General features: G+C 58.4%; 63 protein-coding genes. 47 read left to right on the top strand and 16 right to left on the bottom strand.

Translation table 11 applies throughout. From position 1 onward, the window contains the following. Positions 1-729 precede the first annotated feature (729 nt). Positions 730-894, top strand: coding sequence for a hypothetical protein (locus MTX36_RS22820; protein WP_243621933.1), 165 nt, complete (start codon positions 730-732; stop codon positions 892-894). A gap of 202 nt (positions 895-1,096) precedes the next feature. On the opposite strand, the gene MTX36_RS22815 is transcribed toward MTX36_RS22820, so the two are convergent. Then, entirely contained in the window at positions 1,097-1,267 is a 171-nt protein-coding gene (locus MTX36_RS22815) for a hypothetical protein (protein WP_243621932.1), read from the bottom strand. 150 nt (positions 1,268-1,417) lie between these two features. On the opposite strand from MTX36_RS22815, the gene MTX36_RS22810 reads away from it, so the two are divergent. The 4 genes from MTX36_RS22810 to MTX36_RS22800 all read left to right on the top strand — a co-directional run bounded on the left by MTX36_RS22810 (position 1,418) and on the right by MTX36_RS22800 (position 3,865). Then, entirely contained in the window at positions 1,418-1,732 is a 315-nt protein-coding gene (locus MTX36_RS22810; RefSeq protein ID WP_243621931.1) for a hypothetical protein, read from the top strand. An 81-nt stretch (positions 1,733-1,813) separates the two neighbouring features. Next, entirely contained in the window at positions 1,814-1,945 is a 132-nt protein-coding gene (locus tag MTX36_RS29970; RefSeq protein WP_279394919.1) for a hypothetical protein, read from the top strand. 481 nt (positions 1,946-2,426) lie between these two features. Next, positions 2,427-3,365, top strand: a complete 939-nt coding sequence (locus tag MTX36_RS22805; RefSeq protein WP_243621930.1) for a ParB N-terminal domain-containing protein — start codon at positions 2,427-2,429, stop codon at positions 3,363-3,365. Continuing rightward, entirely contained in the window at positions 3,347-3,865 is a 519-nt protein-coding gene (locus MTX36_RS22800; RefSeq protein ID WP_243621929.1) for a hypothetical protein, read from the top strand. Before MTX36_RS22805 ends, MTX36_RS22800 begins: the two co-directional genes overlap by 19 nt. Before the next feature lie 683 nt (positions 3,866-4,548). On the opposite strand, the gene MTX36_RS22795 is transcribed toward MTX36_RS22800, so the two are convergent. Further along, on the bottom strand, positions 4,549-4,977 hold the full coding sequence (locus tag MTX36_RS22795) for a hypothetical protein (RefSeq protein ID WP_243621928.1): 429 nt from the start codon (positions 4,975-4,977) through the stop codon (positions 4,549-4,551). Between the two features lie 1,662 nt (positions 4,978-6,639). Here MTX36_RS22795 and MTX36_RS30610 point away from each other — a divergent pair. The 16 genes from MTX36_RS30610 (at position 6,640) to MTX36_RS22720 (ending at position 17,603) form a co-directional block, all read left to right on the top strand. Continuing rightward, the gene (locus MTX36_RS30610; protein WP_374230523.1) at positions 6,640-7,035 is read left to right on the top strand and encodes an HNH endonuclease; all 396 of its coding nucleotides are present in this window, start codon (positions 6,640-6,642) and stop codon (positions 7,033-7,035) included. A 517-nt stretch (positions 7,036-7,552) separates the two neighbouring features. Then, entirely contained in the window at positions 7,553-8,548 is a 996-nt protein-coding gene (locus tag MTX36_RS22790) for a terminase (protein ID WP_243621927.1), read from the top strand. A 77-nt stretch (positions 8,549-8,625) separates the two neighbouring features. Then, complete coding sequence (locus tag MTX36_RS22785) at positions 8,626-9,186, top strand: terminase (protein ID WP_243621926.1); 561 nt, start codon at positions 8,626-8,628, stop codon at positions 9,184-9,186. Between the two features lie 18 nt (positions 9,187-9,204). After that, positions 9,205-10,545 carry a phage portal protein gene (locus tag MTX36_RS22780; RefSeq protein WP_243621925.1) on the top strand — a complete coding sequence of 447 codons (1,341 nt, stop codon included), beginning with the start codon at positions 9,205-9,207 and terminating at the stop codon, positions 10,543-10,545. Beyond that, positions 10,535-11,566 carry a hypothetical protein gene (locus MTX36_RS22775; protein WP_243621924.1) on the top strand — a complete coding sequence of 344 codons (1,032 nt, stop codon included), beginning with the start codon at positions 10,535-10,537 and terminating at the stop codon, positions 11,564-11,566. Before MTX36_RS22780 ends, MTX36_RS22775 begins: the two co-directional genes overlap by 11 nt. 647 nt (positions 11,567-12,213) lie before the next feature. Beyond that, positions 12,214-12,801, top strand: coding sequence for a hypothetical protein (locus tag MTX36_RS22770; protein ID WP_243621923.1), 588 nt, complete (start codon positions 12,214-12,216; stop codon positions 12,799-12,801). A gap of 10 nt (positions 12,802-12,811) precedes the next feature. Then, positions 12,812-13,171: a DUF2190 family protein gene (locus tag MTX36_RS22765; protein WP_243621922.1), complete on the top strand. Its 360-nt coding sequence runs from the start codon at positions 12,812-12,814 to the stop codon at positions 13,169-13,171. 81 nt (positions 13,172-13,252) lie between these two features. Further along, a complete protein-coding gene (locus MTX36_RS22760; protein ID WP_243621921.1) occupies positions 13,253-14,161 on the top strand; it encodes a hypothetical protein in 909 nt (302 codons plus the stop codon). A gap of 2 nt (positions 14,162-14,163) precedes the next feature. Next, the gene (locus tag MTX36_RS22755) at positions 14,164-14,373 is read left to right on the top strand and encodes a hypothetical protein (protein ID WP_243621920.1); all 210 of its coding nucleotides are present in this window, start codon (positions 14,164-14,166) and stop codon (positions 14,371-14,373) included. Next, entirely contained in the window at positions 14,357-14,749 is a 393-nt protein-coding gene (locus MTX36_RS22750) for a hypothetical protein (RefSeq protein ID WP_243621919.1), read from the top strand. The genes MTX36_RS22755 and MTX36_RS22750 overlap by 17 nt, the downstream gene beginning before the upstream one ends. Positions 14,750-15,126: 377 nt before the next feature. Next, positions 15,127-15,297, top strand: coding sequence for a hypothetical protein (locus tag MTX36_RS22745; protein ID WP_243621918.1), 171 nt, complete (start codon positions 15,127-15,129; stop codon positions 15,295-15,297). An 8-nt stretch (positions 15,298-15,305) separates the two neighbouring features. Further along, entirely contained in the window at positions 15,306-15,608 is a 303-nt protein-coding gene (locus MTX36_RS22740; RefSeq protein ID WP_243621917.1) for an HK97 gp10 family phage protein, read from the top strand. Continuing rightward, positions 15,608-16,057, top strand: a complete 450-nt coding sequence (locus MTX36_RS22735) for a hypothetical protein (RefSeq protein ID WP_243621916.1) — start codon at positions 15,608-15,610, stop codon at positions 16,055-16,057. Before MTX36_RS22740 ends, MTX36_RS22735 begins: the two co-directional genes overlap by 1 nt. A 120-nt stretch (positions 16,058-16,177) precedes the next feature. Beyond that, positions 16,178-16,747 (top strand): hypothetical protein, encoded by a 570-nt coding sequence (locus tag MTX36_RS22730; protein WP_243621915.1) that lies wholly within the window; start codon positions 16,178-16,180, stop codon positions 16,745-16,747. Positions 16,748-16,764: 17 nt separating this feature from the next. Next, entirely contained in the window at positions 16,765-17,229 is a 465-nt protein-coding gene (locus MTX36_RS22725) for a hypothetical protein (protein ID WP_243621914.1), read from the top strand. A gap of 38 nt (positions 17,230-17,267) precedes the next feature. Beyond that, a complete protein-coding gene (locus tag MTX36_RS22720) occupies positions 17,268-17,603 on the top strand; it encodes a hypothetical protein (protein WP_243621913.1) in 336 nt (111 codons plus the stop codon). On the opposite strand, the gene MTX36_RS22715 is transcribed toward MTX36_RS22720, so the two are convergent. Next, the gene (locus MTX36_RS22715; protein ID WP_243621912.1) at positions 17,600-18,040 is read right to left on the bottom strand and encodes a hypothetical protein; all 441 of its coding nucleotides are present in this window, start codon (positions 18,038-18,040) and stop codon (positions 17,600-17,602) included. The genes MTX36_RS22720 and MTX36_RS22715 overlap by 4 nt on opposite strands. Before the next feature lie 114 nt (positions 18,041-18,154). Here MTX36_RS22715 and MTX36_RS22710 point away from each other — a divergent pair, with 114 nt between their 5' ends. The 18 genes from MTX36_RS22710 (at position 18,155) to MTX36_RS29960 (ending at position 35,351) form a co-directional block, all read left to right on the top strand. Next, a complete protein-coding gene (locus tag MTX36_RS22710) occupies positions 18,155-22,870 on the top strand; it encodes a phage tail tape measure protein (protein WP_243621911.1) in 4,716 nt (1,571 codons plus the stop codon). A 1-nt stretch (position 22,871) separates the two neighbouring features. Further along, on the top strand, positions 22,872-23,831 hold the full coding sequence (locus MTX36_RS22705) for a hypothetical protein (RefSeq protein ID WP_243621910.1): 960 nt from the start codon (positions 22,872-22,874) through the stop codon (positions 23,829-23,831). A 14-nt stretch (positions 23,832-23,845) separates the two neighbouring features. Then, on the top strand, positions 23,846-25,525 hold the full coding sequence (locus MTX36_RS22700; RefSeq protein WP_243621909.1) for a phage tail protein: 1,680 nt from the start codon (positions 23,846-23,848) through the stop codon (positions 25,523-25,525). 9 nt (positions 25,526-25,534) lie between these two features. Beyond that, on the top strand, positions 25,535-26,146 hold the full coding sequence (locus tag MTX36_RS22695) for a DUF2744 domain-containing protein (RefSeq protein ID WP_243621908.1): 612 nt from the start codon (positions 25,535-25,537) through the stop codon (positions 26,144-26,146). An 11-nt stretch (positions 26,147-26,157) separates the two neighbouring features. Further along, the gene (locus MTX36_RS22690) at positions 26,158-26,655 is read left to right on the top strand and encodes a M23 family metallopeptidase (protein ID WP_243621907.1); all 498 of its coding nucleotides are present in this window, start codon (positions 26,158-26,160) and stop codon (positions 26,653-26,655) included. Beyond that, positions 26,655-27,533, top strand: coding sequence for a glycoside hydrolase family 19 protein (locus MTX36_RS22685; protein ID WP_308198241.1), 879 nt, complete (start codon positions 26,655-26,657; stop codon positions 27,531-27,533). Before MTX36_RS22690 ends, MTX36_RS22685 begins: the two co-directional genes overlap by 1 nt. A gap of 233 nt (positions 27,534-27,766) precedes the next feature. Next, on the top strand, positions 27,767-27,889 hold the full coding sequence (locus MTX36_RS29965; RefSeq protein ID WP_279394918.1) for a hypothetical protein: 123 nt from the start codon (positions 27,767-27,769) through the stop codon (positions 27,887-27,889). A 45-nt stretch (positions 27,890-27,934) separates the two neighbouring features. Then, the gene (locus tag MTX36_RS22680; protein WP_243621905.1) at positions 27,935-28,189 is read left to right on the top strand and encodes a hypothetical protein; all 255 of its coding nucleotides are present in this window, start codon (positions 27,935-27,937) and stop codon (positions 28,187-28,189) included. A gap of 26 nt (positions 28,190-28,215) precedes the next feature. Next, a complete protein-coding gene (locus MTX36_RS22675) occupies positions 28,216-28,389 on the top strand; it encodes a hypothetical protein (RefSeq protein ID WP_243621904.1) in 174 nt (57 codons plus the stop codon). Positions 28,390-28,699: 310 nt separating this feature from the next. Further along, positions 28,700-29,365: a hypothetical protein gene (locus MTX36_RS22670; RefSeq protein WP_243621952.1), complete on the top strand. Its 666-nt coding sequence runs from the start codon at positions 28,700-28,702 to the stop codon at positions 29,363-29,365. A gap of 2 nt (positions 29,366-29,367) precedes the next feature. After that, positions 29,368-30,756 (top strand): phage tail repeat domain-containing protein, encoded by a 1,389-nt coding sequence (locus MTX36_RS22665; protein WP_243621903.1) that lies wholly within the window; start codon positions 29,368-29,370, stop codon positions 30,754-30,756. A 68-nt stretch (positions 30,757-30,824) separates the two neighbouring features. Then, positions 30,825-31,271 carry a hypothetical protein gene (locus tag MTX36_RS22660; protein WP_243621902.1) on the top strand — a complete coding sequence of 149 codons (447 nt, stop codon included), beginning with the start codon at positions 30,825-30,827 and terminating at the stop codon, positions 31,269-31,271. Between the two features lie 74 nt (positions 31,272-31,345). After that, complete coding sequence (locus MTX36_RS22655; RefSeq protein ID WP_243621901.1) at positions 31,346-32,221, top strand: collagen-like protein; 876 nt, start codon at positions 31,346-31,348, stop codon at positions 32,219-32,221. Positions 32,222-32,228: 7 nt separating this feature from the next. Next, entirely contained in the window at positions 32,229-32,510 is a 282-nt protein-coding gene (locus tag MTX36_RS22650; RefSeq protein WP_243621900.1) for a hypothetical protein, read from the top strand. 580 nt (positions 32,511-33,090) lie between these two features. Continuing rightward, positions 33,091-33,402 carry a hypothetical protein gene (locus MTX36_RS22645; protein ID WP_243621899.1) on the top strand — a complete coding sequence of 104 codons (312 nt, stop codon included), beginning with the start codon at positions 33,091-33,093 and terminating at the stop codon, positions 33,400-33,402. 1 nt (position 33,403) lies between these two features. Continuing rightward, positions 33,404-34,684, top strand: coding sequence for a polysaccharide deacetylase family protein (locus MTX36_RS22640; RefSeq protein WP_243621898.1), 1,281 nt, complete (start codon positions 33,404-33,406; stop codon positions 34,682-34,684). A gap of 287 nt (positions 34,685-34,971) precedes the next feature. Further along, positions 34,972-35,127, top strand: a complete 156-nt coding sequence (locus MTX36_RS22635) for a hypothetical protein (RefSeq protein WP_243621897.1) — start codon at positions 34,972-34,974, stop codon at positions 35,125-35,127. 92 nt (positions 35,128-35,219) lie between these two features. After that, the gene (locus MTX36_RS29960; protein ID WP_279394917.1) at positions 35,220-35,351 is read left to right on the top strand and encodes a hypothetical protein; all 132 of its coding nucleotides are present in this window, start codon (positions 35,220-35,222) and stop codon (positions 35,349-35,351) included. 154 nt (positions 35,352-35,505) lie between these two features. Here the strand turns inward: MTX36_RS29960 and MTX36_RS22630 are convergent, their stop codons facing one another. The 8 genes from MTX36_RS22630 to MTX36_RS22595 form a co-directional block, all read right to left on the bottom strand. Continuing rightward, positions 35,506-35,973: a hypothetical protein gene (locus MTX36_RS22630; protein WP_243621896.1), complete on the bottom strand. Its 468-nt coding sequence runs from the start codon at positions 35,971-35,973 to the stop codon at positions 35,506-35,508. A gap of 115 nt (positions 35,974-36,088) precedes the next feature. Then, positions 36,089-36,949, bottom strand: a complete 861-nt coding sequence (locus MTX36_RS22625) for a helix-turn-helix domain-containing protein (protein ID WP_243621895.1) — start codon at positions 36,947-36,949, stop codon at positions 36,089-36,091. Between the two features lie 863 nt (positions 36,950-37,812). Next, complete coding sequence (locus MTX36_RS22620) at positions 37,813-38,085, bottom strand: hypothetical protein (protein ID WP_243621894.1); 273 nt, start codon at positions 38,083-38,085, stop codon at positions 37,813-37,815. A gap of 256 nt (positions 38,086-38,341) precedes the next feature. Further along, entirely contained in the window at positions 38,342-38,665 is a 324-nt protein-coding gene (locus tag MTX36_RS22615; RefSeq protein ID WP_243621893.1) for a hypothetical protein, read from the bottom strand. A 70-nt stretch (positions 38,666-38,735) separates the two neighbouring features. After that, positions 38,736-39,287 carry a hypothetical protein gene (locus tag MTX36_RS22610; RefSeq protein WP_243621892.1) on the bottom strand — a complete coding sequence of 184 codons (552 nt, stop codon included), beginning with the start codon at positions 39,285-39,287 and terminating at the stop codon, positions 38,736-38,738. A gap of 441 nt (positions 39,288-39,728) precedes the next feature. Continuing rightward, positions 39,729-39,884: a hypothetical protein gene (locus MTX36_RS22605; RefSeq protein ID WP_243621891.1), complete on the bottom strand. Its 156-nt coding sequence runs from the start codon at positions 39,882-39,884 to the stop codon at positions 39,729-39,731. Between the two features lie 29 nt (positions 39,885-39,913). Continuing rightward, positions 39,914-40,939: a C40 family peptidase gene (locus MTX36_RS22600; RefSeq protein WP_243621890.1), complete on the bottom strand. Its 1,026-nt coding sequence runs from the start codon at positions 40,937-40,939 to the stop codon at positions 39,914-39,916. After that, positions 40,936-41,250: a type VII secretion target gene (locus tag MTX36_RS22595; protein ID WP_243621889.1), complete on the bottom strand. Its 315-nt coding sequence runs from the start codon at positions 41,248-41,250 to the stop codon at positions 40,936-40,938. The genes MTX36_RS22600 and MTX36_RS22595 overlap by 4 nt, the downstream gene beginning before the upstream one ends. 85 nt (positions 41,251-41,335) lie before the next feature. Between MTX36_RS22595 and upp the strand changes: the two genes are divergently transcribed. Further along, a complete protein-coding gene (gene upp, locus MTX36_RS22590; RefSeq protein ID WP_243621888.1) occupies positions 41,336-41,959 on the top strand; it encodes a uracil phosphoribosyltransferase in 624 nt (207 codons plus the stop codon). A gap of 12 nt (positions 41,960-41,971) precedes the next feature. On the opposite strand, the gene MTX36_RS22585 is transcribed toward upp, so the two are convergent. Beyond that, on the bottom strand, positions 41,972-43,552 hold the full coding sequence (locus MTX36_RS22585) for a phospho-sugar mutase (protein WP_243621887.1): 1,581 nt from the start codon (positions 43,550-43,552) through the stop codon (positions 41,972-41,974). Beyond that, positions 43,549-44,334, bottom strand: a complete 786-nt coding sequence (locus MTX36_RS22580; protein ID WP_243621886.1) for a purine-nucleoside phosphorylase — start codon at positions 44,332-44,334, stop codon at positions 43,549-43,551. The genes MTX36_RS22585 and MTX36_RS22580 overlap by 4 nt, the downstream gene beginning before the upstream one ends. Positions 44,335-44,401: 67 nt before the next feature. Here MTX36_RS22580 and MTX36_RS22575 point away from each other — a divergent pair, with 67 nt between their 5' ends. Genes MTX36_RS22575 through MTX36_RS22560 form a run of 4 tightly spaced genes read left to right on the top strand, consistent with a single transcriptional unit; the run spans position 44,402 to position 48,532 of the window. After that, positions 44,402-45,100 (top strand): enoyl-CoA hydratase/isomerase family protein, encoded by a 699-nt coding sequence (locus MTX36_RS22575; RefSeq protein WP_243621885.1) that lies wholly within the window; start codon positions 44,402-44,404, stop codon positions 45,098-45,100. Positions 45,101-45,112: 12 nt separating this feature from the next. Then, the gene (locus MTX36_RS22570) at positions 45,113-46,273 is read left to right on the top strand and encodes a M20 family metallopeptidase (protein ID WP_243621884.1); all 1,161 of its coding nucleotides are present in this window, start codon (positions 45,113-45,115) and stop codon (positions 46,271-46,273) included. Continuing rightward, entirely contained in the window at positions 46,270-47,418 is a 1,149-nt protein-coding gene (locus tag MTX36_RS22565) for a M20 family metallopeptidase (RefSeq protein WP_243621883.1), read from the top strand. Before MTX36_RS22570 ends, MTX36_RS22565 begins: the two co-directional genes overlap by 4 nt. Positions 47,419-47,473: 55 nt before the next feature. Continuing rightward, positions 47,474-48,532, top strand: coding sequence for a hypothetical protein (locus MTX36_RS22560; protein WP_243621882.1), 1,059 nt, complete (start codon positions 47,474-47,476; stop codon positions 48,530-48,532). Here the strand turns inward: MTX36_RS22560 and MTX36_RS22555 are convergent. Then, complete coding sequence (locus MTX36_RS22555) at positions 48,529-48,999, bottom strand: gamma-glutamylcyclotransferase (RefSeq protein WP_094272033.1); 471 nt, start codon at positions 48,997-48,999, stop codon at positions 48,529-48,531. The two genes, MTX36_RS22560 and MTX36_RS22555, sit on opposite strands and share 4 nt — an antisense overlap. Positions 49,000-49,176: 177 nt before the next feature. Between MTX36_RS22555 and MTX36_RS22550 the strand changes: the two genes are divergently transcribed. Beyond that, complete coding sequence (locus tag MTX36_RS22550) at positions 49,177-50,580, top strand: NAD(P)H-quinone dehydrogenase (RefSeq protein WP_243621881.1); 1,404 nt, start codon at positions 49,177-49,179, stop codon at positions 50,578-50,580. A gap of 167 nt (positions 50,581-50,747) precedes the next feature. Next, positions 50,748-51,932, top strand: a complete 1,185-nt coding sequence (locus tag MTX36_RS22545; RefSeq protein WP_243621880.1) for a PLP-dependent aminotransferase family protein — start codon at positions 50,748-50,750, stop codon at positions 51,930-51,932. Here MTX36_RS22545 and glpK read toward each other — a convergent pair. Next, on the bottom strand, positions 51,929-53,419 hold the full coding sequence (gene glpK / locus MTX36_RS22540; RefSeq protein ID WP_243621879.1) for a glycerol kinase GlpK: 1,491 nt from the start codon (positions 53,417-53,419) through the stop codon (positions 51,929-51,931). The genes MTX36_RS22545 and glpK overlap by 4 nt on opposite strands. A gap of 103 nt (positions 53,420-53,522) precedes the next feature. On the opposite strand from glpK, the gene MTX36_RS22535 reads away from it, so the two are divergent. Then, entirely contained in the window at positions 53,523-55,265 is a 1,743-nt protein-coding gene (locus MTX36_RS22535; RefSeq protein ID WP_243621878.1) for a glycerol-3-phosphate dehydrogenase/oxidase, read from the top strand. A 64-nt stretch (positions 55,266-55,329) separates the two neighbouring features. On the opposite strand, the gene MTX36_RS22530 is transcribed toward MTX36_RS22535, so the two are convergent. Next, positions 55,330-56,184, bottom strand: coding sequence for a hypothetical protein (locus MTX36_RS22530; RefSeq protein ID WP_243621877.1), 855 nt, complete (start codon positions 56,182-56,184; stop codon positions 55,330-55,332). Positions 56,185-56,619 lie beyond the last annotated feature (435 nt).

Genomic DNA, 56,619 nt, shown 5'->3' with positions numbered 1-56,619 from the left:
TCAATATTGAGAGACAGTGCAAGCGTGCGCTTCTCAGCCTCCGTGTAACCCGACTTCGTAACCGAAGGGCAAGGAAGTTCCCTCGAGTAAATCCCACGGATGCTCGACGGAATCCCACGAGTGATGCCGCCAGTGATGGCAGGGGGTGGGTCTACGGTCCCAGGGTTGCAATCAACCCATAGAGCTTTTGGGGCTTAATGGGTTAGTTCGCGGAACGCTGGCCGTGGAACAAGTAATCCGCTAGATATGCTCCCCGACAAGGTGATCGGCAATAAATTGCCTGTCTGCGGACGAAATCAGGGTTCGAAAAGTACAACGAGATATGTGACGGGCGACACGCCGACGCGCCGCATAAGTGCTCGGGAATACGGGGGCTGATCTGGGGCGACCTGGGAATTCCATCAATGCGACTCACAACATGTCGCGTTATGTGTTTCTGTCGGCCACTAGGTGTAGTGTCTTGAGCACTGAGACGCACGCCGGAGCTGCAATGACAGCCCACGCACAGCCGCTCATTATCTCGACGTAGTACCGCACAACGCGATTTTGCTACGTCATTCCTTAGGTCGATTGTCGGCTACAGCTCTGCCCATGCTTCGAATCGTGGGTGATCTTTGTCAATTCCACAGTGGCATCAGATTGATCACTGCATACCCATTTCCGGGCCTGTGGTGCACACACACGTATCTACTCGATCGATTGCAGTCGATCCTAGGAGGTTATCAGCAAATGGGCCTAGAAGACAACCTAGCGCGAGACGCAGGATGCACACGCAAAGAAGTGCTCGACGCCCTCAACGTACTCGAGGAATTCAACGCCAGCACCACCGTCCGATCCGAACATGGCGTTGCCGGAGCATGGCTGAACGCCCTCAACAGGGCGGTGCTCGCGTAAATGTCCGAGTTCACAGTCAGGTCAGAGGTTCAGGCCCGTGAAGGCCACAAACCATTTCAGCGGTTCCTGATTTCTCGCCAACGCCGTAACGGATCCGCCGGAGTGTGGGCCATGAGTCCGACAGCACTCCGAGCGCTCGCAGATCAAATCCACGAAGCCCTTCAAGATCACGAAGAGGAAGCCTATGCCGGCCACCGGCGTCCTAGAAGTGCCACCAGTCTCTCAGTCGCTCGATGAAGCTCTCCCCGCCCGGTACGTCGACGCGGTGCACGATGGGGTGAAAGGTAAACGCTCCGAACAGTTCGGGACGCTCGTCTCGATCTGCATGGCCACTCAGCTTCGAGGGTGGAGCCGTGAAAGAACTGAGTCCCATGTGTGCGATCCGCTCAAGTCTGGTCTGTGGCGACAGCTTTCCGTGGACCACAAGGGGAAAGAGTTTCCAGTCGGCAGCGCGGCACGGGCGTTCAATGACGCGTGGAGCAAAGCTCAAGAACACCTGAGCGATCCGTACAACAGTTACGACATGAGACAGAAAGCTGTCGAAGAGGCATTTGCCGTGGTGGATCTGCTTGACGATCCGGATCTCGACATGGGCCTCAATGAGCCGCAGCGGGCGACATTGTGTTACGTAGCAAGCGAAATCGCACGGCGCGAGCGAACGGCAGTCACATGCCCAACGCGGGAAGTCGAAGCCGCCACAGGATTCAATCGGCAACGGATCAGGACGGCGTTGGCGAAACTCGTGGAGCTTCGCTGGCTCTTGAAGCTGTCCAGTGGGCAGTCCGGGGCCAAGCATGGAAAGGCTGCGATCTATGCGCTCGGACCGAGGGCGCAGTAACCCCCAAGGCTCTATGGGTTGGTAGATATGGCACTCGCCGAGCCTCGTGGAAATTCGAAGGACACTACGACAAGGAGAATCATGACCACAGCCGTACTCGAACGACCTGTAGATCCGCGCGTCGCCGAACTCCTCGCAACCGCACCACCTTTGACTGAAGAACGTTGGAGTCGCTTGGCGGCATTGTTCCGTGCAGGCACAGTCGCATCCTGACGTAAACCGGTGTGGCACGTTCACATGTCACTATTGGTTTGTAACGGATTGAGCCGTTCCAGACAGCAGAAACAAGCCACCCACGAACCAGAGTTCAGGGTGGCTTCTTTGTGCAAAAAATTATCCGCACTCACCTATTCCAGAAAGAAAGTCACTGCATGAATCCAGCTATATGGGTCACGCGTTACGAAGCTGCCGAGCGACTTTCGCGATCAACCCAAACAGTCGTCCGATGGATATCAAAATACAAGCCTGAGCAACAAGGCCAAGGTCGATACGCGACTTATCTACTGGCGGAACTACTTCGAATCAAACAGCAAAGCGAGACCAATAAGGCGAGCGGCCTCTTCAGTGCGGACAGGCAACCCGAAAGTGCGGGAAGGCCGAAGTCTGCACTGGCCTACTTCGACTGCTAGTCCATCCTGCCCTCGCAATCGGGCGCAGCGGCGAAGTTTCGCTGACTGAGATCAAGGAGAAGTGCATGAACGAAATCAACGAAATCATCGTAGGCATACACCCGTACGCAGAAAAGTTCCCCATGCTCCAAGAAGTAGAGTTGAGTGAACTTGCCGATTCGATCCGTGCGAACGGGTTACGTAATCCAATCGTGGTCACCCTCGACGGCCTACTTCTGGATGGGCGCAATCGACGGGAGGCTTGCGCTCGGGCCGGAGTTACTCCGACCGTCGTCGTATACGAAGGCGATGATTTTGCTGAGTATGTGATCGATTGCAACTCTGCTCGACGCAATCTAACCTCAGGCCAACGCGCGATGTGTGACGCCCTTGTATACCTCGAAGACGGGCGGCGTGGAGATGGAAGATGGCGACGCGGGGCGATAGATATCGGAACTGGTTCCGATAGCGAGGGTCCGCGCAAGCTTCTATCGTGGGCTGGGATAATTTTGGACTACAAGCCTGACCTGGCCATTCGTGTCACATCTGGCGAATTGTCCATCAAAGAAGCTTTCACGTTGGCCGATGCAATCCGTACCAGCGCCGAGCGCGACAAGATCATGGCCCGCGAGAAGGTGCGCCGTGAAAAGGATGAGGCCGCAGCAGAAGCCGAAGCCAACGCCAAGATTGTCGCAGACCTCACGATCGCCGGCGAAACCAAATTTCTTGACCTCGTCAATGATGGGGTGATGACGCCACGCGTGGCATGGGCCGCATACCGAGAAGAGACGCGGAAGCAGCGTGAGGCAGAGCAAGCGGAACGCGATGCCCAAGCTAGCTACTTCAATGGAATATCGCGAGCAATCCGAGTAGCAGCGTCGAGCGCAGGGCACATGCACGAACGAATGCAACCGTATGACCCCGCCGACCTGGACGAGCGCCACAACAGCGCATTTACCGAAGAGAAGATCGACGCACTATTGCAGTTCGCACACGAGATGAAAGCATGGGTGACCAGCAAATGACCGACGTGATCAATGGATACCTAACAGAGATCAAGAGCCAAATTGTTTCGGACGCAGGTTCGGTGGGCATTGATTCGACCGAACTCGACGATCGAGCAGCAAACGCACTTAGGGACGAGCTGGACTCTGGCCGACTCGGCACACCCGATCTGGCACAACTGCTTTCACGGAGTCATCACAGCAAGTTCGCGGATCGACAGCGGCAACTCGTCGCCCGGAACTTTGAACTCCTCGCCGAAATCATCACAGAAGGTAGTGACGGTTCCCTGTGGGGTCAGTCGGCACCGATCCTGGAGGCACCTGTCCGCGTCGACGGACAATTCGTTTCGTGCAGGTATCTGACAGTCGAAAGCATCGATTCCCTCATCGACGCACGTAAGGCGAACGCGCGGGTGGTTGCTGGGTCGGCTGAGGCATTCGAGAAGCGAGCAACTGAGCTGGTCCAGTTTATGGATGATCGCGGGGCCCAATTCTTGGGTGGCGCATTCATCGAGGCATGACAATCGCGCCTTAAACCGGTGTGAGACATGACAATGCAATGATGATGATATGAGTTGGTTTGCAGCGGGCTGCCTAGACATTCAACGCCACCCGCACGACCGATAGCGCTCAATGGCATCGTGGCGCGGCTCGACCGCACTGGCCATCTGGAAAAGCGCACACGTCTACGGGGCTGACGATAACTGCCCCCACAAACCTATGACCCAGCTTCCCACGAGGCTGGGTCCTTTTACTTTTCGCGGAACATTCGGAGAAGATGGCGTTGGCGGCGAAGATTGAGGAGAAGGTCAAAGCCAAAGCGAGAAAGCGCCAATCAGATGGACAGCGGCGAGGGGCTGAAGTTACCAACAGTCAAGGCGCTTGTGCGACGCCCGACGCACAAGCGGAAAGTGGACCAACCGCCAAGAAGCGTTCCCATGCAGAACGTTCCGCTGATGCCATCGGTCAAGTGATTGGCATGAGCGGCAAGCCAATTCTTGCGAAATACGTTGCACCCGAGTTTAACTCTCGCACATGGTACTAGCTCATGCGTCGGTGTGAGTGTCCACAGGTATGGGCCTGCCGTGGTGGATGGTGTTGATGATGGTGAGCTGTGGTGACTCCCGTTGTCCACCCGGCAGGTGGTTGCCTGAGCTAGGCAACCACCTGCTTTGTACCGCAGAGAAGTTGCTGCCAACTGCGATTATGTCCACACCTTAAGCCCGAGATCATCTGCCGCCGACTGCAGTGCAGAATCGCCCAGCGCAATGGCCTTCTCCCGTGCCAGTGGTCCCTTGCTGAAGCTGCTTGCCTTTGCATCAGGAGAGATTTCGATTCCAGCCTCTTCGAGCGTCGATTCACCCTTTTCGGTGGCGACACCTGTTCGATACAGGGGCTGGCCCTTTTTCATGCCATCTGCCTTTGCGCGGACAGCGAGGTCGAACCCGACCCTTCTGACGTCACTAGCGTTGTAAATGATCTCGACGTATGTGTAGGTTTCTGCTTCTTCCGACCCTAGGACGGGACGGCGCTTTGCGGTGAGAATGCCGAGGGCAACTTCGCCTTCAACGGCAACCCAACGGAGCCGTACATTCGTGTATGTATCTGCATTTTCATTGATGTGCGCTGTCACAATTTGAGTCATCGTGACATGTTCCCACCGTCGTGGCTGAGAAGACCACAGGTTTGGGAGATCGCTGAGTAAGTCAGGTTGGATCCAAGACTTGCAGACAGTGAACATGCCAGGCGAACCGGACGCTCCCAAGGGGTCGTTCATCCGTTTCGTGTCGAACGTGCGTCTCACGGCAAAGACGCAGAGGGCCGCAGAGTTGCAGTAATCGGCGGAAATGAAGAGGGCAACAACACAATGAACCCCCTCACCCAACACCTCACCGACACAGCAGCATTCATCCACCAAGCGCACCAACACCTACACCTCTCAGCACTAGCAGTCCTCGAACCCTACGCAGACCGACTGTTGGACCAATGGCTACGGGGTGAGCGCTGATGGCGAGAGCACGCACACGAGTGTGTTCACAACCCGGATGCCCCTCGATGCAACCAGAGGCAGAGTGCCGTGAGCACAGAGCAGCACGTGACGCATACCAGCGGGCAACCACACCCACCAAGCGCACACGCACAGCAGCCGAACAGAAGCGCAGAGCCGAAGCAGTCAGTGAACATCGAACACGTGAAGGCAACTGGTGCCCAGGGTACGAGAACCGTCAACCCCACCCAGCAGCAGACCTCACAGCAGACCACAACACAGCAATCTCCAACGGCGGCGCACCAGACGGACCACTCACCATCCGCTGCAGATCATGCAACTCAGCACGCGGAAACAGATACACCTAGATGAAGTTGCCACACCCCGCCGAGGACAACGTAACCGAACAACCAAAGGGGCGGCATGGCAACAACAGAACAGCAGTGCATCACGTGCAGAGAACTGTTCACACGAAACAGAATTGGTCGCCCAGCGAAGTACTGTTCCGCAGGATGTCGGCCTCCCCGAGACAATGCAGCCAACCAATCTCAAGAGTGCTCTGTTGACGGTTGCACTCAGAACCGCTACCAAGCACGATCGCTGTGCTCAACCCACGCGATGCGCAAACATCGATACGGGGATGTCAACACCGATCGGTCACGAATCGGCAGGCACTGGTCACACAGCGAAGGATACGTCCTCCTAGGAAAACCGTTCCACCCGCTAGCTGACCGTAGAGGTGCAGTGTACGAGCATCGAAGGGTTCTCTACGCCCGCATCGGGCCTGGCGTCCACGATTGTCACTGGTGCAAAACACCTGTCGAATGGATGGTCGACTTAGAAGCCGATCACGTCAACAGCATCCGGGATGACAACAGGTCTGAGAATCTAGTTCAGTCATGCCATGCATGTAATACCCGACGTGCACTTGAAAGCCGATGGCATCACAAAAGCTCGCACGCCTAGAACCCAAACAAAACTCTGAATCAAATTTTCGAAACAATTCTTCCGATCTGATTCTTTGACAGGCCACCAACTGAGTTGCAGCAGAGAGCTACTCGCACCCAATGCGGCAAGACCTGCACATACTGCAACACAGCATTCCGCACACTCAAAGCAACAGCCAAGTACTGCGGCTACCGATGCGTCAACCTCGCACGCTACGACCGGACAGGAAGAACCGGCAAAGCCGAACCCGTCCGATCCTCAGTGGTCTACCCACGCGACTGCGAACTCTGCCGGCAACCATTCATCGGAAGACACTGCGACGTAGACCAATGCCTCACATGCCGAAGCGCCATCAAGTCAATGCGCGTCTACATCAGCGAATGTGTCACATGCTCAAGCCTCTTTACCTGTAGGTACACCAGACGCACATGCTCACCCACATGCACCGAGACCGCACGACTCATGGCCAAGCGTGAAGCCAAGCACCGCCGGCGAGCCATCAAGCGCAACGCCTTCGTAGCAAACGTCTCACCCCAAAAGGTCTTCGAACGAGACGGATGGAAATGCCATCTATGCGGTAAGGCAATCAACCGCAAAGCTGTCGTCCCACACCCCAAAGCCCCAACAATCGACCACGTCATTCCGCTGGCCTCAGGCGGCACGCACGAGCCTCTGAACTGCAGGGCAGCCCACTTCCTATGCAACAGCATCAAAGGTGATCGTGGAGGCGGTGAGCAGCTCCTACTGGTCGCATGACCCACCCAGGGACGTAGGTCGAAAACGGTGAAACGAAAATCACCGCGAATGAGGACGAAAAAGATGTGTACGCATTCCACGAGTCGATAGGAGGTGCTTATGCCTGGTCCTGCTCCGAAACCTTCTGATCAAACTCGGCGGCGGAATGCCCCTATTGCGAACACGGTTCAGTTGCCGGCTGAGGGTCGTGTTGGTGAGGCTCCTGTGTGGCCGTATGCGTCCGATTGTCCTGATGTGTGGCATGAGTTTTGGGCGACTCCTCAGGCTGCTCAGTGGGAGCGGCAGGGGATGGTTCGCCTGGTTGCTCGTTATGTGATGGTGCTTGGTCTGGTTGAGAGTCCTGAAACGATTTCGGCGACTCTTCTGGGCGAGGTGCGGCAGCTGGAGGATCGGTTGGGTTTGTCTCCGATGGCGATGTTGCGTCTTCGGTGGGAAGTGGTTGCGGATGAGGTTGCTGGTAAGCGTGATTCGAAGCCTGCCGCTTCTAAGGCGAGACGCAGATTGAAGGTGGCTGGCGATGCCGTGGAGAGGCCCGGAGGAGCTGGGTGAGGTTCCGTCGCTTGGAGGTTTGGTTGGTGAGTGGATTGAGGAGCATTGTGTTATCCCGGATATGGATCAGATGGGTGAGCCGTATCGGTTGACTGATGAGATGTGGACGTTTCTGCTGAATCATTATCGGGTTCGGGTGGATGCTGATCCGCGCCGTCATGGTTCGGCGTTTGCGTATCGCCGGTCGCAGTTGGTTCGTCCTCAGAAGTGGGGGAAGTCGCCGTTTTCTGCTGCGCTTGTTTGCGCGGAGGCGGTGGGGCCGGTCGTTTTTGATGGCTGGGATGCTTTCGGGGAGCCTGTTGGCCGTCCTTGGTCTACTCCGCTGATTCAGATTACTGCGGCGTCTGAGGATCAGACTGGCAATGTTTATGACGCTTTGGTGCCGATGATTGATTACAGCGATTCGTTGTCGCCGTTGATTCCTGATACGGGTTTGACTCGGATCAATATTCCTGGTGGCGGTTCGATTGAACCTGTTACGTCTCAGGCTCGTTCGCGGCTTGGTCAGCGTGTGACGTTTGTTGTTCAGGATGAGACTGGTACGTGGACGAAGTCGAATGGTGGCTGGAATCTGGCGGATACGCAGCGGCGTGGTCTTGCTGGTATGGGTGGTCGTGCGGTTGAGACTACGAATGCTTGGGATCCGTCGGAGAATTCGGTGGCTCAGCAGACGTATGAGTCGAAGTCGGATGATATTTATCGAGATTTTTTGCAGGGGCCTCCGGGTTTGAAGTATGCGACGAATAAGGCTGATCGTCGGAAGATTCATCGGGTTGTGTATGGGGATTCGTTTTGGGTGGATTTGGATCGCATTGAGGCTGATGCGTCTGAGTTGGCGGAGCGTGATCCTGCTCAGGCTGAACGCTTTTTTGGTAATCGCATTGTGTATGGGCATGGTTCGTGGCTTCGTGAGGGCTTGTGGGACTTGCGGTATGCCGGCGTGAACGATGAGTTGGCTGCTTGATTCTGTTGTGTTATTGAAGGTTTCGGGGGTGATGTTGGTGCTTTGGCTTCCTAACCCTGAACCGGGTACGGCTGTTAGTGCCGGATTTTGACGGCAGTGAAAATAATGACTGGACCGCCATCCGCTGTGAGACTCGCGATGGTTTGCAGTTCACCCCACGGTACGGGCCTGACAAGCGTCCGGCGATCTGGAATCCGGATGAGTGGGGTGGTCAGATTCCGCGTGGCGAAGTGAATGCTGCTGTGGATGAAATCTTTTCGACGTGGCGTGTAGGCAGATTCTATTGCGATCCGCAGGACTGGTATTCGGAGATTGGCGATTGGTCGCTGACTCACGGCGATGAGCATGTGTCGGAGTGGCCGACAAACAAGATTGATCGAATGTTTCACGCCATCAGGCGTTTTGAGACCGACTTAGCTAGTGGCCGTATTTCCCAGGATGGGTGTCCGATTACGGCGATTGCGTTGGCGAACTGTCGCAAGGTTGCGAAGCCTGGCCAAAAGTATGTGTTGGGTAAGCCTGCGGATCATCAAAAGATTGACCCTGCAATGGCTTCCATTTTGGCGCATGAGGCTGCGGCGGATGCTCGTGAGTCTGGCTGGTCGGATGCCCCGTCTAGTCGAATGATTGTTTTCTGAAAGTGGGTGGTTGTGCCGATGGCCGACACTATTGCACCAATTGATCTGATCCCGGTTCTTGAGAAGGGTTTGACGGCCGATGTTGCGAATCTGACGAAGTGGGACAACTATTTGGAGGGTGAGCAGCCCCTCAAGTACATGTCTGAGGCGATGAAGGAGGAGCTGGGCGAGACTGCGGTTGAGCTGGTTCTAAATTGGGCGCGTCTGGTTGCTGATGCTTGCGAAAACCGTTTGGATGTTGAGGGTTTCCGGTATGCGGACTCTGATGTCGAGGATGAAGTGTTGTGGGCTGGTTGGCAATACAATGACATGGATGAGCAGTCTCAGCAGGGGCACTTGGAGTCGTTGGCGATGGGCCGTTCATATGTGCTGATCAACAAGAACGAAGAAGCGGACAAGCCGCCTCGCAATACGGTTGAGTCTCCGTTTCAGGTGTGGGCGCAACGTGATCCGAAGACTCGTAAGGTTTCTGCTGCTATCAAGAAGTGGAAGGATCTGGACGAGGTCGAGCACATTTTGGTGTACACGCCGGTTGAAACTGCGGAGTTCGTCAAGGATGCTGGCGCGTGGAAGCCTGGCGCGTTCAACGACAAACACAATTTCGGCATTGTTCCTGTTGTGCCGCTTGTGAATAAGCCACGCCTCTTGCGTCCTGATGGTGTCACCGAGTTCAAAGACATTATTCCGTTGGCTGATGCGGCGAACAAGATGGCTACGGACATGATGACTTCGGCGGAGTTTCATGCGATGCCGCGTCGTTGGGCGTTCGGGTTGAAGCAGTCCGATTTCGTTGACCGCAATGGCAATCCGGTGTCTTCATGGTCGAAGATTAAGGGCCGTTTGTGGGCGTCTGAGGATTCGAATGTCAAGGTTGGTACGTTCCCTGAGGCTGATCTGGCGAACTTCCATAATACGATCAAACTGTTGGCGCAGTTGACTTCTCAGATTGCTGCTTTGCCGCCCCATTATATGGGTTTTGGTGGAAATAATGTGCCTTCTGCTGATGCGATTCGTTCGTCGGAGTCTCAGTTGGTGAAGCGTATTGAGCGGAAGCATACTTTCTTGGGTGGTGCGTGGGAGGACGTTCAGAGAATCAATCTGATGTTTTTGCGCGGGAAGCCTGATCTTGAGGATCGTGATCATCAGTTGGAGACGGTGTGGCGTGATCCGTCTACGCCGACTGTTGCGCAGGTTGCTGATGCTGCTGTGAAGAAGTATGAGTCTGGGTTGGTTCCGTTGGAGCAGACGCGTATTGATCTTGGTTACAGTGCGACTCAGCGTGAGCAGATGCGGGAGATGGATTCTAAGGCTTCGCCGGCGTCGCAGATTGCGGGGATTGTGAAGGCTAATGCTGCCTGATGCTGCTGCCGCGCATTATGCGGAGCAGCGGGGGATTACGGCTGAGGTTCTTGGTGTTGCTGCTGAGTTGTGGGGTTCTCGTCCGCCGCCTGATTTTGATGTGTGGTTTGACCGGAATTTGCCGATGCTTTTGGAGTTGGTTGCGGCGGGTCAGGGTCGGGCTATGGCTGGTTCTGGCGCGTATGTGGCTGATGTGTTGGATGAGCTTGAGATTGATATTGCTGCGGATGCTGCGCCTGAGCTTGGTGGTCTGGTTGGTGTTGCGTCTGATGGGCGTGCGCTTGATTCGTTGATGTATGGCGCTGTGATTACCGCTAAGGGCGGTATTGCTGAGGGGTTATCGACTGCGCAGGCGTGGGGTTCTGGCCTGACAGCGTTGCTTACGAGGCTGCAGGTGCAGGTTGCTGACGCTTCCCGTGCCGCTACTTCGCTTCACATCACGTCTCGGGACAAGGTCGGCTATGTGCGGATGTTGAACCCGCCTTCATGCTCTCGCTGCGTCCTGCTGGCTGGCAAGTATTACAAGTACAACGCAGGGTTTGACCGGCACCCTGGCTGCGATTGCCGACATATTCCGGTGACGGAAAACAAGTCTGGCGATCTACGTACCGACCCGCAACTGTATTTCGATGTGATGACTCCGGATGCGCAGGATCGGCAGTTCACTAAGGCTGGGGCGCAGGCGATCCGCGATGGCGCTGACATGAATCAGGTCATTAATGCTCGGCGCGGTATGTCTACGGCGCAAACCAATCTTCGCGGATGGATTCCATCTGGCCGACTGAAGAAAGAACGCATCTATGGCCAGGATATTGCGATTACGGATGAGGGTAAGACTCGTCGTGGTGTTGCGTATCAGGCGATGTCGCAGGCTGGTTATGCGGAGCGTCGGACGGATGTTCGTGGTCGTAGGTATTTCGAGGCTAAGGCTCCGAGACTTTTACCAGAAGGTATTTACCAGATTGCTACTGATCGTGCGGATGCGTTGCGTCTGCTCAAACTGTACGGCTACATGACGTAGCCCCAAATCTGTTGAAAGGTAACGTCTTGCCGATGTTTGGAAGCAAGCCCGCAGAACTCGTCGCAGCGAAGATTGCATTCCGGCGGCGCTGCGCGTGGTGTGGTGTGGAACTTCGAGGCTGGCAGCTAAACCTCTGTCGAACCTGCAAGACCGCAGTCAATTACTCTCCTTCCCCGCCGTGCACTAGTGCGAGTCGATGGGATTCCTTGCCGGACATATTCAGACTGAAAGGCCAACTGTGAGCGCGTTGAACATGAATCAGCGTAACGAGTTGTGGAACCGGCTCAGTGACCTTCTCGCGCAAGAAGGCCCGCTCTACAGTGACATGGATGACGATGAGGCAGATGAGCTGCTGACCAAGTTTATCGACGGCATTGAGCGGGACATCCTTCCAATGAAAGAGAGTGTGCCAGTGAAGCTTGTGCCAGTCCCCAGACATGAGGGTCCAGGCCATGCATACGGAGACATCCACTGGTGCCCTGGATGCCTCGCCGAATTTCAGGCGTCTCAACTCTCCAAATGACTTTCTAGTTTCAAACTTTAAGGCCCTGTGAGCTTTCCGCTCCGGGGCCTTTTTTGTACCCATTTTCTTCCCGTCCGGGCGATCCGGTTCGGGCAATTTCCCCCGCGATGGAGGCGTTTTACCCATGTCCGATGTTATTCCTGTTGTTAATCCTGTTGTGCCTGTAGCGGTTCCGGCCCCTGTGCCTGTTCCTGCTGCACCTGTAGTTCCTGTTGTGCCTGCTGTTGATCCTGCCGCGACGGTAGATCCGCAGTACCCGGATGGTCTCGGTGACCCCGGCAAGAGGGCGCTTGATGCGGAACGAGCGCGTGCAGATCAGGCCGAGAAGGCGTTGAAGGCGTTGACCGATAAGGCTGCTGCTGATGCGCTTGCCGCCGAGAACGCGAAACTGTCGGAACTTGAACGGGCACAGAAGGTTGCGAACGATGCAACTGCTGCTGCAGCGAAGCAGACCGAAGAGAACCTGCGCTTGAACTTCGCCTACAACAACGGTGTTCCCCGCGAATGGGTGAACCGACTCCAAGGCTCCACCCCCGAAGAACTAGCGGCTGACTGGGCGATCCTGCAGCCAACTTTGGTGGCCCCGGCGGCTGTCATTGATCCGAACGCTCCTCGCGTTCCTGCTCCGGTCCCATCTCCGGGTCCGCAGCCTGGCACACCCAAATCTGAGGGCGAAGTGCTCTACGAGTCCTTCTACCCGAATCGAAAGTGAGATAACCCTTATGGCTGACTATGTTCCCATTCGTAAGCCTGGCGCTGATGTGCCGATCGCAACATCTGCTGCTGTAACTGGCGGACAGGTTGTTGCAATTTCCGGCAATAACACTGTTGCCCCGGCTGGTGCTGCTTCTGCTGCCTGGTTTGGTGTTGCAGCATTTGATGCCGCCATTAGCGAGACGGTCACTGTCCACCGTGGCGGCGTGCACGAACTGACGGCATCTGGCGCGATCGTGGCGGGCGCAAATGTGATCACTGCTGCTGCTGGCGCTGTCGCAACCGCTGGCGCAGGCACCTTCGATCAGGTTGTTGGCATTGCCATTTCGGCTGCTGCTGGCGGCAAGGTCGTCGTCGCGCTCCGCTGAGTGCCGCACTTTCTCTCAATTCATTCTTCGAAGCCCCACAGTTCTTGTGGTGGGCTTCTTTAGGCTCTGGAGGGCCGAAAATTGGCTATTACCTATCCCGCTGGTCCGCCCACATTCTCTGGCGACAGCGTAACCACCAACCGCTTTCTCGCGGATCCCACCCTGGTTGCGAAGCGCGTCAATGAGCTTGCGGCACAGCGTTTCATCTCCGATTTCATTCTGACTGACCGTCAGGACGTTAAGGGTGGCGCTATCGTCTTCGAGCAGGACGATCCGTTTTACACCGATCGTGCACCACAGGCCATTTCGCCTGGCTCTGAGTACCCGCTCGCGGGCGTTGGTTCGGGTGTTCCGCAGGCTGTTCGGGTCACCAAGTGGGGCCAGGACGTTCCGATCACGGACGAGAAGATCAAGCGATCTAACTTCGCCCCAGTCGAGAAGGCGTTCAATTCGATCGTCAATCAGCTTGTTAAGACGATTGATTCGCTGTCTCTGTCGCTGATCGCTTCGCAGGTCACTGCCACGCAAGGTGTCACTGACGGTGTGTGGAGTTCGTCTTCGAAGATCCTGCGCGACATCATGCTCGCGAAGGCGAAGGTGATTGGCCTAAACAAGGGCTATGACCCCAATGTGATTGTCGTTGATGACCTGACTTGGGCGTTGCTTGCGTCTGATGACAAGCTATCTACCCTGATGGCGCGTGAGGACAAGACCAATGCTGTGTACACGGGCGAGTTCCGCACTATCGCGGGTCTGACGATTCTTCCGACCCCGAACCTGCCTGCCGCTGGCGCTTGGATCATCGACACGAATGCCCTTGGTGGTATTGGTGACGAGAAGCTGGGCGAAGGCTATGCCGGCGACACTGTTGAAACGAAGTCGATTCGCGATGACAACAACGATCAGTGGCGTATCCGTGGCCGCCGTGTCTGCGTTCCTTACGTGAACGAGCCCGGTGCCGCCATCAAGATCTCCGGAATCGCGGTCTGACCATGACTTATGTTGTGAATGCTCCACTTATTGGGGTGAATGGCGCGGACGGAAAATTGAAGATGCTGTACGCGGGCGCTCCTGTGCCGATCGATGTTTCGCAAGATGACATTGAGCGGCTCGCTGATGGCGGCCTGATCGTGGAGGTCGCTTCCGATGAGCCTGTGAAGGCTGCTGGCCGCAAGGCTGCATCGAATGACGGCACCGCTTAGCCCGCTAATCATGGTCGAAGACGTTCAGAATCGTCTAGGGGAAACCTTCGATGACACTGAACGCCTTCAGGTCGAGTCGCTGATCGATTTCGCGTCGGCTCGACTTCGGGCATACCCGCTAGACATTGATGCTCGTATCGCGCAAGGCTCACTGAGTTCTGTGCTCGTTACGGGCGTCCTTGTCACGGCGGTCGCTCGTGCCGTGGATGCGATCAAGATCGGTTTGCGGGTCCGCTCTGAGCAGTATCCGGAAATCAGTACGACTTATTCGGATGTGGATCCGTCACTAATTTACTTTTCGCCGGCGGATTTGGAGTTGTTGGATCCGTCTGTGGGTGTCAAGTTTGGTGGCGCGTTTTCGATTGTGCCGGGCTGATGAAGAAGTTGCCTGAGCGGTGGGTGTTGTTGCAGGACAATCCCCCTGAGATTGATTCGTCTACGGGTAATCGGCGACCCACACCACCTACTGAGATTGAGTGGACTGGGCTGTTGCAGCAACGGCAGTTGGCGTCGTCATCTGTTGATGCTGGCAACGTCGAATTTGTGGACGGCCATGTGGTGAGTTCATATGTGCTGCTACTAGATCCGGGGCTGGTTCCGCACCCTGTGCCACGTTCCAAGTTTCGCGATGAGGACGGCACCGTGTTCACAGTTGTTGGCAAACCTCGGGTTCGGCGTCCTGCTCGCGGTTCCCGCAAACCTGCATACATTTCCGCGATTGTGCGGAGTTCATCTGACTACCAGGAGTAACTAATGGCGATTGTTTCGTTTACGGATGAGGATGGTGTCCATTCTACGGATGAGTTCTCGAAGACGTATGAAAAGCATTTGAAGGCACAGGCTTTGAAGCGTGTTGCGGCTGTGAAGGTTGAGCCGGCCAAGCTGGTGAAGCTTGATGTGAAGCCGGAACCCAAGAGCCTCTAATGGCTAGGGTGACGATCTACCGGGACAAAGCCCAAGGCGATGCTCGGAGGATTTCCACCGAAGGCCGCAAGGACATTGCGGAGCAAATCAAATCCGAATTCGAGGCTACAGCGCCGCGCCGTAAGGGCGAATATGCTGGTGGCGCAAGCATTACCGTCGAAGGCAACCGCGTGTTCGTGGCCGACAAAGACCCCAAGGCGTTCTGGAAAGAGTATGGCACTTCCAGGATGCGGGGGATTGCTTCGCTGACGAATGCGGCCCGTAAGCATGGCAAGTATTCGGGGTTTAAGCCTCGTGGATCGAGGGGCTGATGGTTACGCCGTTTACGCCGTTCGCTCCGGGTGCTATCCGCGATTTTCTGATCAACCATGACGAGTTCACAACGCATGTTGCGGCGGAAAACATTTCGACTCGTGACATCCCGGATCCGCTGACAGGCCCGTTTGTGACGTTGTCTGCTCCCTCGAATTACGGTGTTGATCCGATGCACCGCAAACCGATGATTCAGTGCGATGTGTGGGTGCCGAAGCTCGAAATCTTGGGCGGGGACATGGATCCCGAGGAACTGGCCTGGAATATTGCCGATCTTGCGGCCCGCCTGGTGCATAAAGCGCCGAGAGCTAGCCGGCAGTTCCGTAATGCCTCGTGGGTTGCTCGTTGGATTGATGGACCGATAACGGCTGTCGATTCTGAGCGTGGCCCAGAAAACCTGCTGTTCCGCGCCATTGTGCGCTGGGACATGTCGATGGTTGTCCGCTAACTCGCCACCTATGTGTGGCGTCTCAAACGTCCCGCTCCGAATGTTTACCTTGCCAGGCGCATTCGGAGTTGGGACTCACTACTTTCTGCCCTTTTGTGGGCACACTTTTGGAGGTTTTTTGTGAGTACTTATGCAGATCCGAATAAGGCTTATGTTTGGCAGGATGGGGATGCGTTCCGCGCTCCCGCTGGTACTGCTGTTCCGACTGATCCGTTCGCTCTTGCGCCGACTACGGGCACTGCGCCTGGTGTTGTGTGGGATGCGTTCGGCGGCATCGAGGCAGGGTTTGAGCAGAACCCTAGCCAGGATACGAAGGAGTTGCCGATCTGGAATTACCGGCAGTCTTCGTACAAGATTGCTCGCGGCCCCCGCTCTGATCGCCTGAAGCTGAAGCCTGTCGACTATTCGAAGGCGACTGTGTTGACTCTGTTGCAGGGCGGCGAGATTGTTACGACTGGCACAGCCCCTAATGAGGTGCACAAGTGGGTTATCGGCGATTCGGAGGAGTTTGCGATTCTGCTGCGCCTTGAGGATGAGGATGACAAGCAGGTGCTGTATTGCGAGCGAGCTACCTTGTTCACTCCGCCTCCGCGTTCGCTTGGTGGCGACAAGATTGATGGCTTTGAGATGGAACTGCTGGCGTTGTCGCCGGTGCAGTTGCTGACTAACACTAACCCGCTCGCACCCTGATCTGAGGAGTTTCTGTAATGCCTGGCACCCCCCGCAAGTCCACCCCGAAGGTTCAGCCGAAAGTGGTTGAGCCTGTTGAAGTTGTGGATGAGATTGTTGATGACGCGTTCGATCTTCTGTCTGTTTTGGATACCGAAGATTTGCCTCCGGTTCGAGCGAAACTCGTGGATGTGAATGTCGATATTCGGCGCTCTTACAGTGGCACGGAAGCGATCCAGTTCTCAGAGTTGCTACGTACCGACCAGATTGAGTTGGCGATGCAGTTGATTGCCGGCAAGGAAGGTGGTGCGGCGATTGCGAAGCATCTGGGCACGTTCACTATCGAGCAGGCCATGAAGATTGTCAACAAGTTGGCGAATATGTCTAACCTCATTTCGGGGGAAACATTCGCGCTCTTGCCTGCCTCGGCTCGCGGGATGGATGGAGCGCAGTCACCGCAGGGTGTGAACGGTATTACGGAAGAAACCTCCGCAGCGTCCTAGCGGAACCTCTGGCCGATTCCATCATCAAAGTTAATGCGGTGGTGGAGTGGCTAGCGGCGGAGAAGCGGGATTCGGAAAACATTGCGATGCTGGTGGATCGGGATGACTACTGGCTGAATTCGGAGTACGCGAATTGGGTGTCGGATCCTGATGATAAGGCTGCTGAGGCGGAGCGTAAGCGGGAGCGGGAGCGGCGGAAGCGTGAGGGCATTAAGCCGCCGCCGACTCCTGTGTTGCCTCCGGTGGGGAAGCGTTCCGCGAAGGATATGTCTGTGCTGGTGGTCGAGTTTCTGGAGAAGCGTCAAGCGTTGGAGCCTGCGAGGCCGAAGAAGGTTCGGCTTGCGGACATGGTGGGGCAGTGGCAGACCGGCTAGCGGGAAGCAGCTGTGTTGATTGCCCCCGCAAAGCGTCGAGCAACCGCTTCGTGCCGGGCTTGGGCGCGGTCGGTGATCACTGTGCCATCAGCCATTTCAACAATCAGGAAAATCTTGGATTGATCCTTCTTGGCCATTCCTCCGAGTAGGGCTCCTAGTGGGCCTAGGACGATAGCTCCACCAACTACTCGCGTCGCAGTCATCCGAGTCTTGGCGCTAGCTGCGCTTTCTACGGTCGCCCGAGCACCCTTCACCGGATAGGTGACCGCCTGGTGCGTGAGCGACTTTCCTTGCAGCGTGAAAAAGCCAAATGCGAGCTTCGGTTCCAGCTTTGCCTTCGGAGTTGCGTTGGGCGGATTGTCTGCAGCCTTCCACCCTGACGTAAACGCTTTCCCCATCTCTGAGAAGAATCCGGGGCTTTTCGCTGCATTAATCATGGCACGCCTTTCTGTGCTGGATATTCCGCTCATCATATTGCCCAATCCGTCCGGTTGACAGCTTCTTGCGTAAGCCGGCGCTTTTTGGGCTGAATTTTCTTGAAGGAGGCCCCTATGGCAGGTGGTCGCATTGATGTCGAGGTCGCAGCAGACCTCTCCGAATTCAACTCACAGTTTGAGGAGGGCTTGGAGGGTGCTGGTGACGCGGCATCTAGTTTCGCGGGGAAGATTGCGGGCGTTCTGGCGTTCACTGGTGCGGCGGTGTCGTTCGCTTCGATCATCGACAAGGGCAACGAGTTCACACGAACTCTGAATACTCTCTCTGGCGTCTCTCAGGCAACTGGCGAGCAGATGGCTGCAGTCAAGCAGCGTGCGATGGAACTCGGCAACGATGTCGAACTGTCAGGCACATCCGCGAATGACGCCGCTCAAGCGATGACCGAGTTAGCCAAGGGCGGCTTGACAGTTGAGCAGTCAATGGAAGCAGCGAAGGGCAGTCTCGCGCTAGCTGCTGCGGCCCAGATCGACGCGGCACAAGCATCGGAGATTCAAGCCACGGCGCTCAACACATTCGGGCTTGAAGCTAAAGACGCTTCGCTGGTTGCAGACACTCTCGCAAACGTATCGAACGCGGCGAGTGGTGAAATCACCGACTTCGCAGCAGGTTTGGCGCAGGGCGGTCTAGTCGCCAACAGCCTCAATGTCTCTTTGCAGGACACGTCGTCAACGCTCGGCATGTTCGCTATGAATGGCATGGCCGGGTCTGATGCCGGTACGTCATTGAAGACAATGCTTATTTCACTGTCTTCGCCGAGCAAGCAGCAGGCTATTGCGTTAGATGAGTTGGGGTTGAAAGCGTTCGACGCGGCTGGCGAGTTCGTTGGAATGCGTTCAATCACTGAGCAGTTGGCTGAGGCTCAGGAGAATTTGACGACTCAGCAGTTCGCTTCGGCGGCATCTACGGCTTTCGGCACTGATGCTGTTCGTGCTGCTACGGCGATGGCGGATGAGGGCGTTGAGGGCTGGGACAGCATGTCTGCGGCTGTTGGCCGTGCGGGTGGCGCGTTTGAGCTTGCTGCAGCCCAAAATCAGGGTTTGCCTGGCGTTTTCGAGAAGATTGAAAACACGTCTGAACGATTGCAATTGCAGCTGTATGACTTGGTTGATGGGCCGTTGGCTTCGTTCGGTAATGCTGCTGTCGGTTTGGCTGATGGCGCGTTGGACAAGTTTGATGTGGCACTCGGTAATTCGGGCGGTGTGCTAGCTGGTTTCAATGAGGTCATTTCGGGTTCGTTGTCGGATCTGCCGATGCTGTCAGGGACTTTCAACAATGTTGTGCGCGCTGGCGGCTCAGTGCGCGAGATGGCATTGGGCATCAAGGATGGGCTAGTTGAGCTCGCCGAGGGGGCGATGACTTCGGGTGGCGCTGTTGACACTTTGCAGGGCGGACTTTCGCTGTTGTCTGGCGTGGGCGTGACTGTGTTGGCGGTAGTGACACCAATCGTTGGCGCTGCGTCTGCTGCGGCCGGGGCGTTTGGCTCCCTCCCTGGCCCGATTCAGGCTGTGGCCATTGGGCTCGTAGCTCTCAAATTGGCGTCGATGGCGACATCCGGCTTTATGGCCAAAAATGTCGGCGACATGGGCCGAATGGCGACTGCTGCACACGGTCTCGGCACCCGGATCCAAGGCATTCCTGGGAATGTTCGCAACCTTGGAACATCTCTGCAGACTGCTGGCGGAAACTTTCGTGCATTCACTACCCTGTCCGGTCAGGCAGGGCAGGGTGTCGGACGCTTCGCAGGTTCAATGCAGGTGCTGTCAACGGGCTCGGGAAGCCTGTCGAGGATCGGTCAATCGTTCGTGACAGCTTCTACCGGGGCGCAGCGTTTCGGTACCGCTCTCGGCACAATGGCCGCTGCAGGCTCTGGACTCAGGACCATGGGCGGCAATCTGCTCAATGCAGTTGGTGGCCCCTGGATGATCGGCATCGGAGTCGCAATTGCTGCGCTGTCGATGTATTCGTCGAATCAACGCAAAGCTGCCGAGCACAACCGGATGCTCAAGCAGTCCGCTGAAGAGTTGGGCAAAGCGCTCCACACATCCAACGGGGCACTTAACGCCACCACACAGCGAGCAGCAGCCAATGCTCTAGAAAGTGCGAAGCTTGCTGGCACCGGTCGCTCGCTCGTGGAATACCTAGAAGCCGTCGGCGTTTCGGGTGTGACTGCAGCCAAGGGACTGGCGGGTTCCCGCTCCGAGATGAAGGCGACACTCGCTGTTCTTGAGGAGCAGGCTCGACTCGAAGCCGATATCAACAAGGAACGTGTCGGTAAGGGCTCTGAAGGATTCGCATCTTCAGCTCTTGGATCGCTACTTAACATCGGTGGTGCAAAGGACAAAGCCAACGAGGCTGCGAATGCGTTGGCGGACTTCAAGAAACTTGATGAAGAGGCACGCAAACTAGCCGAGTCGCAGAAGCGGATCGACCTTGCCGCTGGCTTCATCGATGCTTCAGGTACGGCAACTGCACTGGGCACGATGTCGTCAACGATGAAGGCATTCGGCGATTCTACTGGCGGTGCTGCGGACAAGATCGACATTCTTAACGGCGGTTTGTCGAAGCTGCGTGGCGATCAGATGAGTGTCGATGATGCGCAGCAGCAGGCGGACGATGCGATGCGTTCGTTTGGTGAAGCGGCTGCAGAGGCAGGCAATAGCGTTGTAGACGCTTCGGGAAAGATCAGTACCGGCACTGCTGCGGGCTCCCGCCTTCGTGACGCGATGAAGGGCGTTCAGACGGCTTTTGATAATGCCGGTGCAACTGCGAGGCAGTCCGCCAGCCAGCAGAACCTAAGCCAGAGCGATGCTGCTGCGGCGGTTGAGGCTGCGGGTCAGCGTGTTCGGGATGAGTTCATTCGTCAGCGCGTTGAGGCTGGGTGGACGCGCGAGAAGGCTGAGGCGCTAGCTAATCAGTACGGGCTGTTTCCGAAGGAATTGGTCACGAACGTCAAGTTGACTGGCACAGTTGAGGCCCAGGGTGCGATCGACCAGTTTCTCGCTGCCAATCAGGGCAAAAGTATTGGCGTCGACATCATTCAGAACATCATCCAGCCTCCGAGCGGTCCGGCAATGCCGACGTCGCTTGGTGCAATGTATGGCGTCACTCCTCGCGCATTGGGCGGTCCGATTACGGGCGGTACACCAGGTAAGGACTCTGTTCCAATCCTGGCAATGCCAGGCGAACACATGCTCGACGTGCAAGATGTCGAAAACATGGGCGGACAAGCAGGCGTCTACCGATTCCGTGAAGCGTTGGCGCAGGGCCGTGTTCAAGGTTTCGCTGAGGGTGGGGCAATCGGCGGCGACGGACTAGACCGCATGATCGACTTCGCCCGCGCCAAATCCGGTATCGGATACTCGTACGGGCCGTGGGACTGCTCAATGTACATGTCGCACATCGCTGCAACGGGCATGAATGAGCAGCCGCGCCGATTGTGGACAACCTACTCAATTCTGGGTGGGGATCTGCAGGGGATGCAGCCAGGCGGCAATGACGGGCACTTCCGTATTGGTGTCAGTGATGAACACATGGCGGGCACCTTGTTCTTCAAGGATGGTTCGCGGATCAATGTGGAGAATGGTGGCTCCAATTCGGGGTCCACGTTCGGTGGTGCCGCTGCAGGGTATGACGACGCACAGTTTTCTCGGCAGTATTTTCTGCCTGATGCTGCGTTGAGTCCCGCTTTGCAGGCTTCGTTGAATGGCGGTGCTGGTGCTGCTTATAGCGGTGCGACACAGACGAATCCGTGGACTGAGAAGGATGCTTTGGCTTTGGAGTCTGCTCGTGTGGCTGTCATTCAGGCGCAGGAAGATCGCACCAAAACGAACGGCAATGCGAAGAAGACTGACGCCGACAAGCAACAGTCCGACTTGAAGGTGCAGCGCGCTGAACTCAAGGTGAAAGAACTTGAGCAGAAGCGTGACGGGGCAGGACAGGGAACATCTATCGGTCCCGCACCCACACTGACTGGGGGCATGTCTGAGGATGCGATCTCGGCGCGCAACGCTGAAATCAGTGTCATTGATGCGCAGTTGGCTCGAGACAAAGTGTATGCCGATGTCACTTCCACTTCTCTGGATAAGGAGAAGGCGGATATGGCGGTGTATTCGGCTGAGAATGCCCGCACGAAGGCGAAGCAGGAAGGCGATGGCGGCCAAACATTCAATTTGAAGGATCGGGTGAAGCGTTACGGCGCTGATGTGACCGGCATTCTCGTCGATGCAGCGTTTGAGCAGTTACCTAGTGCGTTGTCTGAGTCTCGTTGGATCACAACGGACTGGGAGGGTTTGATGGGAATCAAGCCTAAGTCTGAAGCCTCTGCATCACCTTCGTTCAGTCAGGCCGAGATTGATGGGCAGTTGCCGACAACGCCGGGTGTTCCTGGCTGGCAGAACATGCTCAACATTGGTGGCGATGACTGGCAGAAACGTCTCGCGGATGCACTGAATCTGCCGACCGTGTTGCGTGATGGTGGCGGCCCGGTTCCTCACGGTACTGCGGCACTAAATCTGTCGGGTGCTGAGGAGTGGATGCTCACCGGCGATGAACGGCTCAATCTGTCAAGGGATTTCGCGTTGATGCGCGGAGCAACCAAGGGCGGTGACGGTGCGCAGGTCGTTGGCCTGGATGCACTCGCAGCAGAAGTTCGGGCACTCGCATCACAACCGAGAGCTAGCTACACCTTCCACACCCGCGACGTAGAAGAAAATGCGCGCCGGGTCCGTCAGCTCGAAAACACAAGGGCACTTAGTGCGGGATCGAGGTTCTAAATTGAGTGTCCGTGAAGCAACGATCGACATTCACGGTGCGGATGGAAGTTTCATGCGCATCGCGGGCGAAGGTCAAGGCGAGCAAGGTGTTGAACTCGCTACGGACATGAAGGGCTTTTATGACGCCCCGGTGAAAACTTTCAGCAGGGAGGGTGCCCGTCAGGTTGGCGGAAACTATCTCGGCAAAAAGTACATGATCCGGGATGTGTCGTTCGGCCTGCATGTTCATGGCAGCGAGTCGGATTGGTGGGAGTCGCGGGATTCAGCTGTGCGGAAAGCGTTTTCGTATGAGTTGGATCCGTGGAATCCTGATGCGCAGTTGGCGCGGATGGAGATCACTACTGATCTGTCGGGGGCGCGGAGTTTGCGTCTGGCGTTGTCGGAGTCGATTGGGTTTGAGTCTGAGTTTGATCCGCTGTTGATGCAGCGTGGTGTTGCGCCGATGTTGACTGCGGCGATGCAGCCCATGTGGTTTGAGGATGACTACATGGGTTCGGAGCAGCATCCGGCGCATTGGGAATTAACGTCTGGCAGTTCGGGTTCGGGGTTTGTTTGGATCTCGAACCCGACTGACCAGCCAATGACACCCGACTGGATTTGCAACGGTACAGGCGTTTTCAAGTTGCCGGACTTTTCGTGGACTGGCCCGGAGTATGCGCGTGTGCCTGGTGTCGATTTCAAGTCTGGCCGTGACGATTCGGAACGCCTGTATACGGTTCCGGCGATCACGTCTGCTGATGGTGGTGGGGCGACGGTTCATGTGTCGCGGATGAAGATTCCGGTGCGGTCGTTTGCGAATACAAATATTGCTGGTCGTACGAATGGGAAGCGCATGTTGTATGCGATTCCGCCGTATACGCCGCCGACGAGGGTTCCTGTGTCGGTTTCTGGGGCGTCTGCGGGCGCTGGGGTGCAGTTGCGTATGCCCCGATTGTGGAGCCGTCCATGGGGTTTAGAGTGAAATGGGGTGGCTAGATGGCAGTTCTTGAGGGGACGCTACTAGAGCGATGTAATCAGATTTGGGCGGCAACACAAGAGCAGGAACGCCGCGAAACGCTTCAACGTTTAGAGCCTCCGCTAGTCCGCTTGTGGGACGGGGAATGGCATTGGCAGGGTGAGATTGCCGCCGAATACATGGGCAACTTTGAGTGGAAAGACAACGACACCGGATCAGGCGTTATTGAGGTTCCGTTCGATCATTACACCGCTCGTTGGATGTGGGATGAGAAGGGCCGTATGGCTCGCGGCGAGAAACGCAACATACACATCACGGTCGATAAGAATGGTGCTCGTTGGGCTGGCCGGCTTGAGGATATGTCGGTTGAGTCCCGCGAGGATGGCTCTGTTGTTTTGGTTGCACGGTTTCTGCATGACGTCGAAAACCTGAAGTGGTATCAGATCTGGTCGAACGCGTTCCTGCCTGCGGCAGTGCAGTTTCCGCGAGTATTTATGCTCGCAGGGGGTGCGCGTTGGGCGCTCCTCACAAGCCTGTTTCTGCAAGTTATGCGTGAACAAACCTCGATCTGGCATTTGCCTGATGATCCGCTGAAACTGTCTTCCTGGACTTCCGGTTTGAACATGTCAAATTGGTCTGTGGCGGTGATGCCGCACAGTTTCATGGATGATCTGAATGAGGGAATCCTTTGGGGGCTGGTGGTTTCGAGGTGGCAGACGTGGCTTGATGTCGCGCAGCCCATCTTGGAGGATGCCGAGTTGTCGATTGTGACTCGCAGGTTCTTGGAGGGGGATCCGCCTCCGTGGCCTGGCGCGAACTTGCGTCACGGCTGCCTGGTGATCGACATTGTGGACAAGTCCGGCTACTACACGGGCACTGCGAATGGCGGCAATCAGTGGGATGGTTTCCGGCGCACGGTCGCTGATTTCGCATCCGACTTTATTGATTCGACTGAGTCGCTGATTAACGACACGAATATGCCGTCTGAATATTCGGTTCCGGGCAAGAAGAGTACCAACAAGGTCGCCCCGTACGTCTCCTATCTGATGGGTGATGAGACGGGCATCCAAACATCGAAGTTCACTCGCATTCCCGCCAAGGGCATTCAGGTGAACTGCGGAGGTCACTCAGCCCCGGGGATCAACGAATTATTGAGTGCCACTGTGCAAATGGTGGGGGATTTGACGGCGATGATTCCGGGCGTGCCACCGATGGGTGGTGTGGCGGATGCGGTGTTGAAGCCGTTGTATACGGACACGCTTGGCGCTTGGATGTCTGTGAAATCGACTGAGCGGGCGCAAAACTCTGGCTGGTCCCGGTATTACGAATACTTCCAGGACGGCGCGGACAAGGCTTATACGCTGTCGTCGCTAATGGTTCTGAGGCAAGGGTTTTGGGCAACTCGCTCAAGGTTCGCGCATGAGGTTGCAATCTTGGACGGTTCACCTTGGCTGATTGGCGACCAAGGCCAAGGTCATGTGTGGCTGTCGGACAGGATTTCGGCGCAAGTTACTGGCGACTGGACTGGTGACATGTATGTGGATCGGATCCGCTCAATTGTGTTGGCGTGGGACGAAAATACGCCACCTGAGTGGGTGCCTGTTGTGGGCGATAACTCGATTTTGCGGGATCCTGCGCAGCGGGCGATGGAACAACTCGAGAAGGCTATGTCCGCTCTGGCTACGCAGGGCGTTTTCTGAAGGAGCGGTATGGGTTTCACTTTGGGCGAGATGCCTACGAGAGAGAATTGTGATCCGGAGAATCCGCGTGAAGCGTTTCTGTGGATGTTGATGGCGTTGCCTGGCATGAAGGGCGCTGTGGTTCCGTGGCCGGTCGAGTATTTCATGGACATCTCGGAGCGACTGTGGGATTGCGGTGCCCGTCCGGGTATTGGTGAGCAGGTCACTTGGTATAACCCGCCCCTGTCTGGGGATATTTCGCCGATGTTTGCTGCCGGGGTTTGGGAGGATCATCCGCCTGTGGATGCTGGTCCTGGTATTGACATTATGTCGTTGTCGAAGGTGATGTCGGATGAGGTTCGCCGGCAGGCTTTGGCGATGGAGCCTGAGGAGCCGAATGTGGTGGAAGCGCCTGCGGCTGTGTCAGAACCACCGAAGTGGCCGGAGAAGATCAAGGTTCACTATTTGGCTAAGCGGCTTGGTGCTACGTCGGCTGATGTGTTGGCGGTGTGCGCTGAGGTTGGTGTGCCGGCGAAGGGTGCGCAGTCGAGTGTTCCGGGGAATCGGTGTGCGGTGATTCGGGATCAGTTGCGGATCAATGCGTTGTTGGCGAATCAGCCGGCGAGGGGGATCCGTCAATGACTAGTCGATGCATGCCTGTCGAGAACGATTTCTATGTGACTTCTGGTTTCGGTTCCCGCTGGAATGCCACTCATTGGGGTGCAGATTTTGGGTGCGCTGGGGGTTCGGCGAATAGGCCGATCTTTGCGGCGCAGGATGGCACTGTCACGGCTGCTGGTCCTGCGTCGGGGTTTGGTCAGTGGATCAACATTGACCATCCCGTTGAGGCTGGCGCTGGGCTGACTGTCTATGGGCACATTATCCCTGAGGTTCGTGTGGGGCAGTGGGTGCGGGCGGGGGAGCGCATCGGATATATCAATCCGAACTCTTCCACTAATGGTGGTGTTGATCCGCATCTGCATTTTGAGGTGCACCGTTTCGTGTGGTCGCCTCCGGGGTCGAATCGTCTTGATCCTCAGCCTTGGCTTGCGGGTGCGAGGTATCCGAACGAGAAGATGCCGGAACCGGTTGCGCCAACTCGTGATGTTTGGTTGCCGATTCTTGAGCAGTTGATTGGGCCGGTGACGTAATGGATGCACAGACACTTGCAAAGGTGATGGGTAACCGTGTTTCGCCGGCGCGCTATGAGGAGTTGTGTCCGGCGTTTAATGCGGCGATGGTTCAGGCTGGTTGCACTTCGGAGCGTCGGGCAACTATGTGGTGCGCGCAGATTGGGCATGAGTCTGGCGGGCTGCAGTGGATGGAAGAGATCGCTTCCGGCGAAAAGTATGAGTGGCGTACTGACCTGGGCAACACACAGCCTGGCGATGGTGTCCGCTTCAAGGGGCGCGGTCCGATTCAGATCACTGGCCGTTACAACTACGGCAAGGTTTCGGCGTGGGCGCACAGCGAAGGCTACGTGCCGACGCCGACCTACTTCGTGGACAATCCGACCGAATTATCTAATCCGACTTACGGATTCCTCGGGGCAGTCTGGTATTGGACTGTCGCCCGAAACATGAACGGGTTCGCAGACAATGATGATCTGCTTGGCGCGACTCGTGCTGTTAATGGTGGCACGCATGGTCTTGATGATCGGCGTGCTTTTTGGTATCGCGCAGGTGATGCGGGTGCCGCAATTCTTCCCAAAATTCTTTCAGTAGGAGGTGCCCAGATGGGTGTGCCGGAACTTGTGCAGGATCAGCTTGTTGGTGTTGAGGGGAGGGGTTGGCCGTTCTTGGGGAAGTCGAAGCAGGATCCTCTGCGCGACAACACTTTGCCTGAGGCTGTGGGCGAGACGCTCAAACTTCTGACGACTCCTCAGCCGTCGTTGATCAATCCTGAGGTCTCGTTTGATGCGGTGACGTATTTGCGGCTGGTTGATGCTGCGGCGTATCGCACGGAGAAGGCTGTCGAAAAGTTGACTGAGCAGGTTGCACTGTTGGTCAAGACTGTTGGGGGTAAGTGATGTTGAAGTTTGTGCAGTCTTTTCCGCAGATCCGTCTTGCGATTTATGGGGCAGCGAGTCTGATTCTTGCAGGTTTGGTCCTTGCCGGGATCCTTACTGAGGGGCAGTCGGGCAACATTCTGACGTATGTCGCTATGGGTCTTGGCTCGGTGGCGACCTTGCTTGCGGGGCTTAATGTTACGAAGACTCCGGCGACTTCAACGGTGTTTGTTGGTGGCACACAGTTGCCAACAGTGAACGATGTGATCAGTCAGGGCATCGCTGCAGCCAATCAGGTGCAGTCGAATCTTGCGCCGACTGTCGATCAGATTCGGGCGCAGTTGGAACTGCAACTCGGATCCCGCCGCACCGGATAGATGCAAGGGCTTTTGTCGGCGCTACCACTAGAAGGTATCGGCGTAGTGGGCATCCTCCTCATAGTGATGATGATGCTCGCACGCGGCGTACTGGTCACCGGCACAGCACATAAAGAGGCGGTCGCAGATCGTGACTACCAAATCAGTTACTTGCGTGGAGCTTTGACAACTGAACAGCAGATCACTGCTACGCAGGCTTCCACGATTTCGGAGCAGAAGGTGTCGGGCGAATTGACGACACACATTCTGGAGGCGATCCGCGCTAATCAGGAAAGTCCGCGTGCGGCAGGTGTCACATGATGTGGCCGTGGAAGAGGCGGTGCCGTGTGGCTACTGCTGGCGTTGATGAGGCTCGGTTGTTGCAGGTGTCTGGTGAGCGTCGCCTGGTTGAGGCTCAGCGCGAGCGTCGTGATGCTGCTCGTGTGTCGGGCGGGGTGGAGAAGGAGTTGCGGCGTAATGGTTTTGGTGAGCTGATGCGGGCAAGTATGGAGGGCCGGTGATGTTGAGGGATGCCGGTAATTGGTTGTTGGTTGCGCTTACGGGTGCGATGTGTGTGTTCACATTGTTTTATGGTGTTCGGTCTCGTTGGTGGTCGAATGAGGTTGGGCGCGTGTTTTTTCCGGCGAATGCGTTGATGTGCACTGTGTTGTTTCAGGTGTCGTTGTCGGCGGTGACTTCGTCGGGGTATCCGGGTCGGGATGTGATTCGGATTGTGTTGTATGGGTTGGGTTTTGTTTCGTTGGTGTGGATGACTGTGGTGTTGGTGTGTATTCAGCGGCGTGAGCGGGCTGGGGGTGATGTGTTGTGAGTATGCCTGGTGGTGGTTCGCCGGCTGGCTCGTTAGGTCCGGGCGGGTTTGCGGCGTGGCAAGCAATGACTGAATCGGACGCTATGTCGCAAATGTCTGGCGGCGTGAAGTCGAAGTTCGGTAACGCGCAAGACGAGTTTAAGATCAATTTGAAGAATCCGATTGAGGAGATTCGTGATGGCCAACTGGACCTAAACAACGAGGTCGGACTGTTGTCGCCGCTGCAGGATTACGGGTCGGCGTATGCGAACACGTCGGCTGGGATCTCGGCGGTAGGGCAGTTTAGTTTCACGAATCAGATTGGGCCGATGAAGAAATGTCATCTTTCTGGTGGCCGCATCATTCTCGATGACCTTGGCCTGTGGGACATTCAATGCAAAATCTGGGTGGACTGGACCGGATTAGGTGGAGTGACAGAGTGGGAAATACGGGTGCTGCGGCCAGATGGGTCCATATTTTCTCGGTCCCGCACCAGGATGGAAGACAAGGAGATTTTTTCGTCTCTCGATGTCACCTCTGTGGTGGTGCCTGCTGCGGGCTACCAGGTGCAGGTTTACATCAATGTCCTCGCTGCGGGTCGCGGCGTTATTGGTGGGCCGACTCTCAATCGTCTTACGGTGAAACATATTTCGCGTAATACCAATACTGGGGATACGGGTCAGGGGTAGATGTGACTATTATTGTTGAGAACTTTGCCGATATTGCGTTGATGCCTGATGACGTGAGTGTGCTGTTTTGTGGGATTCCGTTGCGACCGAATTCTGATGGTACGGGGGTGATTACGCGGCGTGAGGTGACTGTTCGAACTGTGAATGGTGTGATGTCGTCTCCTGCGTTGGATCCTGGCCCGTGTAGGGTGCGGGTTTCTGCTCAGCGTTGGAACAAAACTTATGATGTGATGATCCCGGAGTCGGGTACGCACAGACTGTTTGAGCTTGAAGAGATCATCATCGCTGAGCATAAGGTGATCGTTAAGGGCGACAAGGGCGATATTGGCGATGGTGTGAACCTTTCTGGTTCGGTGCCTACGTATGCCGATTTGGGGCCTGGTCCTTGGGATCTTGGTACGGCGTTTGTGGTGAATACGGATGGGCTGCTTTACATTTACGGTACGGCTGGTTGGCCTGATGTGGGTGCGGGTGCTGCGTTCCGTGGGGATCGTGGCTTGTCTGTCAATTCTGTTGCGATTAGTGGCAATCAGTTGCAGTTCGGGTTGGAGGACAGTACTGCGCTTCCGAAGGTGACTGTGCCGGCGTTGGTTCAGGCGGCTTCGGATGCTGCTGCTGCGGCTGTGAGTCGGGGTGCGGCGGATTCTGCGAAGGTGGATTCGGTTGCGGCGAAGGATGCAACGTTGGTTGCGAAGGGGCAGGTTGATGCTGCTCGCGCCGATACTGTTGCTGCGAAGGCTGCTGTTGATGTGACTGCTGCGGCTGTTGTGGCTGACCGGCAGGCGGTGCTTACTGCTCGTGATGCGACTCTTGCTGCGAAGGTGCAGGCTGAGGAGTTTTCGAGCACTGCAAGCGCGCAGGCTGGTGCGGCATCGGCTAGTGCTGCGGCGTCGGGCGGGTTTGCGACTGCTTCGTTGGCGCAGGCGGATCGGGCGTTTGCTGAGGCGGATCGGGCTGAGGCTGCTGCTGATGAGATTGCGACGGGCTCGGTGGCGGATAACGCGATTTCGACTGTGAAGGTTCAGGATGGCGCTGTCACTAAGCTGAAGCTTGGTACGTCTGTGCAGGCGTCTCTTGATAGGGCGGATAGTGCTGTTCAGGGTTCTGATGGGCGTTTGGTTGATGCGCGTACTCCGACTGCGCACACTCATTCGATTGGCAATGTTACTGGGTTGCAGACTGCATTGGATGGCAAGGCTGCGGCGACTCATACGCATACGACTGCGCAGGTGACTGGTTTGGATGCTGCGTTGGCGGCGAAGGGCACCTCGAATCTTGCGCTCGGCTCTACATCTACGACTGCTTTGCGTGGTGATGCGCAGCAGTATGGGACTGTTCTGCCTGGTTCGGGCGCATTCGTTGGCGCGGTCTTCCATGTGACGGAGGCGTAATGCCAGCATCCGTCTGGAATGGCACGGCGTGGAAGAAGGTCACTAGTAGGGCTGTGTGGAATGGCAGCGTGTGGAAGCAGATTGCGTCTTCGCATGTGTGGGATGGAAGCGTTTGGAAGGCAGTGTATTCGGCGCTCAAGCCGCAGGGCATGACTAAAACCGGGAATCAGTTAATCCCACAGGGCATGACGCAAGTGGCCGGATGGACGGCCGACGCAAACAGCACTGTGACATCGAATGCGCTCGTTATTGCTGGCAGTAAATCTGGTGCGGTGCTGAATGCGAAAGTGGTTTTTGCTTCGAACTACAACACTCGAATTTACCAGATGGAGATCCGAAGGGGTGCCACGGTCTTAGCCTCAAAGTCTGGGAATGGCACGGTGTCTGGCGTGATGTCGCTAACCCTTGACCCGACAACTGTCACGGTGGCGGCAGGTGACCAACTCACATTCTGGGCGAACTCTGCCTTCACTGCCAACAGGGTCGATGAAGGCACTTTCCTGAGTATCGTCTGACCTTGCGCAACTAGCCCCTGATCTCTGCGTGAGGTCGGGGGTTTTGTTGTGCCACAAACTTTTAGGAGGCCGCTATGGTGGCAACAATTCCGTCCGGTGTTGATCGGCGCGAAGTGATTTGGCCGAACCAGAAACTGATTTTGACGGGCGCGGATGGTGCGGCCACGACAGTCGCACAAACCGGCAAAGTCACTATTACGCCGGCTACTAGTCATGTCATTGTGACGAGTGTTGAACCGGCGCTTACTTTGTCGACTCGTTCTGACACAGTCACTCTGGATGAGGATGGTCGGATGCACGCCTTTTTGGTGTGTACTGATGATCCTGATGTTGAGCCGCATAATTCTTGGACGTATACGTTTCGTGGGGATTGGCCTGGTGCGGTTGCGGTTACGTGTCCTGTGCCGTTGGTGGATGTTGATCCGTTGACTGGTCGGATGCCGCCGTTGAATTTGACGTCTGTGGTGTCGCGGCCTGTTGTGGGTGGTGTACTCACTTTGCAGGGGCCGCCGGGTGTTCCTGGCGAGTCTGGGGCGCAAGGCATTCAAGGGGTTCAGGGCATTCAGGGCGTGCCTGGCGAGAAGGGTGATCCCGGTTCAGGCGGCGGCGGTGGCGCTGGGATTGATGACGGCACAACCGGACTCGACACCACCTGGTCCAGCAGCAAGATCGCGGACGAACTTGACGGCAAAGCGCCGCTGATGTGGTCGACGCAAATGCCGGACTTTGGCTCAGAAGATGGCGTCCCTGTGGAAGTCGGACTGACCGTAGACGAAACGCTTGACGTGGCTGTAGGTCTAGCGATGGGTGGAGGCACCGTCGGGTTAATGCTGAGGGAACTCGGCATCGAAAACACCTATGTCGTGACCGAATTACCACCGACCACAGAGCCAAACTCCCTGTATCTCGTCCGCCATCCGGACGGCACACTCACCTGGCACAACCCCTAGGAGAATAATGACCTACGCAGATCAGCACGCAATGAGCCAAAACTCGGACATCGTCGCCAGGATCACGGCATGTGCCGCGACACAAACCCTCCCACCCGTCCCGATGTTCACGCGTGGAGGTCCACGAGAATGGGCCACCCGCAACGCCATCCGTGTAGCAGGACAACCCGGCTGGCCGGAAGCATGGGCCAGCGCCATCGCATCAGACGTGCAGCAGCCTGGACTCGATCAAGGTGTCATCTCAGACGGCATGATCCTGTCCGCAGTGCAAGCCGTACTCAGCACATAGCCCGCATGCCCAAGCCCCCACTCTCGCAAAGAGGTTGGGGGTTTTCTTACGCCCAAAAACTTTAGGAGTACCTATGACCGCAGCCATCCCGAGTGGGGTTGACCGCCGAGAAGTGATCTGGCCCAACCAAAAACTCATTTTGACACCGGAGGATGGCACGGCTACTTCTGTGCCGCAGGTGGGGAAGGTGACGATCACTCCTGCTGCCGGTCAGGTGGTGGTGAACAGTGTCGATCCCGCACTGACTTTGTCAACCCGTTCTGATGCAGTGACTTTGGATGCTGAGGGCGTGATGCGCGCATTCCTAGTCTGCACGGATGACCCGGACATTGAACCCCACAATTCGTGGACATACTCGTTCCGTGGCGATTGGCCAGGTTCACCGACTGTGACTTGCCCTGTACCGATGGTGCCTGTTAATCCCGAGACAGGGAAGATGCCGCCGCTCAACCTATCCACAGCAGTGTCACGCGCATCCGTGTCAGGTGTACTCATCACAAAGGGCGCACCAGGCGATCCGGGTGCAGGTATTGCGGCGATAGATCCTGATGGCACAGTGCATTTGACGGATGGGTCTACAGTGTCCTGGGATTTGCCGCCCCTCGCAATCGATGACGCAGATGTAGCGCAACTAGTCGCCACAGAAACCGCAACCAAGACGGCTGTCGATGCCCGCATACTCGACGTGGGCAACAGCACCTACGCGCCGGCATTCGCCACCACCGGAATCACGTACGACGGCAACGGAAACGTACAGACAGTCACAGAAGCCGGAATCACAACGACATACACCTACAACCCAGACGGCTCGGTGCACACCGACACCCGCTCAGGCGAAACACGCACCTACACCTACGACGGCTCAGGCAACCTGACCGGGATTGCGAGCTGACATGGACCCCGTAACCCTCGGCATGGCCAAAGCGGACGCAGCGAAAAAGTTTGCCCCACTCGGGCAGGGAAGTGTGCCCCGATTCGGTCGACAAGACACGTCCATCGTCACAAACTTTGAGGCCGGCCACGGCTGGACTGTGCAGAACGCTGGCGGCGGTACATCGAACCTGAATGACACCTCCGCATTCGCATTCGGCACGCAATCGGTACGGCTCACAACTGCTGGTGCTGGCGCGTCAACGATCGTGGAGAAGTTGGGCATCCCGGCGATTCCTGTCGGACGCATGTACCGACTGTGGGTCAAAGTGGATGCGCCGGACACACTGAACCGTGTTCGCGTGATGCTGTCGGATGCGCCCGCTTTCACCAGCTATTACACGCTCGAATCGTTTTTCTCTTCCGCTGGCATCCCCGAAGTTCAGCGACCATTCAAGGCGGGCGAGTGGGTTCCGATCTCGTTGCCGTGGTCGATTGCGGTCGCGACAGGCTCACCTGTCCGTGGGTCGTTGACCAACATTCGGGTGCTGGTCAATGATCGCAGCGTGCCTGCGACAGTCCGGCTGGGTCGTCTCGAGACGATGCCCGATCCGGTGCCACTGTTTCCGAGCGGTGTTGTGTCACTTACGTACGATGACACGTTCGCTTCGGCGTACACCGTCGTCCGACCGCACCTCGACAAGTACGGTTTCGCGGGCACGCTATTTCCGATCTTGGAGCGGTTCGGGCAGGCCGGTTATCTCACGACGGCACAGTGTGATGCGCTCGCGTTCACTAGCGGCTGGGAGATTGGGGCGCATGCTTCGACGTATGCGAAGCATGTGCAATCGGTGACCGGAATGACCTCTGCGGAACGAGTGGCTGAGTTCACGACACTGAGGGCGTGGCAGCAGGCCCGCGGATACGCCGCATCCTCGTTCGCATATCCGAATGGAACGGTAGATGCAGCGACCGAGTTCGACCTCCGCAAGTTTTACGGCACCGGGCGTCTCGCGTTGGGCCGCTTCTCCGCTACCGGCGCGGACGAGCAGCAGAACCCGTCGATCCCGACGCGGATCTACGCACAGAATCCGGGGAATCTGACGCTCGCGCAGATGAAAGCTGAAGTGGACCGGGCGGTTGCAAACAAATCGTGGTTGGTGTTCGTATTCCACGACGTACTCACAACCAAGGTCGGCGCGAATGATGTGGCAACTGCCGATCATCTGGCGCTTGTGGATTACATTGCGGCGTCTGGGGTTGCGGTGCGGACGATGGATCAGGTGCGGAATGCGTCCCTGTAAGGCTTAGTCATTGAGCGATTGGGTGCGTAGCGAGTAGCTCAAGTAGTGCGGCCGCATAATCGGCGGCAATAACGTCTTCGTTCCGAGGTTCCCATTCCGGTTTGTTGAACTCGGCTGCCGTGCACTCTGCCTCTCCACGGTCAAGGAATTCCTTCTGAAGACGAAGGATGCGCAATCCGATTTCACTCATACCGCGAAGCATCTCATGCCGGACAGTCGGAATACCCAGGACTTAGGTCTCTCGTTCGCCCAGGATTGCCCGGGTTGGATCTGGAACAATCGGCGGTATGGCATTCACTCCTGACCCGGACACAGGTCAACCCGGAACGATTCAGCTCGCTGACGGCTCGTGGGCGTACAGGTGGAAAGACTCACCCGACACCGACCTCATCCCGTTGAAGCAGCCCGAAGCGATCTACGTCATGCCGCCGCCGAAAGGCTGACAGCATCAAGCCCCCAATCTCACTCCGAGGTTGGGGGCATTTTTGCGTTCACATGCCAATGGCCACACACGCCCACCGGAAGGAAAACGTGCATGGCCATCAGACTATTCAGTTGTGGTGTGGGCGATCATCGACGGCTTCCCTTCCGTCTCCCGCCCAACGTGTTCACGGTAGCACTGTTCGAACTGGTGTGCGAAACTTTGGGTATGTCTGTTGCGGCTTAAACCTGACGGATTTCCGTCAACTTTCTTCTGCCTCCGCTGCGGGCAAACCATACGCACACCATCGTGCGTTAAACCGATGCCGCAAACCTCACGCTGGAACTGACAAAGCCCCCACTCTTCCGAGGAGTGGGGGCTTATTCTGCGTTTAGGGAAACTAGCTGCCGAAGATGGACAGAGACCCAAGCGAACCTGTGTCGTTCGTCGGTCGACTTACTGTTATGCGACCAGGCTCAGACGGGAATGACAGCTCCCGTCGGTGATCCGAACCCCATATGAGTTTCGGGGTTCCGTAGCTATTCCAGCAGGCCCAGTACACATTGTATTCGCCCGGCGCGACGTCCCAACCGTAGCTGTACGAGACATTGTGTTGAACGGTCCAGCCGCCGGATTCGAAAGCCTTCTTGCGTTCGGTATCGCCGACCAACTCGCCGTAAATATCGCAAACAGCATTTTGGCCGGACTGGTTGTCGATTGCCACGACAACGTTGATTCCATTGACTGTTGTGGTCGAAGTGATGGCATCCGGGCTCGTGTCCAGCGCGGCCGACGCCGAACCTGCACCACCGACGAGGGCACTAATCGAGACTAACGTAGAAACTGTGAACAAGCCGACCTTGCGCATACTTCTCCTACTGCCTGTATTCGGATGATGTTTCTGCCGAATCCTAGCCTCAGAAGCAATGGACATGGCACTTGACCGTACTCTTGGTTTTCCGATCCGAGGATTGATTCAGTGGCTACGCATTTGGGGTTCGGTTTTTTAGCCATGTTTCGAAGTCCACTTCATCGATCAGCCAGCGCCGGCGACTTCCATAGGTGAGTGGAAAACTGAGAGTGCCCTGCTGGAATCCACGGAGTCGTGACGCCCACAGTGCTTTGTAGACGTCTTCGCGAACGCAGTCTGCCCGTACGGCAGCTTCCGCTGGGGTGATGAAGACACCGCTGGTCTGCTCACCTCCGCTAACCCACATTTTTACGTCTTCGTAATCAGTGATCCAACGCCCATACCGAGGTTTGTGTTGAAATCCGCGCAGCTCGTGGGTCTGTAGCGCGATGGTCAATTGATTTTTCGAACACCGTGCGATTTCCGCCGCTTCAGCTACGACGAGCCATCTCCGTGGGTCTGAAGTGGTTCTGAGGGTAGAGTTTTGGGAGATCCAGCTGTCGATGTCCTTGTGGAGGAAGCTCCAGTTTGATTTGAATTTGCGTTGGTATCCGATCAGGCGTCCAGCTTCTGCTGCCAGGGTGATTGTGTTTCTGCTGCTGCGTGCGTAGGCGGCTGCCTCGTCGCTCGTCAGCCACGAGGACTGGTCTGTCGGCCAAGCTACTCCAGTGGGTATTCCTCGCCGGATCCAGATGTCAAGGTCCTCGGTGGTGAAGGACCAGCGGCTGTGGGGTTTGTTCTGGTAGCCCTTGAGTTCGCCAAGTTTCGCTGCGAGGCACACAGTGTTTCGGTGGCGCTGGACGTAGTCGGCGGCTTCTTGGGCTGTCAGCCAGACTGTCGTGTTGGCTTTGGGTGCTTTGGCTCTCGGCATTTTCGACTTCCATGTCGCGTGTGTATTTGCGTGCACGGTATCGAATGTTTGTGCGACGATCAACTCGTCTCATATATGGGATTAATTTTGCCCAACTTCGTTGTGATTCTTGTGTATTCGCGTGTCGATCACCAGGATTTTGTAGGGTTGGCGTAGTCGGTGCAGTGGTGCGAACTTGGTGACGAGATGGGAGTCGATATGGCTAAGCGGAGGACTGCGGATGAGAGGGCCGCTGACGATCGGGCAGATATGGATCGGTGGCTTGAAGCACAGTTGTCGGATGCGCCACCTTTTTCTGAAGGTCAGATCAGGGCGTTTCGCAGAATCCTTTTCAGCAACGTGAATGCCCGAGAGGAATGAAACGGGACGCCCAACTCTTGTGCTGACTGAGTTCGGGCAATTGAGGCACGTCCAGATTGAATTCGGCTTAAGGTCACAGTCATGATGCGTTTCGGCGAGGGGTGGGATCGATATGGCGAAGCGGAAAACTGCCGAAGAGCGGGTCGCAGAGGATAAGGCAGATATGGAGGAGTGGCTTGAAGCCCAGTTTTCGGACGTTCCTCCTGTGACTGAAAATCAGATTCGCATGTTCCGTCGAATCCTTTTCGGCGGCAAAGGCTCTCACGTGGTGGATTGAATGTCTTCTGGGGTGGCTGAGTCAGTCGGGGGGCTTCTGCTTCGATCGCGGAAGGTTCCCGGATGTGGGAAGCTTCCGCATCCTGACCTGACCAGCCACGTTAACCAGATCGGTGCGGTCACGGCATGATAAAACCCCACTCAACCGTGATGGCTGGGTGGGGTTTCGTACGAGATGCAAAACTAACAGTGTGTTCAGGCTCGATACGAAATCGGTGATGCAGGCGCTGCCGGGACGGTTGGCGGAGGGTGCGGGCTTTGGCCTTCGGATCAGTGCCCGCTTTTCTACGTTAGGGGGTCGAAGACTCTTCCTCTTCGTACTGGGCGATCAGGAGGTTACGTATTTTCCTGTCGGCCATGAATACGGAGATCATGCCGATGAGGCCGAATGCGATGAGGAAGAGTCCGCGCATATTGGGGTCGCCTGTGACGCATTGGCTGTAAGTTACGCAGATTTCGGGAGGGTTTGCGATGTCGATGAGCAGTGTGATGATTCCGAGTGCGAATGTGAGTCTTGAGAAGGTCATTAGGCCGGTGACGATGCCGGGGTGTGTGGGGTTCATGTGGTGATTGTTATCAGATGACTCGGACATTTAAGACTGTTTGGTCTGAAATTGGCTTATCGTCACATCCTCGACGTCTGGGGCAGATGCTTCCTGACCAGCAACTTTGCGCGATCCCACAAGGTTGGCCAAGGTGGTTGCGAGTGACTCAATAATGTTGTGGGTGTTGCATTTTGGTTCAGCGTGAGTCATTTTGGGGCAAAGCACCCCACCTGGCCGTGATGGATAGGTGGGGTGCTTCGTACGAGATGGGGAACTAGCTGGCCATTGCTACCTCAGCAGACCAACGGGTCATTGGTAATGGATCCTGCCTCGCAACGTCAGCATCCACGAACACGTCGATCGGGCTGTGCTGGATCCAACCTGTGACAGCAACGAAGCCGTGTGCTGAGAGTTCATCCACTACGGCATCCCGGATTACCTTCTCTGACACCTTCAGTGACGGGTCGGATACGTGGAGGCTGTGCACTCGTCGGGGCGCGAGGATGTCGCGGAAGATTCCGTCTGCGCCGACGTGCCCGACAACGAGGCTTGTGTCGGTGTGGTCATTTTCGATGGTGCCGTATGTGGCGGTAGTCATGGGAAGCCTTTCGATTCGGGTTCGAACATAACATCACTGTTTGGTAACATATCGAACAAAAGTTCGAGCGTCAAGAGGCTGGATTCAGGGCCCGTTCCGCCCATCGGTAGAAGATCGCCAACTGGTCGGGTTTCAGGCTGGGGTTCGCACGAGCCATCCATGCCGTGCATGCCGCAGCATCCGCCGCCGGCGTCGTCCTATTTGCGTTGCTGATGAACGTGTTCAGGCTCTGCGGTTCTACGCCTACCCAAGGTTCAACTTTCTCAGTGGCAGCTGGAGTTTCGGGCCGTGGCTCGGCAGTCTCTGTCGTCGCGGGAGGGGTGGAATCGTCCTCATCGACATTGTCGGGATCTAGCGCTTCGAGGATCTGCACAGCCTTCTCAAGTTCCTCAAGCAACTTGACGGCATTGGGGAGGTTCATTTCGATGTCGCCGATCGAGCCGGACTTGAGGTGTGTCTGGCACAGGTACACGGTCGGCTTGTTTCCGCGCAGAGGCGAGATGTGACTGTTCGTGGTGATCTCGATCTTGTGTGTGGAATCTGTGATTGCAGCTTTGGTGTGTTCGATTAGGTAGCTGCCGTCGATGTCGATGTCGAGGCTGTTGAACGGGACTGAGGTCATGGGGTTACTCCATGTCTAGGTGGCGCTATCAAGCGCTGAGAAGTGTTGTGGAGGCTTGCAATCGATGACTCGGGAGGGAGTGCAGGGAGCAGGAGGGAAGGGCGTTCCCCGTTCGCTTTTGAACGAGGACTCACCTGATGCTCGGTCGGTCGATTGGTCGCCGATCGGTCGGTGTGGTCCGCACCTACGGAAATGAATCGCATGGTGCCGAGGCCGGGATGTTTGAATCAGCACTACCGCTGCCACGCGGTTCCTGTCCGGGCTCGCCTTCAACAGGTGGCTGGATTCAATCGGAATGGTTGCTTCTTCCCATCAACGGGAGACGGCACCAGGGGCTAGCTGGCCCACCCGAAATGGCTCTCGGGCGCAGGAGATCGAACGGGGGAGTGGTGACCTACAGGGGCCGGAACGGTCTGAGCGTCACCACGAACCCGGTAGGAGTTACGCGCACCAACCCAGAGCCACGAGGGCTTTCAGGACGCCGTAGACAACGGCGTAGGTTGTGGCAAGGATGGCGAAAACGGCGGCAGCTTCACGCAGGTTTTCGCTGGTGGAAAGTTTGTCGGTAGGGCTCGATACAATGTTGCTACGGTTCACGGGAAGTCCTATTCCTCTGGTCCGAGGCCTCAGATCGAGTGTTGGTAGCACTCTCTGGGGCCGTCTTCATCTGAAGACAGTGAGACTCTGACATCTAACCCGTGAAAGCCCATGCCGATGTTGGAAGTTCGGACCGGACTGACGCTCACGGGGTCGCCGGCTTCGACCATCTGGCCGTTGCCGATCACCATGGCGACGTGACCGTCCCAGACTGCGAGGTCACCGGGCAGGAGATTGTTCTGATCGACGGGACTGCCGATGCTCTGTTCCTGCGCCAGCCTCGGAATGTCGATTCCGGCTTGGCCGTACGCCCATTGCGTCAGCCCGCTGCAATCCAGGCCGACGCCCGGTGTCGTGCCGCCCCAGGCGTACGGAACGCCCTGTTGAGTGAGGGCATTGCGTACCGCGGCGGCAGCTTCCGCGTTGGGGGCCGAGGCAACGGTTCCGTCGGGAAGGTCGATTTGGAGCCCGGCATCCGAACTTCGCGGCGCCATGACGGCGTCTGAAGTCGACACGCTTGGTCCGGTTCCCGGTACAGCGTCGGGAATCGCTACCGACGGAACCATCTCGGACATCTTGTCGGTGGATCCGGCGAGGTCGCCGCGCATCCTCTCGACGACCGAAATCGCTCGACCGAGATGTTCGAATGCGGCCGAAACAAGCATCAACTGGCCGGGCGGGGTCATCAAGGACGGTCCGGCTTGCACTGCGAGTGTGAGAAACGACTGAAGGATGTTGTTCAGTTCGTTGACGCCGGACGACACCGTTGTTGTCGCTTCGTCGACAATTCCGGCTATCGATGTCCCACGATCGGTCAGGGCGCGAGTGGATGCCTGCGTCTGCTCGGTAATCGTGCTCGCTGCAGTCATTCCGGCAGTGGATGTTCCGCCGCCGGCAAGTTCGCCGAGCGCAGCCGAGCCCAATTGGTAGGCGATTTCCAGGACGTCCGACGCGATGCGGATTCCGACATCGGGGCCGTTCGAATCCGTAACTCCACTTCCGAGCGTCTGCAACAGGTCGATGATCGGCCGGGCCAGAGCGTCGACGGGGATCATGCTCGCGCCGCTTCTGCGATGGTCCGGCGAACTGTTTCATCGGTTCCTCGGTAGAGGTCATGGGCGTCGAATGTGGCTGCCGAGACGCTGGAAATGACGGCACCGAGCCGGTCGAGGTCGTCGACGTGAGTCCGTTGCGCGTCCCCGGTGACACGAACGAAGTCTTCGGCGATCAACCCCAGGACTGCATTGAGTCCGGTGTGGTTGTTGCGGGCAGCGTCGGCCCGTGCCTGAGCGATGGTGTCGGCGACGACGCCCAGTCGTGAGCCGAACTCTGAAATATCCTCGGTACGAGCTACAAAATTGTCCAACTTCTCTTCCCCCCGGTTGCGCTTGTCTCCCTTTCTTGGACGCCGCGCAAGCGCTGTCGGTTCCCGAGCAACTATCCTTCTAGTCATGCAAACGCACGTGGTCGACCATCCGCTGGCAGCGGCCCTCCTGACGACAATGCGTGATGCGCGCAGCGACAACTCGACATTCCGGTCGGCCCTGCGTCGACTCACACACATGCTTGTCTACGAGGCGATGCGCGACGCCGAGGTCGAGGAATTCCCCGTCGACACCCCGGTCGCAGCGACGACGGGTATCCGTCTGGCGAAGCCTCCGCTGCTGGTCCCGGTTCTTCGTGCGGGTCTGGGCATGGTCGAGCAGGCCAGTTCTTTGATTCCGTCGGCTGGTGTCGGCTTTGTCGGTATGGCGCGGGACGAAAAGACCCATGAGCCGGTGCCGTACTTGGAATCGTTGCCTGCCGACCTGTCGGGAATCCCGGTATTCGTTCTCGACCCGATGCTGGCCACCGGCGGATCGATGGTGCACACCATCGACCTACTCGTCGCTCGCGGCGCTACCGACGTGACGGCGGTGTGCGTCGTCGCGGCGCCGCGCGGTGTCGACGCTCTGGCTGCGTCGGGCCATCCGGTGCGTCTGGTTTTGGCCAGTATCGACGACGGCCTGGACGAGAACGCCTTCATCGTTCCGGGCCTCGGTGACGCGGGCGATCGGCAGTTCGGGCCGCGCTAGTAGCGACTGCTTCTACAGATTCATTGCGAAGGCCCGGAGCTTTTCAGCCCGGGCCTTTGCTACGGCCTGGGCTTCGGCGAGTTCACTGCGATTGTTCACCGGAATTGCGACTTCGAGATAAACCTTGAGTTTGGGCTCGGTTCCGGACGGGCGGACGACGACGCGCGTCGTAGCTCCGGTGAAGATCATCGCGTCGGTGCGCAAACCCTGGTCGTTGAGGGAAAGGTCTTCGACGAGGACGCTTTCGCCGGCAAGTTCGACCGGCGGATTGGCTCGTAGTCGGCTCATCCTTGCGCTGATGTCAGCCACTCGGCGCGAAACCTGGTCCCCGTGGTGATAGCCGAATTCGAGGGCGTAATCGCCCAGCACATCGAGCAACGTTCTGTTGGTTTCGGCAAGCGTGGCAACCAGATCGGAGACCAGGACGGCAGCGGAAATGCCGTCCTTGTCTCGGACGACGTCGGGGTCGACGCAGTGTCCGATGGCCTCTTCGTAGGCGTAGACGAGGCCGTCGCCGGCTCGGGTCAGCCATTTGAATCCGGTGAGAGTGCTCGCGAACCGCGCTCCGCGCGCCGGTGCCAGTTTCGACAGGAGCGTCGACGACACAATTGTTGTTGCTACCAAGGAGTTTGGTGGTGCTGTGGCGAGAACGTGATCGGCGAGGAGCACTCCGGTTTCATCCCCGCGAAGCATCCGCCATCCGTCGCCGTCCCGTATCCCGACGGCGCATCGATCGGCGTCGGGATCTAGTGCGATCGCGATGTCTGCATTCACCTGCTCGGCGAGCGCCAAGATCGCATCGGCCGCACCAGGTTCTTCGGGATTGGGAAATGTGACAGTCGGAAAATTCGGATCGGGGTCGAATTGTTCTGCTACGACGTGTATGTCGGTGAAACCGGCCGCCGCAAGTGCCGAAAGCGCAGTTTTCCCGCCCACGCCGTGGAGTGCTGTCAGTGCGATGCGGATGTTGCGGGCATGACCGTGGGGAAGCGCCGCAAGGCGGCTGATGTACTGCGCTACAAGGGAATTGTCGACGGGCGATACTGCAGTTCTCGGCACGCTCGACGCACCGCCGACTCGTGCGATCGCGTTCTCGATCTCGCGGTCGGCCGGTGAAACCAGCTGGGATCCGCCGTCGAGATACACCTTGTAGCCGTTGTCTGTCGCCGGGTTGTGGGAGGCGGTGATCTGGATTCCGGCGGAGGCGCCGAGCCGGCGAACCGCAAATGCCACAACGGGAGTGGGAAGTGGGCGGGGGAGGAGTATTACCTCGAACCCGGCCGCGGTGAGGACTTCTGCGGCAGCGGTAGCGAATGCCTCGGAACCGCGGCGAGCGTCGCGGCCGACGACGACGCGGGATCCGCCGTGGCCGTGTGCGCTCAGCCAAGCTCCGAGTCCGGAGGTGGTGCGAATGACGACGGCAAGGTTCATGCCGTGGGGGCCGGCGCGTACCGGACCACGCAATCCGGCCGTGCCAAATGTCAACGGTGATGAAAACCGTTCGGCTAGCTCATGTTCGGGCAAACTCTCCAGTTCTGCCCGGCTGGCCGGATCGGGATCCGAGTTGATCCAGTCCTGTACAGCCTGGTTCACAGTTCACTGACCAATTGGTGCAGCAGCTTTCCCACTCGGGCGGCAGATGCCTTGCCGGCAGCCAGCACTTCTTGATGGTCGAGCGGAGCGCCGGTGATTCCGGCGGCGAGGTTGGTAACCATGGATATTCCGAGAACCCGCGCCCCGAGTGCGCGGGCCGCGATGGTTTCGTGAACCGTCGACATGCCCACGAGGTCGGCTCCGAGTGTGCGCAGCATCCGGATTTCGGCCGGAGTTTCGTAGTGCGGACCGGGAAGCCCGGCGTACACACCGTCGGCAAGATCGGGATCGATGGACCGGGCCAAATCACGAAGTTCGGGGGAGTAGGCGTCGACGAGGTCGACGAATTCTGCCCCGACCAACGGCGATCGGGCGGTCAGGTTGAGGTGGTCACTGATCAGAACGGGCTGCCCGACGGTGTAGTCCTCCCGGATACCGCCGGCCGCATTGGTCAAGATGACCGTGTCGACGCCGGCTGCAATTGCAGTGCGGACGGGGTGGACGACGACGCCGAGGTCGTGGCCCTCGTACGCGTGCGCGCGCCCGAGGAGGAGTAGCACGTTGGTGTTGCCGACGGTGACGGTGCGGATGGTGCCGACGTGTCCCCGGGCGGACGGCGGAGCAAAGCCGGGGAGGTCGGCCATCGATACTTCGGCGGTGGGCTCACCGAACTGGTCCGCCGCGTCGGTCCATCCGGATCCGAGGACTACGGCGACGGTCGGCGACGGGCTTCCCGTCATGGCGGACAGAGCGGCGGCAGCGGCTTCGGCGATCGTTCCCATGTGAGCAACCCTACTGGCGAGTCGGGTCGGTTCGTAGAGTGTGCGCTGGGGCGTTAGTCTCCCATCCATGCCTTATCTCGAACGCGACGGCGACGTATTCATCCTGTACCTCGGCAACGAGGGCGAAACGGACAACGAGAACCGCTTCAGTCCCGAGTGGATCGACGAGGTGCACAGCAAGCTCGACGAGGTCGCGGCCCATGAGGGTCCGGCCGCGCTGGTGACCACGGCAACGGGCAAGTTCTACACGAACGGCCTGGACACGACGTGGATCTTCTCCAACGCCGACGGTCTGCCGGGTTACCTGGACAAGGTTCACACCATCTACAGCCGTCTCCTGGCCTTCCCGATGGCGACTGTGGCCGCAGTCCAGGGTCATGCCTTCGGTGCCGGCGCAATGTTCGCGACGGCTCATGATTTCCAGATCATGCGCAGCGATCGCGGTTTCTACTGCTTGCCCGAGGTCAGCTTGAACATGCCGTTCACCGTAGGAATGTCGGCACTCCTCAACAGTCGCCTGCCCAAGCAGGCTGCGGTCGAGGCGATGACGACAGGCCGTCGTTTCGGAGGCGTCGACGCGCTTGCCGCCGGAATTGTGCAGGAGACCGTGGACGGTGACGCGGTGCTCGCGGCAGCCGTTGCCAAGGCTGCTGCGCTGACAGCGACGCACGGCAAGAACCTGGCCGGAATCAAGGCCGGAATTCATCGTGACGTGTTGGCTGATCTTGGACGGGTGACTGACAAGAGCAACTTCTCGTTCGGGTGAGACAATGATCCGGTGAATCACAATGTCGACGGTGCAGTCAGGTCTGTGGAGACCGATCTGATTGCGCTGTCGCATTCGATTCACAGCGATCCGGAGCTTGCGTTCGAGGAATTCCGCAGCTCAGCCAAAGTTTCCGAGCTATTGGGGCAGCACGGCTTTGCGATCACGCGGGACATTGCCGATCTCCCGACTGCGTTCGACGCGACCTACGGCAGCGGCGAGTTGGTAATCGCGATTTGCGCCGAGTACGACGCTCTTCCGGAAATCGGTCATGCCTGTGGGCACAACATCATTGCGGCCGCGGCTGTCGGTGCCGGTATCGCGTTGGCGTCTGTCGCCGATGAGCTCGGCATCACCGTTCGAGTGATCGGAACCCCAGCCGAGGAAACCGGCGGTGGCAAGGTGCTGATGCTCGAGCGTGGTGCATTCGACGGGGTGGGCGCGGCGATGATGGTGCATCCGGGTCCCATCGATATCGTCGGCGCTACGTCCCTGGCGCTCTCGGATATTGCGGTCAACTATTTCGGTCGCGAAGCCCATGCGTCGGCAGCGCCGGAGTTCGGACTCAATGCGGCGGACGCTGCGACCCTCGCCCAGGTGGCGGTGGGCCTGCTGCGGCAGCACCTTCTGCCGGGGCAGCAGATTCACGGCATCGTCAGCGACGGCGGCGCTGCTCCGAACATTGTTCCGGCGCGCTCGGAATTGTTGTACTACCTACGCGCGGAGACAGCGGAGTCCCTGGCGAATCTGTCCGAGCGTGCGGAAGCCTGTTTTGCTGCCGGGGCGTTGGGCACCGGTTGCACGCACGAAATCCGCACGGTATCCCCGACATACACGGAACTGACGCCCGACGCGTGGCTTGCGGATGTCTACCGCGAGCAGATCGCAGATCTGGGACGGGTGCCGTTGGCACTCGAATGGGAACGCTCGCGTCCGCTCGGCAGTACCGATATGGGTAATGTCACCAACGTGATTCCAGGAATTCACCCGGTAATCGGTTTGGATTCTGCTGGGGCAGTGACGCATCAACCGGAGTTCGCCGCGGCCTGTGTCACGGAATCTGCTGATCGCGCCGTCATCGACGGTGCAATCGCATTGGCCCGCACTGCTGTCCGGGTAGCGTCCGATCCATCGGAACGCGCCCGCCTGTTGGAAGGAGTAGATCGCCGGTGAACGCGGCAATCGATACTTGGATTCACGCGCATACCGACGATCTTGTCGCGTGGCGACGGCACATTCACGCTAACCCCGAGTTGGCCCGCCACGAGTACGCGACAACGGAATTCGTCGCGACACGACTTACAGCGGCCGGTCTTTCGCCGAAAATTCTTCCTGGCGGCACGGGTCTGACGTGTGACATCGGTCCGGACGGACCGCGGATCGCGTTGCGCGCCGACATGGATGCCTTGCCGATGCAGGAAGCGACGGGAGCGACGTATTCGTCGACCGTCCCCGGCGTTTCCCACGCCTGCGGGCACGACGCTCACACCACGATTCTGTTGGGTGCCGGTCTGGCCCTGGCGTCGCTGCCGGAACTGCCCGTCGGGGTTCGCTTGATCTTCCAACCAGCAGAGGAAGTGATGCCGGGCGGCGCGCTCGACGTCATTGCTGCCGGCGCGCTCGAAGGTGTGTCGAGAATCTTTGCTCTGCACTGCGATCCGCGACTCGAGGCCGGACAGGTCGGTGTGCGACTGGGCCCGATCACATCGGCCGCTGATACCGTCGAGGTTGTTCTGGACTCACCGGGCGGGCACACGTCTCGGCCACACCTGACCACCGATCTGATTTACGCGCTCGGAACAGTGGTCACGGGTTTGCCCGGAATGCTCAGTCGACGTATCGATCCGCGCACCGGCACGGTCATGGTGTGGGGCGCTGTCAGCGCCGGCCAGGCTCCCAACGCGATTCCGCAGACCGGCATGATGACCGGCACGGTCCGAACCGGTGATCACGAAACGTGGGAACTGCTCGAACCGCTCGTCGAGGAAATCGTGCACGGACTGCTCGCCCCCACCGGCGTTCGTTATCACCTGAACTATCGACGTGGTGTCCCGCCGGTAGTCAACGACGAAGTCTCGACGCGTATGTTCGAGGACGCCATCGGCACAGTCGGGCAGGACGCCCTGGCGGACACCCCGCAATCCGGTGGTGGAGAAGACTTCTCGTGGTATCTCGAGACGGTTCCTGGTGCGATGGCGCGGTTGGGTGTGTGGTCCGGTGAAGGGGATCAACTCGACATTCACCAGCCCACGTTCGATTTGGACGAGCGCGCACTCGGTGTCGGTGTGAAGGTTCTCGCGGGCCTAGTTCTCGGTTAGTGCCGGTTCCCGTCGGGGGCACCGTTTTTCGTTGGGTTCGAGTGAAGGTACGGGCATGTCGATAGGTGTTGGAGTGCGAATCGGCTCAGTGGTGTCGACGGCCGTGGTGGCGTCGAACGACCCGGGCTCTGCTGATCCGGTTGTGATTGTGCGAGATACCGTTCTCAATAAACGCAAGGACGGCGGAACCGTGCTCGGCGGTGAGCCGGAGTTGGGCGCGGGTCGCGAATTTGCCGAGAGTTGGAGTGGATTCGTCGGTCGCGTCGGAGATCCGAGCGGTGTTGCAGGAAGCGCTGATACCCGTTATCGCGCTGAGGATCTGGTGGCAACCTCGATTCGGTGTCTGCTGCAGGAATGCGAGCCGCTGCCTGATCGGGGTGGTCGCGACGGCGGCGCACCCGACATCGTGGCAACGTACCCGTCGCGCTGGGATTCGTCGACGGCTGCAATCCTGCGGGATTCGCTGGTGTACGCGGGCCTCGAGCACATCACTCTCGTCTCGGATGCCGAAGCGGTGTCGGCGTGGTTCGAATCCGAGATTGCTGCACTGGCCGGAACACTCATCGGGATCTATCACGTCGACGACATGGGAGCGGCCGTCACGCTGGTTCGCTCGGGTGTCGCGGCCGGTCGTGCCTTTGGCTTTGCGGGTGACGGAAGTTCTCCGAGTTCGCGGATCGCGACGGCTCTCGGCGCCTTCGGTTGGATGCCGGAGAACCTCGACGCCGTAGTTGTCACCGGAGACGGCGACATGGCGGGCGATAAAGCCGCAATGACGGCAATTGCGGTCGGTGTTGCAGAAAAGCTCAGTGTGCGTTGTGAACTCGGTCCCGGACCGGAGCAGTCCGCTGCGCTCGGTGCGGCGATCCTTGCGGCCGGCTTTACCTCGACGTCGCACCAGATCGTGCCCATCGGACTGCCGCCGTCACACGACGTCACCGAAGTCTTCGACAACGTTCCACGAGTTGCGGCGGCGACTGTCGTCGCCGAACCCGAGGTTGCGGTGGCCGAGATCGAGCCGGAAAAGCGCAGCTACGCACGTATCGTGATCGGAGTGAGCGCGGCGTTGGTAGTTATTGCGCTGGCAGCCCTGGCGTACTTCCTACTGCTTTAGTCGGTCAAACCATTCCCGGGGCCCACGTTCCGGCTGTTCCGCGTCCGCAGTTCACGGACGTAGTCGGCGGGAGCGCCGGCGATCTCGGCAGCGTCGGCCATCACTCCGATGTACCGCGCTGACGGAAGGCCGCCCTCGTAGGCATCCATGACGTACAGCCAGGCGAGTACTGCGCCGTCGCCCGTGTCGACGCGCACACGAATCTTGCGGTGTAGGCCGAGCTCTGCGCCTTCCCAGCGGTCGAGGCTTACGACGTCCTCTTCCGGCACGTCGTAGAGAACGACGAAGACGCTGGAATCCGGGTCCTCCACCACAGTGGCGAGAGCACCTTCCCAGCCCATGTCCTCGCCGCTGAAGGTCAGGCGCCAGCCACGCAACCATCCCGTCCCCGACATGGGGGAGTGTGGGCAGCGTAACAACATCTGCTCGGGGTGCATGTTGGAACCGTATGCAGCATAAATCGACACGGGCGCAAGCCTAAACGGTGGTGCAAGGGTGAAGCGAAGCGGACCACTGCACGCTAGTAATCTGGTGCAAGCACTGCGCGACGTCGTTCGCTGCAATAGCGTGACCCACGCGTGCTCGTTTTAGGTGAGTAGATCGGCGGGAGACCCCTGTCGGTCGCCTGATTACTTGGAGGACACATGACCCGGATCGTGATCATCGGCGGCGGACCTGCCGGATATGAGGCAGCGCTGGTTGCTGCCCAGCACGGCGCAACCGTCACCCTGGTCGATTCGGATGGAGTCGGTGGAGCCTGTGTCCTCTTCGACTGTGTGCCGTCCAAGACCTTCATCGCATCGACCGGTATCCGTACCGATATGCGTCGTGCATCCGATCTGGGCATCACGCTCGATCCCGAGCAGGCCACAGTCTCGCTCCCCAAGATTCACTCCCGAGTCAAGGCGCTCGCGTTGTCCCAGTCCTCGGACATTCGCACTCGCCTGCAGACGGTCGGCGTCGAGGTCCTCTCCGGTAGTGCCGAACTGACCGACCAGGAACTGGGTTTGGCCACTCACCAGGTGCGGGCGACCCTCGCCGACGGTGAGCAGCGCACCATCCCCGCCGATGTCGTGCTGATCGCGACCGGTGCCAGCCCTCGGATCATCCCGGGTGCCGAGCCGGACGGCGAGCGCATCATGACGTGGCGCCAGCTCTACGACTTGGACGAGCTGCCTTCCCACCTCGTTGTTGTCGGTTCCGGAGTGACCGGCGCAGAGTTCGTCTCCGCGTACACGGAGATGGGCGTCAAGGTGACGCTCGTCTCCAGCCGTGACCGCGTGCTCCCGGGCGAAGACGCCGACGCCGCCCTCGTGCTCGAAGATGCTTTGGCCGAACGCGGTGTGATCTTGGTCAAGCATGCGCGCGCAGACGCTGTCGAGCGCACCGAGGACGGCATCATCGTGAAGCTGTCCGACGGTCGTACGGTCGAGGGCAGCCATGCCCTGATGACGGTCGGTTCGGTACCGAACACGAATAACCTCGGCCTCGACAAGGTCGGCATCGAGCTGGACAAGGGCGGCTACCTTCGGGTCGACCGCGTTTCGCGCACCACGGCCTCGGGTATCTACGCAGCGGGCGACTGCACGGGTCTGCTGCCGCTCGCGTCGGTGGCTGCCATGCAGGGCCGCATTGCGATGTACCACGCACTCGGTGAAGGCGTCAGCCCCATCAAGTTGAAGACGGTGGCGTCGGCAGTGTTCACGCGCCCCGAAATCGCGACGGTGGGCGTGACGCAGGCGGCAATCGACGACGGCGAGGTTCCCGCCCGCACCGTCATGTTGCCGCTCAACACCAACCCGCGTGCCAAGATGTCCGGCCTGCGTCGCGGCTTCGTGAAGATCTTCTGCCGTCCGGCTACCGGCGTGGTTATCGGCGGAGTTGTGGTTGCGCCCAACGGATCCGAGTTGATCCTGCCGCTCGCCATGGCGGTTCAGAACAACCTGACCGTCAACGATCTTGCGCAGACGTTCTCCGTGTACCCCTCACTGACAGGTTCGATCACCGAGGCCGCACGTCAGCTCATGCGCCACGACGACCTCGACTGATTCCTAGAATCTGAGAATTAGATTTCACATATTGGTGTGATGGTGGGATAGTCGAGGTACCGGTCGAATCATGGATCGGTACCTCGGCGCTCTCCCTGTCCGTAGACCCCTCGGCGGCTCAGAGTGTTATTCCTCTGATTTATTCTTCCCCCTGCCTGGGAGTTTCCATGAAAAACGCCGCGCTGTCCGCTCGTATGGACGGACTCCGTAGTTCTGCAATCCGTGACCTACTCACATTGACGGCTCGCCCCGACGTGATCAGCTTGGCCGGTGGCCTGCCTGATCCGGATTTCATTCCACGAGAACGCATTGCGCAAGCCGCGCACGATGCCCTCGCTGATGCGTCGTCCGTTCAGTACGGCGAGACATCGGGCCTACGGCGCCTCCGCGAGGTGATTGCTACTCGTGAATCCGTCAAGATCGGCCGCGTGCTCGAGTCTTCCGACGTTGTTGTCACACATGGCAGTCAGCAGGGTTTGAGTTTGCTGGCTCAGGTTCTGCTCGATGCGGGTGACATCGTCGTCGTGGAAGATCCGGCGTATACCGGTGCACTGCAGGTGTTTCGGACTGCGCAGGCGATGTTGGTTCCCGTGCCGGTCGATGAGAACGGCATGGATACAGCGGTACTGGAAGAACGACTCTCAGGTGGCCTGCGTCCCAAAGTTGTTCATACCGTGAGTAACTTTCACAATCCGCGTGGGTCCGTTCTCTCGGCTCCACGCCGCACGCATCTCGCGAATCTTGCTGATAGATACGGCTTCTGGGTTCTCGAGGACGACCCGTACGGTGAGCTCTACTTCGACGGCCCGCCGCCGCTTCCGGTTGCGGCGTTGTCCGAGAGAGTGATTCGGCTCTCCAGTGCGTCGAAGGTGCTGGCGCCGGCTCTGCGTGTCGGTTGGCTTCACGGTGATCGCCGAGTGTGCGAGGCGGTCGAGCTGATAAAGCAGGGCGCAGACTTGTGTGGTTCTTCGCTCACGCAGCAGATCGCAGCCGACTTGTTCTCGGATCACGAGTGGCTGGGCGCGCATCTGGACATGCTGCGTGCGTCGTACGGGAGCCGGGCCAAGGCGCTGGTCAGTGCGTTGGAAGACGGCTTCGGTGACGCTGCGCGGTTCTCGGCCGTGCGCGGTGGGATGTTCTGCTGGATGGACACTACGGCGGAGGTCGACACCGCATCCGTACTCGATATTGCCGTCGAACATGGTGTGGCATTTGTCCCGGGCAACGCATTCGCGGTTGACGCAGATCTGAGCCGCTCGGCTCGCCTGTGCTTTGCGACGTATCCCGAAGCGGTGCTGGAAGACGCCGCGCAGAAGCTGCGCGACGCCTTCGCTGCCGCAACTCTGGTCTAGTCCGACCAGTTGTACGTACGCTCGACGGCCTTGTTCCACTCGGCGTACAGACGCGCGCGTTCGGACTCCTCCATCGAAGGTTCCCAGGTCTTGCCGACGGCCCAATTGTTTCGGATGTCGTCGGTATCGGCCCAGTAGCCGACGGCAAGGCCGGCGGCGTAGGCCGCGCCCAGGGCCGTTGTCTCGTTGACCACGGGACGGATGACGGGCACGCCCAGGATGTCGGATTGGAACTGCATCAGGGTTTCGTTCACCACCATTCCGCCGTCGACCTTCAGTGCGGAGAGTGTCACGCCGGAGTCGTTGCGCATGGCGTCGATGACCTCGCGGGTTTGGTAGGCGGTGGCTTCGAGGGCGGCCCGCGCCAGGTGGCCCTTGTTGACGAAGCGGGTGAGGCCGACGATGACACCACGAGCGTCGGGGCGCCAGCGCGGGGCGAACAGGCCGGAGAATGCGGGAACGATGTAGGCGCCGCCGTTGTCCTCGACGGTCAAGGCCAGGGGCTCGATGTCCTTGGCGCTCTGGATGATTCCGAGATTGTCGCGCAACCACTGAACGAGGGAGCCGGATACGGCAACAGAACCTTCGAGCGCGTAGACGGCCGGGGCGTCGCCCAGTTTGTAGCAGAGGGTGGTCAGCAAACCGTGCTTGCTGTGTACCGGCGTCGTGCCGGTGTTGAGCAGTAGGAAGTTGCCGGTGCCGTACGTGTTCTTGGCTTCACCTTCGGCCAGGCATGCCTGGCCGAAGGTGGCGGCTTGCTGATCGCCGAGGATGCCGGCTACGGGTACTCCGGCAAGGTTTCCGCGCGGGCGACCTTTACCGTAGATCTCGGAGGAACTGCGAATCTCCGGCAGCATTGACATCGGGATTCCGAAATCGGCGCAGATGGACTCGTCCCACTGCAATGTCTCGAGATCCATGAGCATCGTGCGTGACGCATTGGTGACATCTGTCACGTGCGTGCCCTCGGTGAGGTGCCACAGGATCCAGGTATCGACGGTGCCGAAGCACAATTCTCCGGCCTCCGCCTTCTCTCTCGCGCCGTCCACGTTGTCGAGAATCCATCGGATCTTCGGCCCGGAGAAATACGTCGACAGGGGCAAGCCGGTCTTGGCGCGGTACTTGTCCGGTCCGTCTTCGCCACCGAGTTCCTGGCAGAGTTGATCGGTACGCGTGTCCTGCCAGACGATGGCGTTGTAGATCGGCTTGCCGGTCTTGCGCTCCCAGACCACGGTTGTCTCACGTTGATTCGTGATTCCGACGGCCGCGATGTCGGCGCGGGTGAGGTCGGCCTTCGCGAGTGCGCCCGCCACCACTTCGCGGGTGTTGATCCACAGTGCTACCGGGTCGTGTTCCACCCAACCGGCTTGCGGAAAGATCTGTTCGTGTTCCTTCTGAGCAACGCTGACGACGGAACCGTCGTGATCGAAGATCATGCATCGGCTGGACGTCGTGCCCTGATCGATGGCGGCGATGTACTGGTTCACACGTCTCCTCGGTTCGAGCGCTGTCTTGTCCAACGCTGTCGCAGTATGTGGATGAAGCTACTAGCCTGGATCAGAATTCGTCGTCGACTCACAGGAGACCGGGTTGAGTAAGCAGCAGGGTGCGCAGTTTCTCGGCCCACAGCAGCGTGAAGCTGCCTGGGAACAGCTTCAAAACCAGCAGTTCGACGTCATTGTCGTCGGCGGCGGCGTGGTCGGCGTCGGCACGGCGCTCGATGCGGCGACGCGTGGCCTCAAGGTCGCGTTGGTCGAGGCCCGCGATTACGCGTCGGGAACGTCGTCTCGTTCGTCGAAGATGTTCCACGGCGGTTTGCGATATCTCGAGCAACTCGAATTCGGTCTCGTCCGGGAGGCGCTTCGCGAACGTGAGCTGTCCTTGACGACGCTTGCACCTCACCTGGTCAAGCCCCTCAAGTTCCTGTTCCCGTTGGCTCACCGTGTGTGGGAACGGCCCTACATGGCGGCCGGAATCTTCCTGTACGACCGAATGGGCGGCGCCAAATCGGTGCCCTCGCAGAAGCACCTCACCCGTGCCGGTGCGTTGCGGATGTCTCCGAGCCTCAAACGTAGTTCGCTGACCGGCGGTATTCAGTATTACGACACCGTGGTCGACGACGCCCGTCACACGATGATGGTGGCTCGTACCGCGGCGCACTACGGCGCAGTGGTGCGCACCTCGACGCAGGTTGTCGGCTTCCTTCGTGAAGCAGATCGTGTTTCGGGCGTCCGCGTCCGCGACTGCGAGGACGGCCGCACCGCTGAAATCAAGGGCCACGTGGTCATCAACGCCACCGGCGTCTGGACCGACGAGATTCAAGCTCTCTCACGCCAGCGCGGCCGTTTCCGTGTCCGGGCGTCGAAGGGTGTTCACATCGTGGTCCCGCGGGACCGGATCGTCAGCGAAGCTGCGATCATCCTGCGCACCGAAAAGTCTGTGCTGTTCGTGATTCCGTGGGGCAACCACTGGATCATCGGTACGACGGACACCGACTGGAACCTCGATCTCGCTCACCCGGCAGCAACGAAAGCCGACATCGATTATATTCTCGGCCACGTCAATTCGGTGTTGGTGACGCCGTTGACTCATGCCGACATCGACGGTGTGTACGCGGGCTTGCGTCCTCTTCTCGCCGGAGAGAGCGACGAGACGTCGAAGCTGTCCCGCGAACATGCCGTGGCGCGAGTCGCTCCCGGTTTGGTAGCTATCGCCGGTGGCAAGTACACGACGTACCGCGTCATGGCCGAAGATGCCGTTGATGTTGCGTCCGAAGATATTCCGTCCAGGGTCGCGTCGTCGATCACCGAGAAGGTGCCGCTCGTCGGTGCCGACGGCTACTTCGCTTTGGTCAACCAGACTATGCAATTGGGTGAGCAGTACGGTCTGCACCCGTACCGGGTCAAGCATCTGCTGGACCGCTACGGCTCACTGATCACCGAGGTACTAGAACTCGGGCGGGAAACCCCGGAGTTGTTGCAGCCCATCACGGATGCGCCGGATTACCTCCAGGTAGAGGCCGTGTACGCCGCCGCGGCCGAGGGTGCTTTGCACCTCGACGACATCTTGGCTCGGCGTCTGCGAATTTCCATCGAGTATGCGCACCGCGGCGTCAACTGCGCTGAGCAGGTCGCGGAACTGGTTGCGCCGGTGCTGGGTTGGGACGCCGCGGCTGTTGCGCGGGAAGTCGAAACCTACCGCGCTCGGGTCGAAGCCGAAGTGGAATCGCAGGCTCAGCCGGATGACGAAGCAGCAGACGCATTGCGCGCCGCTGCGCCGGAATCGCGGGCCGAGATCCTCGAGCCCGTAGTGGTGGTACCGGACCGCATCTAGTGCGCCTCGAACCGTTGCCGGGGGCTCGCCAGGACAGGGTCGTCAAACGATCATGTGCGCAGCGCTACCGGAAAGACGCCAACAGTTCGTCCGACGCTTGCAGTGGCGCGTAGCCGTCGGCGATGACGCGGTGGCAGCCGTCGAGTTCGACGGTGAGCAATCGTTCCTGGTTTGTGAAACCGTCCAGGTACATCCTCGATGCCACCTCGGTGGCCACTGCGTCACAGTCGGGTGCGGATGGGAGACCGTCAACGGTTTCCGTTGTCCACGATGTACCGACGAATTCGGTGGAGGAGAATCGACAGAAACCGCTGCCCGCCGACAGTGATGTCGGCAGCGTGGTACCTGCTGTGGGAGGTCGGTACGTCGGCCAGCAATGCGACAGTTCGTAGATCTGATCGTCGGACAAGGTTATTCGGTGTTCGGTACTGCCGACCGACGTCAATTCTTTGACAGCCGCCAGGCCACCGGGTTTCGGGAGTCCACACGAGTCGGAGGGATGCCCCGGCCGTATTGCTCGGCCTCGATCGTCGACCAACCAGAATTCGTCCAGCACGGCCAGGCTGTAGTTGTCGCCGCAGCCGCCGGGAAACCAGGTCGTGTGCTCGGACGAACGGTTCAGCAGTTTCACCGCCCGACCGAAATCACCCTCCCAACGGTGAGCAGAGAAGCTGACGGTACGGTCGGCTGCCACGGCGTCGCTGACATAGGGGTCGCACGTGAGGGCGGCGACGGGTACGAAACCGTCGGGAACCGTTGCCGTTGGTGTCGCCTGGCGTGGGCCGATGGGATACGGAGGCGCGCACTCCAGCGTCTCGGCGTCGACTATTGCGGCAACAGGTCGGTCGGGGGTGGTCACCCGCCAGATGCCGGCGACAGCGAGCACAAGGATCACGACTGCAAACCAACGCCAGAGCATGAGCACACCGTATCGGTCTTAGCGCGCTCACTACGGCATCAGCGATGATGCCGCCGAGTCATCAATGGCCGCCTACGCGATTCAATCTCGGTTGCTTCCTGCGTTGAGATCCACCGCCCACCTTCGGTTTCCTTCGAACCGATGCCCCGCTGCGCTTCGCCCTGATGAAGAGTGATGATTTGCTTTGTCCCTCTGGCCTTCCGATTCTGATCGCCGGAGGCCAGTACGCACCTCGATGATGCGCAAGTGCTGCACTCCGTCGAGACACGTTGACCAGCCGTGGTGAGCATTTTCGGACTATTCCGACTGATTTGCCCGTGACTGTTGTCTCCGAACATAGTTTCGAATACGGTGGAGGGATGTTGGAGTCGGGGGTGGGAAATTACGGTCCGTCAGCGCAGCTGACCGGTGCCGAATCCGATTGCGCCCTCGTCG

The sequence above is a fragment of the Rhodococcus sp. ARC_M6 genome (assembly GCF_022810305.1).
Taxonomy (GTDB): domain Bacteria; phylum Actinomycetota; class Actinomycetes; order Mycobacteriales; family Mycobacteriaceae; genus Rhodococcus_F.
Note: the sequence above shows the minus strand (reverse complement) of the source record. Positions and strands in the feature narration are given on the sequence as shown.

What these genes read in the sequence shown, in the direction of transcription:
- MTX36_RS22715 (WP_243621912.1), bottom strand. Translation starts at nt 18,040, where the DNA reads ATGATTAATGCAGCGAAAAGCCCCGGATTCTTCTCAGAGATGGGGAAA.
- MTX36_RS22790 (WP_243621927.1), top strand. Translation starts at nt 7,553, where the DNA reads ATGCCGTGGAGAGGCCCGGAGGAGCTGGGTGAGGTTCCGTCGCTTGGA.
- MTX36_RS22655 (WP_243621901.1), top strand. Translation starts at nt 31,346, where the DNA reads ATGGTGGCAACAATTCCGTCCGGTGTTGATCGGCGCGAAGTGATTTGG.
- MTX36_RS22635 (WP_243621897.1), top strand. Translation starts at nt 34,972, where the DNA reads ATGGCATTCACTCCTGACCCGGACACAGGTCAACCCGGAACGATTCAG.
- MTX36_RS30610 (WP_374230523.1), top strand. Translation starts at nt 6,640, where the DNA reads ATGCGCGTCTACATCAGCGAATGTGTCACATGCTCAAGCCTCTTTACC.
- MTX36_RS22615 (WP_243621893.1), bottom strand. Translation starts at nt 38,665, where the DNA reads ATGACTACCGCCACATACGGCACCATCGAAAATGACCACACCGACACA.
- upp (WP_243621888.1), top strand. Translation starts at nt 41,336, where the DNA reads ATGCAAACGCACGTGGTCGACCATCCGCTGGCAGCGGCCCTCCTGACG.
- MTX36_RS22620 (WP_243621894.1), bottom strand. Translation starts at nt 38,085, where the DNA reads ATGAACCCCACACACCCCGGCATCGTCACCGGCCTAATGACCTTCTCA.
- MTX36_RS22810 (WP_243621931.1), top strand. Translation starts at nt 1,418, where the DNA reads ATGAGACAGAAAGCTGTCGAAGAGGCATTTGCCGTGGTGGATCTGCTT.
- MTX36_RS22725 (WP_243621914.1), top strand. Translation starts at nt 16,765, where the DNA reads ATGCCTGGCACCCCCCGCAAGTCCACCCCGAAGGTTCAGCCGAAAGTG.
- MTX36_RS22650 (WP_243621900.1), top strand. Translation starts at nt 32,229, where the DNA reads ATGACCTACGCAGATCAGCACGCAATGAGCCAAAACTCGGACATCGTC.
- MTX36_RS22600 (WP_243621890.1), bottom strand. Translation starts at nt 40,939, where the DNA reads ATGATCCCCGTCGACGCTCTGGCCCGGCCGATCATCGACCTGTTGCAG.
- MTX36_RS22550 (WP_243621881.1), top strand. Translation starts at nt 49,177, where the DNA reads ATGACCCGGATCGTGATCATCGGCGGCGGACCTGCCGGATATGAGGCA.
- MTX36_RS22580 (WP_243621886.1), bottom strand. Translation starts at nt 44,334, where the DNA reads ATGGGAACGATCGCCGAAGCCGCTGCCGCCGCTCTGTCCGCCATGACG.
- MTX36_RS22630 (WP_243621896.1), bottom strand. Translation starts at nt 35,973, where the DNA reads ATGCGCAAGGTCGGCTTGTTCACAGTTTCTACGTTAGTCTCGATTAGT.
- MTX36_RS29960 (WP_279394917.1), top strand. Translation starts at nt 35,220, where the DNA reads ATGGCCATCAGACTATTCAGTTGTGGTGTGGGCGATCATCGACGGCTT.
- MTX36_RS22695 (WP_243621908.1), top strand. Translation starts at nt 25,535, where the DNA reads ATGGGTTTCACTTTGGGCGAGATGCCTACGAGAGAGAATTGTGATCCG.
- MTX36_RS22735 (WP_243621916.1), top strand. Translation starts at nt 15,608, where the DNA reads ATGGTTACGCCGTTTACGCCGTTCGCTCCGGGTGCTATCCGCGATTTT.
- MTX36_RS22820 (WP_243621933.1), top strand. Translation starts at nt 730, where the DNA reads ATGGGCCTAGAAGACAACCTAGCGCGAGACGCAGGATGCACACGCAAA.
- MTX36_RS22700 (WP_243621909.1), top strand. Translation starts at nt 23,846, where the DNA reads ATGGCAGTTCTTGAGGGGACGCTACTAGAGCGATGTAATCAGATTTGG.
- MTX36_RS22610 (WP_243621892.1), bottom strand. Translation starts at nt 39,287, where the DNA reads ATGACCTCAGTCCCGTTCAACAGCCTCGACATCGACATCGACGGCAGC.
- MTX36_RS22800 (WP_243621929.1), top strand. Translation starts at nt 3,347, where the DNA reads ATGGGTGACCAGCAAATGACCGACGTGATCAATGGATACCTAACAGAG.
- MTX36_RS22530 (WP_243621877.1), bottom strand. Translation starts at nt 56,184, where the DNA reads ATGCTCTGGCGTTGGTTTGCAGTCGTGATCCTTGTGCTCGCTGTCGCC.
- MTX36_RS22685 (WP_308198241.1), top strand. Translation starts at nt 26,655, where the DNA reads ATGGATGCACAGACACTTGCAAAGGTGATGGGTAACCGTGTTTCGCCG.
- MTX36_RS22640 (WP_243621898.1), top strand. Translation starts at nt 33,404, where the DNA reads ATGGACCCCGTAACCCTCGGCATGGCCAAAGCGGACGCAGCGAAAAAG.
- MTX36_RS22775 (WP_243621924.1), top strand. Translation starts at nt 10,535, where the DNA reads ATGCTGCCTGATGCTGCTGCCGCGCATTATGCGGAGCAGCGGGGGATT.
- MTX36_RS22745 (WP_243621918.1), top strand. Translation starts at nt 15,127, where the DNA reads ATGGCGATTGTTTCGTTTACGGATGAGGATGGTGTCCATTCTACGGAT.
- MTX36_RS22765 (WP_243621922.1), top strand. Translation starts at nt 12,812, where the DNA reads ATGGCTGACTATGTTCCCATTCGTAAGCCTGGCGCTGATGTGCCGATC.
- MTX36_RS22805 (WP_243621930.1), top strand. Translation starts at nt 2,427, where the DNA reads ATGAACGAAATCAACGAAATCATCGTAGGCATACACCCGTACGCAGAA.
- MTX36_RS22545 (WP_243621880.1), top strand. Translation starts at nt 50,748, where the DNA reads ATGAAAAACGCCGCGCTGTCCGCTCGTATGGACGGACTCCGTAGTTCT.
- MTX36_RS22815 (WP_243621932.1), bottom strand. Translation starts at nt 1,267, where the DNA reads ATGGGACTCAGTTCTTTCACGGCTCCACCCTCGAAGCTGAGTGGCCAT.
- MTX36_RS29970 (WP_279394919.1), top strand. Translation starts at nt 1,814, where the DNA reads ATGACCACAGCCGTACTCGAACGACCTGTAGATCCGCGCGTCGCCGAA.
- MTX36_RS22780 (WP_243621925.1), top strand. Translation starts at nt 9,205, where the DNA reads ATGGCCGACACTATTGCACCAATTGATCTGATCCCGGTTCTTGAGAAG.
- MTX36_RS22750 (WP_243621919.1), top strand. Translation starts at nt 14,357, where the DNA reads ATGACGGCACCGCTTAGCCCGCTAATCATGGTCGAAGACGTTCAGAAT.
- MTX36_RS22770 (WP_243621923.1), top strand. Translation starts at nt 12,214, where the DNA reads ATGTCCGATGTTATTCCTGTTGTTAATCCTGTTGTGCCTGTAGCGGTT.
- MTX36_RS22710 (WP_243621911.1), top strand. Translation starts at nt 18,155, where the DNA reads ATGGCAGGTGGTCGCATTGATGTCGAGGTCGCAGCAGACCTCTCCGAA.
- MTX36_RS22690 (WP_243621907.1), top strand. Translation starts at nt 26,158, where the DNA reads ATGCCTGTCGAGAACGATTTCTATGTGACTTCTGGTTTCGGTTCCCGC.
- MTX36_RS22575 (WP_243621885.1), top strand. Translation starts at nt 44,402, where the DNA reads ATGCCTTATCTCGAACGCGACGGCGACGTATTCATCCTGTACCTCGGC.
- MTX36_RS22670 (WP_243621952.1), top strand. Translation starts at nt 28,700, where the DNA reads ATGCCTGGTGGTGGTTCGCCGGCTGGCTCGTTAGGTCCGGGCGGGTTT.
- MTX36_RS22560 (WP_243621882.1), top strand. Translation starts at nt 47,474, where the DNA reads ATGTCGATAGGTGTTGGAGTGCGAATCGGCTCAGTGGTGTCGACGGCC.
- MTX36_RS22755 (WP_243621920.1), top strand. Translation starts at nt 14,164, where the DNA reads ATGACTTATGTTGTGAATGCTCCACTTATTGGGGTGAATGGCGCGGAC.